The organism is Sphingomonas hylomeconis (assembly GCF_025370105.1).
GTDB classification, from domain to species: Bacteria; Pseudomonadota; Alphaproteobacteria; order Sphingomonadales; family Sphingomonadaceae; genus Sphingomonas; species Sphingomonas hylomeconis.
Genome location: NZ_JANQBK010000003.1, coordinates 57,672 through 114,185, shown reverse-complemented (window position 1 = coordinate 114,185; position 56,514 = coordinate 57,672). Strand labels below are relative to the sequence as shown.

The window sequence follows — 56,514 nt, the reverse complement described above, 5'->3', positions numbered from 1 at the left end:
GTCGGGCGGCCATGCGCAAGGCGGGAACGGTTGCGCCGGTGCATTCCCCTGTGTCACTCTCGCCGCCATGCTCATTCCCTTCCTGCTGTTCGCCGCGCAAGCCGCCCCCGCCGCCCCGGCTGCACCGCCACCCCCGCCCCTGCCGTCCGATCCGATCGCCGGCGACTGGCGACCGATTCCCGATGACGAGCTGATGGTGATGACGCTCGACGGCGATCGCCGGGTCGTGATCCGGCTCGCCGCGCGGTTCGCGCCGGCGCATCTCGCCAACATCCGCGCGCTGGCGCTGGCGCATTGGTGGGACGCGACCAGCGTGTACCGCGTGCAGGAGAATTGGGTCGCGCAATGGGGCGATGCGACCGAGAAGAAGCCGCTGCCCGCCGGGATCGTTGATCGCCCCCCGCCCGAGTTCGAGATCGCCGATTTCGCACCCGCGCAGACGCTGCCGCGCCCCGACGCCTATGCGCTGTATGCCGGCATCACCGCCGATGGCTGGCCGATCGCGGGCAACGGACAGCAGGCCTGGCTGACCCATTGCTACGGCATGGTCGGGGTCGGCCGTGACGCCTTGCCCAGCACCGGCAACGGCGCGGAACTGTTCACTCCGATCGGCCAGTCGGCGCGGCGGCTCGATCGCAACTATACCGTCGTCGGGCGGATCATCGAGGGAATGAAATACATGTCCGCGCTGCCGCGCAGCGACGCGACGATGGGCTTCTACGCCACCGAAGCGGAGCGCATGCCGATCGTGTCGGTGCGGCTGGCCAGCGACATGCCGGCGGCGGCACGGCCTCGCTACGAATATCGCGCGGCGGACAATCCACGCTTCGCCGCGCTGATCGCCATGCGCGAGACCCCGGCGGCGCCGACCGTGCGCACCGGGCAGACGGTGTGCGACGTGCCGCTGGCGACGCGCCCGGTCGGCGCACCCTGAGCTAGCTCAGCGCCCGACCCAGTCGGCGACGTCGCTCGCCACCTGGTTGGCCGCCTGGTTGATGCCGATCCCGACGGCGCCCGCCTCGATCGCGGCGATCGGCACGCGCGTCTCGAAGCGGCGCTTCTCGACCACCGTGCCGGTGGTGCGGATCAGCGCGGCATCGAACGTCACCACCGCTTCGCTGCGCGTCGCATCGACGCCGAACGCGCGCAATTCGCCCGACAGGCGCGCGCCGGGATCGGAAAAGGACTGCGCAGTGCTGAGCACGACGCGCCCGGTCTTCGCCGTCACGGTATCCGCCATCAGCCGCGCGAACAGCCGCGCGGGCAGCTCGACCCATTGCGCATCGGGCACATAGGCCAGCGTCGTCTCGCTCGACTGGACCGGCACGCGCGTCGTCGCCAGCGCCTGCGCGAAGCTCGGCACGGCAATGGTGATCGTCGGCGCATTGGCCGAGCTCTGCGTCTGGCCGGCGGCGACCGTTTGCGCCGCGGTGAGCGTCAGCAGCGAGGGCGGCGGCTTGGCGCCGAAGCTGATGCACGCCGACAGCGGCAGCAGGGCGATCAGCGCGAGCGTCTTCTTCATCGGGAGCCTCACTTCTTTTTGCCTTTATAATCGGGCAGCTTGGGCGAGCCGATCAGGGTCGATGCGCCGCCCTGATCGATCTTCTCGGCGACCGAGGTCAGCGCCGAGGACATCACGCGCAGATCGCGCACCAATTGCCCGACCTCGGGGATGGTCTGCTTGCTGAACGCCTGCAGCCCGGGCCGCGCATCGCCGATCGCGGCGTTGAGATTCTCCATGCTCGCCTGCGCCGAGGCGACCGCCTTGTTGAGATTGGCCGCCGCCGGGCGGACATCTTCCGCCAGCAGGCTGTTGGTGGTGCCCGCCAGCACGCCGATCTGTTCGGCGGCGATGCCGGCCTTCTGCACCGCAAGCCGCGTCTCGGCGAGCGTGGCGGCGATTTCCGGCCCGCGATCGGCCAGCGCATCGGTCAGGCGATTGGTGTTGGCCAGGATGCCAGCGATCGAATTCTGGTTGCGGTCGCTGAGCATGTCGGTGAGCCGCTCGGTCAACGTCGACAGCCGCTCGAGCAGCTGTGGTGCGGAGCTCAGCAGCGCGCCGAGGCCGCCGGCCTTGGTCGGGATCACCGGCACGCCGAACGGGCAGGCGCTCTGCACGTCGTTGGCCGGGCAGGCGATCGGCGGCGCACCTTTCTTGGCGCCGTCGAGCTGGATCGTGCTGGTGCCGGTGAAGCTGCCCTGGACGGTCGCGGTGGTGCCTTCCAGCACCGGCGTCTCATCCTTGACGGTGATGCGCACGCGGACGAACTGCGGATCCTTCTTCCACAGCGCGATCTCCTTCACCTGGCCGAGCGGCACGCCGGAATAGGCGACGATCGAGCCCTTGTTCAGGCCATCGACGGACTGTTTGAAGAAGATGTCATATTCCTTCTCCGACGTGCCGTTGAGCCGCGCGATCCACACCGTGAACAGCGCCAGCACGGCCAGCAGGATCAGCACCACGGCACCGACCAGCACATGGTTCGAACGGGTTTCCATCAGCCTTCAGCCCCTGCTTCGTGTCGGCCCAGCCGCGGCGAATCGGGCGATGCGCGATCCTGCTGCTGGTCCTGGGCCTCGGCCCGTTCTTCGTTCCGCTCGATCGCCGCGGTGGCGGCGCGGCCGCGCGGGCCGTTGAAATATTCCTGGATCCACGGATGGTCCATCGCCAGCAGCTCGGGAATCGTCCCCACCGCGATCACCTTCTTGTCGGCGAGCACGGCGATGCGATCGCAAATCGCGTACAACGTGTCGAGATCGTGCGTGATCAGGAACACGGTGAGGCCCAGCGTCTTCTGCAGCGACTTGGTCAGCTCGTCGAACGCCGCCGCGCCGATCGGATCGAGCCCCGCGGTCGGTTCGTCGAGGAACAGCAATTCCGGATCCATCGCCAGCGCGCGGGCGAGGCCGGCGCGCTTCTTCATGCCGCCGGACAGTTCGGAGGGAAATTTCGGCCCGGCATCGGCGGGCAGACCGGACATTACCACCTTATAGGCGGCAATCTCGTCCATCAGCGCGGGATCGAGCTCGGGATAGAACTCGCGCAGCGGCACCTGCACGTTCTCGGCCACGGTCAGCGTCGAGAACAAGGCGCCGCCCTGGAACAGCACGCCCCAGCGTTTGCGGATGTCGACGGCATCGGTTTCGTCGCGGCCGATCGTCTGCTCGCCGAACACGGTGATGTCGCCCTCGAGCGGCGTCTGCAGCCCGACGATCGAGCGCATCAGCACCGATTTGCCCGTGCCCGATCCGCCGACCACGCCGAAGATCTCGCCGCGCTTCACATCGAGATCGAGCCCGTCATGCACGATCTGCTCGCCAAAGCCGTTCTTCAGCCCGCGCACCGTGATGATGTTGTCGTCGTCCGCCGGCATCAGATCCACCCCACCCAGGTGAAGAACACCGCGAAGAACGCATCCAGCACGATGACCAGGAAGATCGCCTGGACCACCGCGGCGGTGGTGCGGATGCCGACCTGCTCCGAATCGGATTCGACCGACATGCCCTGGAAGCAGCCGGAAATGGCAATGATCGCGCCGAATACCGGGGCCTTCACCAGGCAGACGTACAGATCGGTGATCGGCACGACCTCGCGGATCCGCTGGATGAACGTGACCGGCGGGATATCGAGCGACACCCAGCTGAGGATCCCGCCGCCGATGATCGCGATCAGCGACGAATAGAAGGCCAGCAACGGCATCATCAGCACCACGGCCAAGGTGCGCGGCACGACCAGCGCCTCCATCGGCGACACGCCGATCGTGCGCATCGCATCGACTTCCTCGGTCAGCTTCATCGTGCCGAGCTGCGCGGCGAACGCCGAGCCGGAACGCCCGGCGACCATGATCGCGGTCATCAGCACGCCCAGTTCGCGTAGCGTCAATCGCCCGACCAGGTTGATCGTGAACACCTCGGCACCGAACTGGCGCAGCTGCACCGCGCCCTGCTGCGCGATGACGATACCGATCAGGAAGCTCATCAGCCCGATGATGCCGAGCGCCGAGACGCCGACCACCTCGAAGCGCATTACCGTGGCGTTGAAGCGAAAGCGGCTGGGATGGCGCAGCAACGTGCCGAACGCGATCACGGTCGCGCCCATGAAGCCGAGCAGGCCGTACATCGTCTGCAGCGCGACCATCGTCGCATCGCCGATTTCGCCCAGCACGCGGTTGAAGCCGCCGACATGGGCGGGGCGCATGGCCACGACCTGATCGGCATTCTTCACCTGCGTCAGCAGATGCTGCTGATCGTCGTCGAGCCCGGCGATCTCGGCATTCTTCTCGGCGGAAAAGCGGTGCACGATCCAGGCACCGACCGTGTCCATGCGCTCGATCCCGCTCAGATCGAGCGTCGAGACCGATCCCTCATAGGCGCGCAGCCGCTGCGCCAGATCGCCGATCCGCGCCAATGTCAGATTGCCGCTGAATTTCAGGATACCGGATTCGTCGGGCGAAAAGGTGGCGGTCTGACTCATCGACTCGACCCATGCTGCAATCGCACTGGATCGGCAAGCGGGTTGCGGCGTAAGGAAGGCCGATGATCAACATCGCCATCTACGACATGGACAAGACGATCACCGTCGCGCCGACCTGGACCGCCTTTGCCGTCGGCGCCGCGCCCAAGTGGCGACTCGCCTTGCTGCCGCTCGCCGGGCTGGCGACCGCCGCCTATGGCGCCAAGCTGATCGATCGCGCGCGGCTGAAACAGGTCACGCAGCGGCTGCTGCTCGGCCATACGCTGGCCGAGGCGCGCGCCACCGCCTCGGCAGAACGCTTCGCCGGGCGCGTCGCGGTGTTTCCCGGCGCCGAGGCGCGCATCGAGCAGGATCGCGCCGCCGGCTACCGGCTGGTGATGGCGACCGCCTCGTACCGCTTCTACGTCACCGCGATCGCCACGCGGCTGGGCTTCGACGACGTCATCGCCACCAATTCGCAGGCCGGCAGCGGCGGCGTGCGCGCGCGCATTGCCGGCGAGAATTGCTACGGGCCAGCGAAATTGCGCATGATCGAGGCCTGGCTGGCCGAGGAAGGCATCGCCCGCGCCGACGCGCATATCCGCTTCTATTCCGATCACGTGTCGGATGCGCCGGCGCTGGACTGGGCGGACGAGGCGTTCGCGGTCAATCCGCACGCCCCGTTGCGCGCGCTGGCCAAGTCGAAGGGCTGGACGATCATCGACTGGTAAGGAAAGGCGCGCCTCACAACCAGCGATCCGCGCTATGGATCGCCAGTCCGACCAGCCCGCCGACCAGCGTGCCGTTGACGCGGATATATTGCAGATCCTTGCCGACGGCATTTTCCAATCGGCCGGTGATCGTCTCCGCATCCCAGCCGCGCACCGTTTCCGACACCAGCCGGACGATCCCGTCGCCATAATCCGCCGCAGTGCCGACCACCGCGCGGCGCACGAAGCGGTTGATCGTCGCGCGCAGCCGCGGATCGCCCTGCAGCGTCTCACCCAATTGGCGCAGCGCATCGCCGACCTGCCCGCCGAGCAGCTTTTCGGGATCGCGCGCGATGCGCAGCATGGCGCTGCGCGCCTGTTCCCACAGGCCGTTGATCCAGCGCTGCATCGCCGGATTCTCCAGCATGGCAAGTTTCAGCGCATCGACCCGCGCGGCCATCTCAGGCGAATGCTGCAAATCGTCGGCAAGCGTCGCCAGCGCTTCCTCGGCGCGTTCGCGCAGCGGATGATCGGGATTCTCGCCCATCTGCTGCAACAGGCCCTTCAGTCCGTCGATGATCTTGTTCGACAGCGTCTCGTCCAGCCCGGTCCAGCGCATCACCGCGCCGGCGCGCTCGTGCACCATATTGCGCACCAGCTGCTCGTTGGTCTCGAGGATCTGCCCGGCCGCGCGGACGATGCCGTCGAGGATCGGCAGGTGCCGATTCTCCGCCATCGCCGCGCTCAGCGCCTGGCCGAGCAAGGGCGCGAGCTTGAGCCCGCGCACCTGCTGCACCATCGCGCCGCGCACCATGCCGCCCAGGCGCTCCTGATCGAGCGACTGCAGCACCTCGATCGCCAGACGCGAGGTGCCGCGCGTGAGCCGCTTGCTCGAGGCGCCGGGATTGGCCAGCCAGGCGCCGGCGATGCTGGCAATGTCCATCCGCCGCATCCGCCTGGAGATCACCACGGGGGTGAGGAAATTGTCGCGCAGGAACGCCGCCAGCGTGTCGCCGATGCGATCCTTGTTGCGCGGGATGATCGCGGTATGCGGGATCGGCAGCCCGAGCGGATGGCGGAACAGCGCGGTCACCGCGAACCAGTCGGCCAGCCCGCCGACCATCGCGGCCTCGGCAAAGGCGCGGATATAGCCATAGGCCGGGTGCCCGTCCTCCAGCGCGCGCGTGGCGATGAAGATCGCCGCCATCGCCACCAACAGCCCGGTGGCGACGATCCGCATCTGCCTGAGCCCGGCAGGCGGCGGCTCGGACAGGCGGGAGACGCGGGACAGCTTCATGCCAAGACCAATCCCCGAAACCGGCGAAGGTTCAAGGGCCATGGTCGATTCCGCCCGCGCGACCGGCCCGGCGGCGGCGCTATTCGGCAGGCTGCGGTGCGTCGCTGCCCGGGCCGCGCGGCAGGCTCGGCCGCGTGCCGGGCAGCGCCGCGTGCGGATCGTGATCGAGCACCGGCTTGCCGTCGTCGCCCGGCTTGAACGAGATCAGCCGGCTGCCGAGCTTGCGCCCGATCGCCCGTTCCACGCCCAGCGCAAGGCTGAAACTCGACGGCACGATCAGCAGCGTCAGCACGGTCGACAGGATCAGCCCGCCCATCACCGTCACGCTCATCGGCGCGCGGAACGAGGAATCGCCGGTCAGCGACAGCGCGGTCGGCATCATGCCGGCGACCATTGCCACCGTGGTCATCACGATCGGCTGCGCGCGCTTGTGCCCGGCATCGAGGATCGCATCGAACCGCCGCACGCCCTTGCTCATCTCCTCGAGTGCGAAATCGACCAGCAGGATCGAGTTCTTGGCGACGATGCCGAGCAGCATCAGCAACCCGATATAGACCGGCAGCGACACCGACATGCCGGCGATCTTGAGCGCGATGCACGCGCCGAGCGGCGCCAGGAACAGCGACCCCAGATTGACGAACGGCGGCAGGAAGCGGCGATAGAGCAGCACCAGCACGGCGAACAGCAGCAGGAAGCCGGAAGCGACGGCGATGATGATGTTGGTCACCAGCTCGGCCTGCGCCTTGGACTGGCCGACGGTTAGCCGCGAGACGCCAACCGGCAGGTTCTGCATCGCCGACAGCGCGTTGATCTTCTTCATCGCATCGCCCTCGACGATCCCGGGCGAGAGATCCGCGCCGATCGTCAGCTGGCGCTGCTGCGCGATCCGCTCGATCTCGGTCGGGCCGGCGCCGAAGCCGATCTCGGCCACCACTTTCAGCGGCACCGAGCCGCCGGTCTGCGTCGGCACGGCGAGATTCTCGATATTGGCGAGCCGCTCGCGCGCATTCTGCGCGAAGGCGACGCGGATCGGGATCTGCCGGTCGCTGAGCGAATAGCGCGCCGAATTCTGATCGATGTCGCCCATCGTCGCGACGCGGATCGCGTTGGACAGCGCCGAGGTGGTGATGCCGAGATCGGCGGCGAGATTGAGCCGCGGACGGATGACGATTTCCGGCCGGTTGAGCCCGCCCTCGATGCGCGGCGCCTGCAGCACGCGCAGCGTGGTCATCTGCGCGACGATCCGGTCCGCCGCCTGTTGCAGCAGCTCGGGATTGTCGCTGCCCAGCGTGATCGACAGATCGCGGCTCGGCCCGCCCCAGCCATTCTGGTTCTGGAACGAGACGCGCGCATCGGGGATCGCGGCAAGTTCGGGCGCGACCGAGCGTTCGAACTGCACGCTGGTCTGGGTGCGATCCTTGGCCAGCGTCGCGGTCACGCGCCCGCTGCCGACGAAGCTGCGCGCATAGGTCGCCACCACCATCGGCTTGTGCGCCGCGAGCATCTGCGAGACCTGCTCGACCACCTGTTCGGTGCGCTTGAGCGTCGAGCCCGGCGGCAGAGTGATCGTCACGGTCGAGCGGTCATTGTCCATCTGCGGCTGGAATTCCTGCGGCAGCGTGGCGAAGATCGCCACCGTGGCGACCAGGCACAAAGCGGCCACGCCCATCACCCACACGCGGTGATCGAGCAACCGCGCATAGTAACGCGCAATCCCGCCGCGCGCCTTGGCCGCGCGCATCCGCGTCAGGTCCACGGTCCAGCGCAGCGTCTTCATGTACAGCCGCATCACCAGCCCGTCGGGCTGGGTGCTTTCGCCGTGATGGCGCAGGAAATAGGCCGCGATCATCGGCGTCACCATGCGCGCGACGGCGAGGCTCATCAGCACCGCGGCAACCACGGTGAGCCCGAAATTCTTGAAGAACTGGCCGGAAATCCCCGGCATCACCGATACCGGCAGGAACACCGCGACAATCGACATGGTCGTGGCGAGCACCGCCAGGCCGATCTCGTCGGCGGCGTCGATCGACGCCTGATAGGCGGTCTTGCCCATCTTCATGTGGCGAACGATGTTCTCGATCTCGACGATCGCGTCGTCGACCAGCACGCCCGCGACCAGGCTGAGCGCGAGCAGCGTCATCTGGTTGAGGCTGAAGCCCATCAATTCCATGAAGAAGAAGGTCGGGATGGCGGACAGCGGGATGGCCAGTGCCGAGATCGCCGTCGCGCGCCAGTCGCGCAGGAACAGGAACACCACGAACACCGCGAGCACCGAGCCCTCGATCATCGCGTCGATCGCGCCGTGATAGGCAAGCTCGGTATCGTTGACGCTGGTCGACAGCATCGCGAAGCGCACCTTGGGGTTGCGCTTCTCCAGCTCCTTCAATTTCTCTTCCGCGGCATGGTAGACGGTCACGTCCGACGCGCCCTTGGAGCGCTTGAAATCGAACGACACGACCTGCTGCCCGTTATAGGCCGCGCGCGACGTCTGTTCGGCATAGGCATCGCGCACGTCGGCGATATCGGCCAGCCGCACGGTGCGCCCGGTGCCCAGGCTGATCTGCGTGTCGCCCAGCGTGCGCACGTCGATCGCATTGCCCAGCACGCGCACCGATTGCTCGGACCCGCCGATCTGCGCCTTGCCGCCAGTGGCGTTGACGTTCACCTGGCGCAGCTGCGCGTTCACCGCCGGCGCCGTCAGCCCCAACGCCTGCAGCTTGACCGGATCGAGGATCACGCGGATCTCGCGGCTCACCCCGCCGTTGCGCTCCACCCCGCCCATGCCGGGGATCGACAGCAATTCCTTGGCCACCGTATCGTCGATGTACCAGCTCAATTGCTCGACCGTCATGTCGCTGGTGATCGCCGAGAAATTGGCGATGTCGTTATCCGACGTATCGACGCGGCCGATCTGCGGCTCGAGGATGCCGTCGGGCAGGTTGCTGCGGATCTGCGTGATGGCGTCGCGCAGATCGTTGACCGCACGATCGATATTGGCGCCGATCTTGAGCTGCAGCACGGTTTCCGAACTGCCTTCCGACACGGTCGAGCGCAGCTCGTCGACGCCCTGCACGTTGCGCGCCGCGGCCTCGACCCGCTTGGTCACCTGCGTCTCGAGCTCGCTCGGCGCGGCCCCCGGCTGGCTGATCGCGACATAGGCGATCGGGAAATCGATATCGGGGTTCTGGTTGACGTCGAGCCGCGCGAAACTGACGATCCCGGCCAGCGTCAGCGCGACGAACAGCACGATCGGCGGCACCGGATTGCGGATCGACCAGGCCGATATGTTGCGGAAGCTCATGGCTCAGCCCTTGCTCGCCGCTGCCGGCGTGGCGGCGGGGGTGATCACCGGATTGATCTTCTGGCCCGGGTTGAGGAACGCGCCGGCCGACAGCACGACCCGTTCGGTGCCGCTCAGCCCCGATGCGATCGCCACGCCGGCGTCGGATACCGCGCCGACCTTCACGTCGCGCCGCGCGACCTTGTTGTCCGGCCCGACGACGAACACGTAATTGCCCTTGTCGTCACTCAGCACCGCCGATTCCGGCAATTGCGGCGCCTGGGCTGCGCCGCTCATGATGTTCGCCGCGGCGAACCCGCCGGGGCGCAAGGCCGGATTGTACGACAAGGCGATGCGCGCGACGCCCTGGCGGGTCTGCGGATCGATCACCGGCGAGATCTGCCACACCTGCCCCTGGAACGATTGCGCCCCGCCGACCGGGGTGACGCTGGCGCGCACGCCCACGCCGAGCCCGGCGAGATCCGCCTCGCTCAGCTGTGCGCGCATTTCCATCTCGCCGCCCTTGGCCATGCGGAACAGCACGCCCGATCCGGCGCTGACGATCTGCCCCGGCTCCACGGCCCGCGTCAGGATCAGGCCGGCGGCCGGTGCACGGATATCGAGCCGGCCGTTGCGCGCCTTCTGCTCGCCGAGCGAGGCTTGCGCGACGCTGACGCGCGCCCGCGCGGCATCGCGCGTCGCCGTACGGCGCTCGAGGTCGGCCTTGGAGATGAACCCGCGATCGACCAATTGTGCCGCGCGCTTCAGTTCCGATTCGGCAATCGCCAGGTCGGCGCGGGCGACGCCGATCTGCGCCGCGAGGCTCGCCGCCGTCTGCGCCTGGACCGAGCGATCGACCGTCGCCAGCACCTGCCCGGCGCCGACCCACTGGCCCTGCTCGACCAGCACGCGCGTCACCAGACCGCCCTCGCCCGCCACGCCGACCGGCATTTCGCGCCGTGCCGCGAGCGTGCCGGTGGCCGAGAGCACGCGCGAGACCAATTGGGTCCCGGGCACCGCCACGGTGACGCTCGGCAGCGCGGTCGCGCCCGGCGCCGCGGCGGCCGGCTCGGCCGCGCGCTTGGAGAAGAAATAGCCGGCAGCGAGCAGCACGAGCAGCGCCACCGCGCCGATCACCCACCAGTTGCGCTTCGGCCGCACGGTCTCGTCGGGCAGCGCGAGGCGGCCGTCATTGTCGAACGTTGCCGTCTCGTAATTCATACGTGCCACTTTCCGTCCGCCCCCGGCTGTCGGTGCCGTCTAACGCGGACTGTATTAGCGAAATAAGGCACCGACCTCAAGGCCTCTTCGCTCGTGCCGCGCAATGCCCGTTCGATCGCCAGATCGCAAGTCGAGCAACGCTTCGCAACCGTCTATTCACGCCGCCATCACGAAATCACGGCGAGCCAAAAACGTGTTGCATTATGGACACGCCGAGACGACCGTCCGCTGCCCGTCCTTCGCTTGGCGGGGCAACTTGAATTAAGGATGGATGATGCTCGCTGAGGGAATTATTGGTTGGATCTTGATCGGCCTGGTCGCCGGCATCTTGGGCAAGATCATCATGCCGGGGCGTGATCCCGGCGGCTTCATCGTGACGATCCTGATCGGCATCGCCGGCGCGCTGCTCGGCGGCTATCTCGCCCCGCTGGTTGGCTGGATCCCGCGCGCGACGTGGGAACGCTATGCCGCGGCGACTGCCGGCGCAGTGATCCTGCTCGCCGTCTATCGCCTGATGATGACGCGTCGCGTGCGCTGAACGACGACGCTGAACGGCCAAGCTGAACGGGAAGCACCAGTCCCGTTCAGCTTCCGTTGCCCTGATCGCTGGCACAGTCCAGCGACAGGCCGCCCGGCCTGAACGACGACAGGAGTTTTACCGATGAAATTGCTTGCGACCGCCGCCGTGTTGGCCGCCGCTCCCTTCGCCGCCGCCAGCGCGCAGACCGCGCCATCGGTCGTGCCGATGATCCAGGCCGACGGCACCGTGCTCGACATCACTGCCACTGGCGAGACGACGCGCGTGCCCGATGTGGCGACGATCCGCGCCGGCGTGGTGACGCAGAATGCCAGCGCCGCCGGCGCGCTTGCCGAAAACGCCGATCGCCTGGCCCGCGTCATGGCCGCGCTGAAGCGCGCCGGCGTCGCCGCGCGCGACATCGCCACCGCCAATGTCAGCCTGCAGCCGCAATATCGCTATGGCGACAACGTGCCCCCGGTGATCACCGGCTATCAGGCGAGCAACACCGTCTCGGTGCGGTTCCGCGCGATCGCGCAATCGGGGGCGATCCTCGATGCGCTGGTCAAGGAAGGCGCCAACCAGATCGACGGGCCCAATCTGTCGATCGACAAGCCCGAGGCCGCGCTCGACGAAGCACGCGCCGATGCGGTCAAGCGCGCCCGTGCCCGGGCCGAACTCTATGCCAGGGCGTCGGGCATGAGCGTGGTGCGCGTCGTGTCGATCGCCGAGAATGGCGAGAATGCCGGTGGCGCGCCGCCGCCGATGGCGTTCCGCATGGCCAAGGGGGCCGATTCCGCCACGCAGATCGCGCCAGGCGAAACCGATGTCACGGTGACGCTCAGCGTCCGCTTCCTGCTGAAGTGATCGTCTAACGCATAAGAAAAGGGCCGCCCGGTTGCCCGGACGGCCCTTTCTTTTGCAATACTGGGGTCGCGTTAGCGAACGCTGCCGCGACGCACCAGGTTGACGATCGCGAGCAGGATGATCGCGCCGATCAACGAATAGACGAACGTGGTGACCGTGATCGCTTGGTTGATCCCGCCGCCGAACAGGAACGATGCGATCACCGAACCGATGATGCCGACCACGATGTTGAGCAGGATGCCCTGCTGGCCATCGGTGCGCATGACCATGCTGGCGAGCCAGCCGACGACGCCACCAACGATGAGCCAGATGATGATACCCATGTTCTTGTCCCTCTGTTGACGCCCGCTGATCGGGCTACGGGAGGAAAGACTCGTAACTTGGGTTATTTGTTCCGGAAGCGGTTTGTTTTGCGCAAAAACACGAACGGCCCGCTCCTCGGCAGAGGAGCGGGCCGTTCTGTGGCGCGGCGCAAATTCAGTATTTTTGCTGGCGATCGTAGAGCGAGCGGTAATGCTGGATCCGCGTGACGCGCAGCCCCGGCATGCCCGACCGGTCGATCGCGCGCTGCCAGCCGGCGAATTCCTCGACCGTCAGGCCGTAGCGATCGCACACCTCGTCGATCGACAGCAGCCCGCCATTCACCGCGGCGACCACTTCGGCCTTGCGCCGCACCACCCAGCGCGTCGTTTCCGGCGGCGGCAGGCTCTCCAGCGTCAGCGGTTCGCCAAGTGGCCCGATGACTTTTGCGGGGCGGATTTTCTGGTTCTCGATCATAATCAAACCTCGGATCGGGGCGGGGGCCCCCGTTCAACTGCATTCGCTTGGGGTAGAACGGCCTTTAGACCGCGGACTTGAACGCCGGCTAAAGCGGCTCGGTAAACATCGCCTTCACAACTCCTTCCAGCGGACCAGCGCCGCTGCCATCGCCGCATTGAACGCGCCATGCCGCGGGGCGAAGCGCAGTGCCGCCGCGGATAGCGCGCCGAGATGCGCGTGGAAGATGGCGGTGGGGCTCGCCGCCTGGCGCGCCGCGATCCCGACCATCATCACCGCCAGATCCGGCGGCATGATCGTCGTCTTTGCGTCGTGCTCGAAACGGGAAAAACTCAGGTCCACTCAAACGCCTTTACTCGGGGGTATCGTGGAGCCTGTGTTACGGGGTTAATCTGAAGGGGGCGTAAAGGCGGCGAAAATCCTTTCGCAAGCTTGTGTTTTGCAATGGGACAGATCGGGGCTTATGGCGCCGTTCCATGACCGAAATCGGCGATTTCCAGCTCGGCCCCGATCTGAAGGGCAAACGAATCGTCGTCGCGATGTCGGGCGGGGTCGATTCGTCGGTGGTCGCCGGGCTCGCCCAGCGCACCGGCGCGGAAACGATCGGCATCACGCTGCAGCTCTACGATCATGGCGAGGCGGTAGGCCGCTCGGGCGCATGTTGCGCCGGGCGCGACATCCGCGATGCGCGCGCGGTGTGCGACCGGCTCGGCATCGCGCACTATGTCTATGATCACGAATCGAGCTTCCGCGCGCAGGTGATCGACGGCTTTGCCGACGAATATCTTGCCGGGCGCACGCCGATCCCCTGCGTGCGCTGCAACATGGGGCCGAAATTCACCGATCTGTTCGCGCTCGCGCGCGATCTCGGCGCGGATTGCCTGGCGACCGGCCATTATGTCCGCCGCGTCGAGGGGCCGATCGGCGCCGAGCTGCACCGCGCGATCGATCCGGCGCGCGACCAGAGCTATTTCCTGTTCGCGACGACGCAGGATCAGCTCGATTATCTGCGCTTTCCCCTGGGCGGCCTGCCCAAGGCGCGGGTGCGCGAGCTGGCCGCCGAGTTCGGCCTCAGTGTCGCCGCCAAGCCCGACAGCCAGGATATCTGCTTCGTCCCCGATGGCGATTATGCCAGCCTGGTCCGCAAGCTCCGCCCCGAGGCCGAGGCCGGCGGCGCGATCGTCGATCTCGCCGGGCGGCAGCTCGGCACGCATGCCGGCATCGTCAATTTCACCGTCGGGCAGCGCCGCGGGCTGGAGATCGGCGGCAGCCCCGAACCGCTCTATGTCGTGCGGCTCGAACCCGAGACGCGCCGCGTCGTGGTCGGCCCGCGCATAGCGCTGGCGGTCGATGCCGCGCGGCTGACCGAGATCAACTGGCTCGGCGGCGATCATGCCGGGCCGCTGACCGCCAAGGTGCGCTCGATGGCCAAGCCGGTGCCCGCGCGGCTCGATGCCGGCCGGCTGCTGTTCGACGCGCCCGAATATGGCGTGTCGCCCGGCCAGGCGGCGGTGCTGTACGCCGGCGAGCGCGTGCTCGGCGGCGGCTGGATCGCCGCGACCGAACGGGCGCGTATCGCCGCCTAGCCGTCCGCCGGCGCGATCTTGTCGGGCAGCGCAAAGAGCCGCGAGAAGCGCGTCGCCAGCTCGACATTCCCGCTCATGCCGAGCGTGCCCGCAGCCACCGCCGCGGCCAGCGGCATCGCCCCGTAGAACACCGGCAGGAACGCACTGGTCTCGCCGGTCAGCACGGCGTCGGCCCCCGCGACCGGCGCGCGCGCCACCCCGATGTCGCCGGCCGCCACCTGCGCGCGATACGCCTCGCCGCGCAGTTCGAACCCGATCGTCGTCGCCAGATCGCCGACCCGGTCGCGCACCAGCAGCATCTTGAGCGACAACATCAGCGCGCTCGGCGAGAAATGCAGCATCGGATCGTGCCGCGGCGAGCGCAGCGCCCAGCGCCCCAGCCCGAGCACCACCGGCTCGCAGTCCCGCCCCCAGTCGGTCAGCGCATAGACCTGCGCGCGCGCCGGCGGCGGCAGCAGCGCGCGGCGCACGATCCCGGCACCGATCAGCCCTTCCAGGCGCTGCGTCAGCACATTGGCGCTGATCCCGGGCAGGCCAGCGCGCAAATCGCCGAACCGCCGGGGCCCGAGCAGCAGTTCGCGCACGATCAGCAGCGACCAGCGTTCGCCGACCAGTTCCATGCCCAGCGCGGTGCCGCAGGCATCGTCATACCATTTCCGGTCGCGCCCGTCATTCGTCTCGGTTACTTTTTCTAACTTCATAGTTGTTTTTAGTAACCGACACTGGCAACACCGTCAAACAGCGAGTCGCGAAACCAAGCTGTCTGCCGGACGGGAGAGACGTATGGCCAAGATGATCTTCGTGAACCTGCCCGTCGCCGATGTGGCTGCCTCGACCGTCTTCTACGAGGCGATCGGCATGGTGAAGAACCCGCATTTCTCCAACGATCAGGCATCGGCGATGACCTGGTCGGACACGATCCACTTCATGCTGCTCGATCACGCTTTCTATGCCACCTTCACGCCGAAGCGGATCATCGACGCACACGCCACCAGCGGCATGCTGCTCGCACTGTCGTTCGACAGCCGGGCGGCGGTCGATGCGATCACCCGGGCGGCGCTGGCGGCGGGCGGCGGCGAGCCGCACCCGCCCGAAGATCACGGCTTCATGTATTCGCGCGCCTTTACCGATCTCGACGGCCACGGCTTCGGCCCGTTCTGGATGGACCCGGCCGCCGCGGCGGACGGCCCCGAGCAGTTGGCCGGCGCCGACGCGTAACCCGCCACACGCCGCAGGAGGAATGGTCATGACGCCCACGATCACCGCGTTCAACTGGGTGCCCGATTTCGCCCGCTCCTATGTCCGCGACATGCGCGCGCGCTGGGCGTTCGAGGAAATTGGCGAGGATTACGCCGTCAGCGTGATCGATCACGCGACCGTCAAGGGCCCGGCGCATCGCCGCGTCCAGCCGTTCGGCCAGGTCCCGACCTATGCCGATGACGAGGTGGAGATCTTCGAATCCGGCGCGATCGCGCTGCATATCGCGCGCCGGGCGCCGGGGCTGCTGCCCGCCGACCGGGCCGGCCAGGCGCGCGCCGAGCAATGGGTGATCGCCGCGCTCAACTCGGTCGAGCCGATGATCATGCAGCTGGCGATGGTCGATATCTTCGAAGCCGACCGCCCCTGGTCAGCCGCGCGCCGCCCCCAGGTGGTCGAGGATATCCGCGGCCGGCTCGCCGATCTGTCGGCCGCGCTCGGCGACAAGGACTGGCTCGACGGCGCGTTCAGCGTCGGCGACCTGACGATGGTCTCGGTGCTGCGCGGGCTGCACGATAGCGGCCTGCTGGCCGAATTCCCCACGCTTGCCGCCTATGTCGCGCGCGGCGAGGCGCGCCCCGCCTATCGGCGGGCGCTGGCCGACCATCTCGCCGATTTCGAGGCCGAACCGGTTCCCGCCTGAGCAGGAGAAAGACGATGCGCTATATCCAGGGGTTCGTGCTCGCCGTGCCGAGCGCCAACAAACAGGCCTATATCGACCACGCGACCAAGTCCGTCCCCTTGTTCCGCGAGTTCGGCATCACGCGGATGGTGGAATGCTGGGGCGATGACGTGCCCGCCGGCAAGCTCAACGATTTCCGCACCGCGGTACAGGCCAAGGACGACGAGACGGTGGTGTTCAGCTGGATCGAATGGCCGTCCAAGGACATGTACCAAAGCGGCATGCAGCGCATGATGGAGGATCCGCGCATGGCCGAGATGGGCGAGATGCCGTTCGACGGCCAGCGCATGATCTTCGCCGGCTTCGTGCCCGAAATGGATCACGGGCCGGGTGGTGCCACCGGCTATATCGATGGCTTCCTGATTCCCGTCCTGCCGGACAGGAAGGACGCGTATTTCGAGATGGCCCGCAACGTCTCGCCGATGTTCCAGGAATTCGGCGCGACGCGCATCGTCGAGGCCTGGGGTGACGAAGTGCCGGCCGGCCAGGTCACCGATTTCTATCGCGCGGTCCATGCGCAGGATCACGAGAACTTGGTCTTTTCGTGGATCGAATGGCCCGACAAGGACACGCGCGTCGCCGGCATGAAGCGGATGACCGAAGACGAGCGCATGAAGACCCCGCCCGCCGACATGCCGTTCGATGGCAAGCGGATGATCTTCGGCGGCTTTGCGCCCGTTCTCGATCAATAGGAGACGCCCGCGATGACCAATCCCCATGGCACCCCGATCTGGTACGAACTGCTCTCGTCCGATGCCGATGCGTCGAAGGCGTTTTACGAACAGGTGATCGGCTGGACGATCCACGATGCCGAGCCCGGCGGCATGGATTACCGCATGATCCATGCCGGCGCGGGCGATTTCGCCGGCGGACTGATGGCGCTGACGCCCGAGATGCAGGGCGGCGGCGCCACGCCGGGCTGGCTCTTCTATATCGGCGTCGACGATGTCGATGCGAGCGTCGCCGGGATCGTGGCGGCGGGCGGCAGCGTGCGCATGCCGGCGATCGACATGGCCGGCGTCGGCCGGATGGCGCTGGTCGCCGATCCGCAGGGCATTCCATTCTATGTCATGCGCGGCGCGAGCGACGAGGACAGCACGGCATATGCGCCCACCGGGATGGGCAAGTGCAACTGGAACGAGCTGATGACGCCCGATCAGGCCGGCGCCAATGCTTTCTATGCGCAGGTGTTCGGCTGGACCTATCCCGACAAGATGCCGATGGGGGAGATGGGCGATTACATCTTCGTCGCGGTCGGCGACGAGACGATCGGCGCGACGATGACGGCGCCGCCCGGCCCCCCGCCGGCCTGGCAATTCTATTTCCGCACGCCCGATATCGACGTGGCGGCCGAGACGGTGAGGACGCGCGGCGGCACGGTCCATGCCGGGCCGATGGACGTGCCCGGGGGCGACCGCATCATCGTCGCCAGCGATCCGCACGGCACGATGTTCGGCGTGGTCGCGACGGCCGGGGGCGCTGCCGCGTGAATGTGGCACTCGAGCTCTTTGCCCACCCGCTCTCGTCCTATTGCTGGAAGGTGCTGATCGCGCTGTACGAGAACGACACGCCGTTCGCCTATCGCCAGATCGGCCCCGACCAGACGGAGAACGGCGCCGCGCTCGCCGCCGCCTGGCCGCTCGGCAAGTTCCCCGTGCTGCTCGACGATGCACGGCCGGTGCTCGAATCCTCGATCATCATCGAGCATCTGCAGCAACGCCATCCCGGCGCCGTGCGCTTCATCCCCGCCGATCCGGACGCGGCGCTGCGGGTCCGCCTGCTCGATCGCCTGTTCGACAATCACGTCATGGGCCAGATGCAGCGCGTGGTGAACGATGCGCTGCGCCCGCCCGAACGGCGCGACGTGATCGAGGTGGCAGAGGCCAGGGCCGCGCTCGACAGGGCCTATGCCTGGCTCGACCCGCAGCTCGCCGGCTGCACCTGGGCGGCTGGCGATTTCAGCCTCGCCGACTGCGCCGCCGCGCCGGCGTTATTCTATGCCGATTGGGTGCATGCGATCGATCCCGCCCATGCCCATCTCCGCGCCTATCGCGCCCGGCTGCTGGCGCGCCCGTCGGTCGCCCGCGCGGTCGACGAAGCCCGCCCCTACCGCGCCCTTTTCCCGCTCGGCGCCCCCGACCGCGACTGACAGGAGCCTGCCATGACCGACACGTACGAACTTTCCATCACCCGCCTGATCGACGCGCCGCGCGCCGCGGTCTGGGCGATCGCCACCGAACGCATGGCCGAATGGTGGTGCCCCAGGCCGTGGACGACCGAGATCATCGAACAGGATTGGCGCCCCGGTGGCCGCTCGGCGATGGTGATGCACGGACCGGACGGGGAAAGGCACGATCTCGAAGGCGTGTTTCTGGAGGTGGTGCACGAGAAGCATTTCATCACCACCGATGCGTTCGCCGCCGGCTGGATCCCGCGCACCCCGTTCATGACCGGCCTGTGGGAATTCGCCGAGGAGGACGGCAAGACCCGCTACACGGCCCGCGCCCGGCACTGGACGCCGGAGGCGCGCGACCAGCACGAACAGATGGGCTTCACCGACGGCTGGGGCAAATGCGCCGAGCAGCTGGCCGAGATCGCCGAGCGCGAGGCGAAATAGCTCCTCCCCGGAACGGGGAGGGGGACCGCCCGGCTTCTTCAGCCGGGTGGTGGAGGGGGCTATCCCCAAGCGCGACCGCCCGGTTGCCGGCCTACCCCCTTCCGTCGCGCACCGCGCGCCACCTCCCCGTACCGGGGAGGAAGCATCACGCGAACGCCACCGCGCTCTTCAGCTGCGTGTACGCCGCGATCACCTCCTGCAGCGCCTTCTCATGGCTGCGGTCGCCGCCGTTGCGATCGGGATGAAACTTGCGCACCAGTTCGGCATAGCGCGCGCGCAGGCCGCGCCGGTCGACGTCCGTCGCCAGCCCGAGGACCTTGAGCGAGCGCCGGTCGACCTCGGACAGCGGCCGCCCATCCTGCCGCGCCGCCTCCGCCTTGCGCTGGAAGCGCGCGCCGATCGCGTCCAGCGGATCGGCGAAGTCGGCCCATTTCGGCGGGCGATCCGCCCCGCCCGTGCCGGTGAACGCCCGCGTCTCGCGTTCCCAGCCGGCAAACGGGCGCTGCGCGTCGTGGATCTCGTCCGCGCTCATCCCGCTGAAGAAATTATAGCCGGCGTTGAACGCGCGGACATGATCGAGGCACAGCCAGCGATACGGCCGCGGCCCTTCGTGCCCGCCGCCCATGCCGTCGAGCAGCGGCGCGCGGAATTCGCCCGGCTCGGCACAGCCCGGCTCGGAGCACAACCGCCCGTCGCTCTCGATCCGCCCGTGGAATCGTGCCCCGGGCTTCTTTTCCGTCTCGCGTGTCACGCGGCTCCCCGAATGCCAAAAGGGGCTTATATAGGGCGGATGACAGACCTCGCCACCACACCGCCCAACACATCTATCGCGGATCAGATCACCGCGCGCCTGACTGTGGCGCTCGCCCCGACGCATCTCGCGGTCAGCAACGATAGCGCGCAGCATTCGGGCCATATGGGCGACGACGGCACCGGCGAATCGCATTTCTCGGTCACGATCGAAAGCGCCGCCTTTGCCGGCGTCTCGCGCGTCCAGCGGCAGCGGATGGTCAACCAGGCGCTGGCCGATCTGCTCCGGGACCGGATCCACGCGCTCGCCATCCGCGCCCGCGCGCCGGGGGAATAACATGGCCTATGATCTCTGGTACTGGCCCGGCATCCAGGGCCGCGGCGAATTCGTCCGCCTGGCGCTCGAGGCGGCGGGGATCGCCTATAACGATCGCGCGCGCGTCGCAGGCGAAGAAGGCCTGCTGGCCGATCTCGAACGCCGCGGCGCGCGCGGCCCGTTCGCCCCGCCCTATCTCGATGCCGACGGTCTGGTGATCGCACAGGTCGCCAATATCCTGCTCTATCTCGGCGAGCGCCACCGCTTGGCCCCCGCCGATCCGGCCGGCTGGCTGTGGCTCAATCAGCTGCAGCTGACCATCGCCGATCTCGTGGCGGAGGTGCACAACATCCACCACCCGGTCGAGATGATGGCCTATTACGAGGAACAGAAGCCCGAGGCGGCGCGCGCCGCCAGGCAGTTCCGCGCCGAGCGCCTGCCCAAATTCCTCGCGCATTTCGAGGCGAGCGTGAACGACGCGCCCGGCGACTGGCTGACCGGCGAGCGCTGGAGCTATGGCGACACCTCGCTGTTCCAGGTCGTCGAAGGGCTGCGCTACATGTTCCCGCAGCGCATGGCCGCGCTGCAGGGCGACTATCCCGGTGTGATCCGGATCCGCGATCAGGTCGCGGCATTGCCCGGCGTGCGGGCCTATCTGCGGAGCGAGCGGCGGTTGCCGTTCAACACCGACGGCATCTTCCGCCACTATCCGGAGCTCGACGCAGCGTGATTGCCTCGACCCCTCGCTACTACCACCCCGGCGGACGCCGGGGCCCAGTCGGGAGACAGAAGTTGGCGGGTGCTGCGCACCGTTACAACGACTATCGCGACTGGGCCCCGGCCTTCGCCGGGGAAGCGGCAAGGGCGGGAGCAGCTCAATGAGGCGTCCCCGCCCCGCCGCGCGCATCCTGCTCACCGATCCGGCCGGCCGGGTGCTGCTGTTCCGCTTCGATCCCGACGATCGCCCGCCTTTCTGGTGCACGCCGGGCGGCGCGGTCGATCCGGGCGAGAGCTATGAACAGGCCGCCGCGCGCGAGCTGATCGAGGAAACCGGGCTGGCGCTCGATCCGGGCCCGCAGGTCGCGCAGCGCAGTGCCGATTTCCTGACCATCGAAGGCGTCGAGGTGACCGCCGACGAACGCTATTTCCGCGTGACCACCGATGCCGCGGAGATCGACACGACCGGCCATACCGCGCTCGAACGCCGCGTGATGCGCGGCTGGCGCTGGTTCGAGCGCGCCGAGCTCGCCGGCCATGCCGAACCGATCTTCCCCCACGATCTGCTCGCCCTGCTGGAGGCCACCGATGACCAATGACGATCTGATCCTGCAGACGATCCTGCCCGTCAGCCACGATCTCGGCGGCTTCAAGGTGCACCGCACGCTGCCCAACAAGCAGCGCACGATGGTCGGCCCGTTCCTGTTCTTCGATCAGATGGGCCCGGCGCAGCTTGCCATCGGCAACGGCGTGGACGTGCGCCCGCACCCGCACATCAATCTCGCCACCGTCACCTATCTTTATGCCGGCGGGCTCGATCACCGCGATTCGCTCGGCACTAACGCGACGATCGCGCCCGGCGCGGTCAATCTGATGACCGCCGGGCACGGCATCGTCCATTCCGAACGCTCGCCGCTGTCGGAGCGCGCCGCCGGCCCCGCACTGTCGGGCATCCAGACCTGGATCGCGCTGCCCGAGAAGGACGAGGAGATGGATCCGGCGTTCGAGCATGTCGAAAAGGCCGCCCTGCCGACGGTCGAGACCAGCAACGCCCGCGCCCGCGTGATCATGGGCGATCTGTGGGGCGTGTCCGCCCCGACCACCACCTATGCCAGCACGATCTATGCCGATATCGTGCTCGACGCCGGCGGCCAAGTGCCGATCGACGCCGGCGCGGACGAGCGCGCGCTGTACCTCTCGATGGGCGAAGCGACGCTCGACGGCATGACGCTCGAGCCGATGGTGCTCTACGTGCTCAAGCCCGGCATCTCGACATCGCTAAAATCCGCCACCGGCGCGCGCGTGATGCTGTGCGGCGGCGAGGCGTTCGCGACGCCGCGCCACGTCTGGTGGAATTTCGTCAGCTCGAGCCGCGAGCGCATCAACGAGGCGAAGCGCGCGTGGAAGGCCGGCGCGTTCCCCAAGGTGCCGGGCGACGACCAGGAATGGATCCCGATTCCGGAAATCCCACTGACGGTCAGTTATCCATAAAATCCCCCTCCCGCTTGCGGGAGGGACATGATTCTATCCCCCTCCCGCTTGCGGGAGGGGTTAGGGGAGGGCATGTCCACAGGTACCGCGCGTGACTGGTCAGGCCCTCCCCCTGCCCCTCCCGCAAGCGGGAGGGGAGAAGACATGACCGACTTCGATCTACAGCGTATCGACTTGCCCACCGGCGTCACGCTCGACGTCGCGGTGGAAGGCGACCCCGCCAATCCGGCGATCATCCTGCTCCACGGCTTCCCCGAATCGCACCGCACCTGGCGCCACATCATCCCCGAACTGGCCAAGACGCATTACGTCCTCGCCCCCGACCAGCGCGGCTATGCCCGCTCGTCCAAGCCCGCCGAGGTCGGCGAGTACGCGCCCGACAAGATCGTCGCCGATCTGATCGCGCTCGCCGATCACTTCAAGATCGACCGCTTCACGCTCGTCGGCCATGATTGGGGCGGCGCGATCGCCTGGATGGCGGCGCTGACCCGCCCGGACCGCGTCGCCCGGCTGATCATCCTCAACGCGCCGCACCCCTTCGTCTTCCAGAAGACCTTGTTCGACGACATGGCCCAGCGCGAGGCGAGCCAATATATCACCGCCTTCCGCAACCCCGGCCTGGAACGGCATGTCGACAGTATCGGGCTCAGCGCCTTTTTCGACGGCAGCTTCCTGAAGCATACCGATTTCGCCAGGATCGAGGCCGAGAAGCCGGTCTATCTGGATCAATGGAGCCAGCCCGGCGCAATGACCGCGATGCTCAACTGGTACCGCGCGAGCCAGATCGTCGTCCCCGGCATGGACGAGACGCCCGAGCGCCCCGCCTTCCTCGACGCGCCCTTCCCGCCGATCACCCAGCCGACGCTGGTGATCTGGGGCATGCAGGACAAGGCACTGCTGCCGAGCCAGCTGGAGGGGCTCGATCAACTGGTGCCGGATCTGACGGTCGTGCACGTCGATGCCGGCCACTTCGTCCCCTGGGAAGCGCCCGAGGCCGTGGTGCATACGATCCGAAGCTGGCTCGCATAATCCTCCCCGGCACGGGGAGGTGGCAGCCGAAAGCTGACGGAGGGGGGGGGGGGGGGGCCGGCACCCCCCCCGTTCGGGGGCCCCCCCCACCCCCTCCACCATGCGCGTGAAGGACGCGCATGGTCCCCTCCCCGTTCCGGCGAGGATCTACACCGTAACCTTCGCGCCAGCCGGCAGCGCGATCCCCGCGCCTGCCTCCACCGCGCCGTAGCGAATCCACGCCGCATGCGCATGCGCGCTCGCCAGTACCTGCCAGTCGCCCGCCCCCGGCCAGCTGCGCACGCGGATCACCTGGTGGGCGAGCGAGCGATCCGGCTCCATCGCCACCCAGCCGAGCGGCCGCTCGGGCGTCGCGCGCGCGCCGGCCGCCGCCATCGCCACGCGGATCCGCTCGGCCACCGGCTCGGGCAGATATTGCCACACCACCGAATGGATCAGCACGCGGGTCACGCCGGCCGCCTGCGGCTCGGCCAGCCGCGCCTCGATCCAGTCCGCCGCATCGGCGTGATCCAGCACCACGCCCTTCTCGCGCAGCATCGCGATCGCGGTACGCAACCGGGCGAGACGTTCGGGCTTTTCGGCCCAGACATAGGCGGCCAAACGCGCCTCGACCGGCGGATCGGTCGCATCCATCGTCGCGACATCGCAGCCGCGCGTGGAAACGATTTCGATCGGTACCGGCGCGGGCGCATCGCCGGTCCAGTCCGGCACGATCGTTACCGGTGAGTCGGCCGGCCCGACCCAGGTCCCGCCGAGATCGAAGCGATAGCGATCGATCAGCAGGTTGAGCCCCGCGCTCGAGCCGATCTCCAGCAGCTCGAGTCGTGGCCCGTGCCGCCGCGCGATCTCCAGCAGCCCGGTCATCAGCGCCGCCGACCGCCCCGGCTCGTTGGTCTGCGGCGGCCCGCCCAGCCACGGCATCAGCGCCGCCTCGTGCCGCGCCAGCACCTGCTCAAGGATCGCCACGATCGCGGCGTCGTCCGCGACGCGCCCGTCGAACACCGATGCCAGTTCCTCGTCCTGCCCGGCGATCACCAGCGCATGCAGCCCGCCCATGAAGCGCAGCGGCAAGGCATCGCGCGTCGGCTCGCCCGCCCAGTCGAGCACGCGCGCGCCGACCGCGCTGTCGCGGCTCAATCCGTCCGCCACCGCGGCGCAGATCCGCGCATAGATTGGTGCGTCCATCGCCCGACAATAATGTTCCTGGATCAGGAACGCCTCCCGCACGTTGTCTCCGTTCGCCATCAGCCACTCCTTCACGGCAGTGTTGCTCCCTGCCCCACCCCCTCGTAAAGCCCGAGCCATGCCTCAGCCGCTCATCATCGCCATCCCCAAGGGCCGCATCCTCGACGAGGCCGTGCCGCTGCTCCGCCGCGCCGGAATCGAGCCCGAAGCGGCGTTCAGCGACGAGAACAGCCGCGCGCTGCGCTTCGCCACCAACCAGCCCGGCATCGACCTGATCCGCGTCCGCGCGTTCGATGTCGCCACCTTCGTGGCGCACGGTGCCGCACAGCTCGGCATCGTCGGATCGGACGTGCTCGCCGAATTCGATTATTCCGAGCTCTATGCGCCGGTCGATCTCGGCATCGGCCATTGCCGCATCTCGGTCGCCGAGCCCGCCGCGCTCGCCGCGCATGACGATCCGCGTGGCTGGAGCCATGTCCGCATCGCCACCAAATATCCGCACGTCACGGCGGCGCATTTCGAGGCGCGCGGCGTGCAGGCGGAATGCGTCAAGCTGAACGGCGCGATGGAGCTGGCGCCGCTGCTGGGCCTCGCCCCGCGCATCGTCGATCTGGTCTCGTCGGGCCGGACGCTCAAGGAGAATGGGCTGGTCGAGGTCGAGGTGATCGCCGAGGTCACCTCGCGCCTGATCGTCAACCGTGCCGCGTTCAAGACGCGCGCGGAGATCGTCCCATTGGTCGAGGCGTTCCGCCGCGCCGTCTCTTCTCCCCTCCCGCTTGCGGGAGGGGCTGGGGGAGGGCCTGTCACCATGGAGTCCGCCACGTGACGACACGCCCTCCCCTAACCCAGTTTGAGGTGAACGACGCCCCGCGTCGTTCAGATCATGCCGGGGGCATGATCGACCTCAAACTCGCAAGCGGGAGGGGGGTTTGATCAACCTCTCCACCGCCGACCCCGCGTTCGATCGCGCCTTCACGACGCTCGTCAACGCGCGCCGCGAAGCGGACGCGGACGTCGCGCGCGACGTGCGCACGATCGTCGCGTCGGTCCGCGACGAAGGTGATGCCGCGCTCGCCGCCTTCACCAAGAAGTTCGATCATCACGATCTGAACGAAACCGGCTGGCGCATCGAACGCAGCGAGTGGCTCGCTGCCTATGAGGGGCTTGACCCCGTCTTGCGCGACGCGCTCGAACTCGCCGCCGAACGCATCACCGCATATCACGAAAAGCAACGCCCCGCAGACAGCGACACCACCGACGCCGCCGGCGTCCGCCTCGGCGCGCGCTGGAACGCGATTCAGGCGGCGGGCATCTATATCCCCGGCGGCCGCGCGGCCTATCCCAGCTCGGTGCTGATGAACGCCATCCCCGCGCGCGTCGCCGGGGTCGAGCGCATCGCCATGGTCACGCCCACCCCGAACGGCGAGATCAACCCGCTGGTGCTGGCCGCCGCGCACATCGCCGGCGTCACTGAGATGTGGCGCATCGGCGGCGCGCAGGCCGTCGCCGCGCTCGCCTACGGCACCGGCCGAATCGCGCCGGTCGACGTCATCACCGGCCCGGGCAATGCCTGGGTCGCCGAGGCCAAGCGCCAGCTCTACGGCGTGGTCGGCATCGACATGGTCGCCGGGCCGTCCGAGATCGTCGTCGTCGCCGATGGCCAGAATGACGCGAACTGGATCGCCGCCGATCTGCTCAGCCAGAGCGAGCATGATCCGACCAGCCAGTCGATCCTGTTCACCGACGATGCGGCCTTCGCCCGCGCCGTGGCGGACGCGGTCGATCTGCAGATCGGCACGCTCTCGACCGCGCAGACCGCGCGCACCGCTTGGGACGCCAATGGCGCGATCATCGTCACCGCCAGCCTCGAGGAAGCGCTGCCGCTGGTCGATCGCCTTGCGCCCGAACATCTCGAGCTCGCCTGCGACGACCCGCAGGCACTGTTCGATCGCGTGCGCCATGCCGGCTCGGTGTTCATGGGCCGCCACACGCCCGAGGCGATCGGCGATTATGTCGCCGGCCCGAACCACGTGCTGCCGACCGGCCGCCGTGCGCGTTTCGCCAGCGGCCTGTCGGTGCTCGATTTCATGAAGCGCACCAGCTTCCTGCAGCTCGATCCCGCCAGCCTCGCCGCGATCGGCCCCGCAGCGGTCGCGCTGGCCGAGGCGGAGGGGCTGCCGGCGCATGCCAGATCGGTCGCGCTCCGATTGCCGCTTACATGACAAAGCCAACCCTTTTCGATGATGGCTGGGAATTGGAAAGTGGTGAGGCGCGGCATGCCGATGCGCCGAAGACCTTCTGGATTCCTGAATTGGCCGCGCGCAAATCGCTAGCGATCGGCGATTTGGCAAAACTGATATTCGCTATCTCCGTCGACAATGCCGACGAGCCGGTCGCCGTTGAACGAATGTGGGTGATCGTGCGCGCGATCGAAAACGGCACTTATTACGGACTGCTCGACAACGAACCCGATTCCATCCAGCAAAATGACGAGTTCTGGGTCGGAACGGAAATACCGTTCGGCCCCGAACATGTGATAGACATCGAGCCTGGCGACGAAAAATCGATCGCCCTGGCCCTTACACAACCTCTCAAAGAATGGCCTCGCACCTAATGTCCGAACGCACCAAAGCCCGCAGCCAGGCGCGCGCCGCTTCCCGTCTCGCCGCCGTCCAGGCGCTGTACCAGCAGGACATGGAGGGCACGCCCGTCCCCACGCTGCTGCACGAATTCCACAATCACCGGCTCGGCGCGACGATCGAGGACGCCGAATATGCCGAGGCGGAAATCGATTTCTTCGACGACATCGTCAAAGGCGCGACCGCGCGCCGCGACGAGATCGATGTGGCGATCGCCGCCAAGCTGTCGAGCGGCTGGACGCTCGCCCGGCTCGACAAGTCGATGCGCGCGATCCTGCGCGCCGGCTGCTATGAATTGCTCGCCCGCGCCGACGTGCCGGTCGGCACCGTGATCACCGAATATGTCGATGTCGCGCACGCTTTCTTCGACAAGCGCGAGGCGGGCTTCGTCAACGGCCTGCTCGACGCGATCGCCAAGGACGTGCGCGGCTGAGCGTGGCCGAAATCGTCAACCTGCGCGCCGCGCGCAAGCAAAAGGCGCGGGCGGCCAGCGCCGCCGCCGCCGACGCCAACCGTGCCGCCTTCGGCCGCACCCGGGCCGAGCGACAGGCGACGCAGGCCGAGACCGCCCGCCACGCGCGCACGCTCGACAACGCCCGGCGCGAGCCATGACCCCGCTGCCCACCCGCCGCTTCGCCGCCTTCCTGTTCGACATGGACGGCACGATCCTCAGCTCGATCGCCTCGGCCGAGCGCAGCTGGACGATCTGGGCCGAGCGCCAGGGGCTCGACGTGCCGAGCTTCCTGCCGACGATCCACGGCGTGCGTACGGTCGAGACGATCCGCCGGCTCGCCCTGCCGGGGATCGATCCGGAGGCCGAGGCGGCGTGGGTCACCGCGGCGGAAATGGCCGATGTCGACGATATCGAACCGATCCCCGGCGCGCCCGCCTTCCTCGCCGCGCTGCCGGCGCATGCCTGGGCCGTCGTCACCTCCGCGCCGCGCGCGCTGGCCGAACGGCGCCTGCAGGCCGCCGGCCTGCCGCTGCCGCCCTTGATGATCGCCGCGGAGGACGTGACCGCCGGCAAGCCCGCGCCCGATTGCTTCCTGCTCGCCGCCGAGCGGCTCGGCGTCGCCGCGGCGGACTGCATGGTGTTCGAGGATGCCCCGGCCGGCATCGCCGCGGCCGAAGCCGCCGGTGCCGCGGTGATCGTGATCACCGCGACGCATCACCGCACGCTCGCCACCGCGCATCCCACGATCGCCTCCTATGACGCGCTGTCCATCACCACCGACCGGGACGGCCTGGCGCTGGCCCGGCCCAGCCCCCCGCAGTGACCGAAGCCGAGTTCCTCGACGGCCTGCGCCGCCTCCCGCTCCACCCCGGCGCGCACGGCCTGGCCGACGATACCGCGACGCTCGGCCACCATATCCTCACCACCGACACCTTGGTCGAAGGCGTGCATTATCTCGCCACCGATCCGCCGGAAGACGTCGCCTGGAAGCTGCTCGCGCAGAACCTGTCCGATCTCGCCGCCAAGGGCGCGACGCCGGCCGGCGTGCTGCTCAACTATCCGCTGCGCGCCGCTCCCCCTTCTACCACCCCGGCGGACGCCGGGGCCCAGTCGGGGAACGATCATGAGGAAAGGCTGCGCGACATAACCTCTACCGCCGCGACTGGGCCCCGGCGTTCGCCAGGGTGGAAACAGGAAGAAGATTGGGACGCCGCCTTCCTCGCCGGCCTCGCCACCGCGCTCAGCCACTTCGCCTGCCCCCTGCTCGGCGGCGACACCGTCTCGCTCCCGCCGCACGCCCCCCGCGTCCTGACGCTCACCGCGATCGGCGCGGACGCCGCCGCCCCGCCGCGCAGCGGCGCGCGCGCCGGCGATGCGCTCTACGTCACCGGCACGATCGGCGATGCCGGCGCCGGCCTGGCGATCGCGCTGGGCAGGGATGGTCCGGCCGCGCTGCTCGCCGCCTATCGCCGCCCGCAGCCCCGCCTCGCCGAAGGCCGCGCGCTCGCCCCCCGGGTCCATGCGATGATGGACGTATCCGATGGCCTGCTGATCGACGCGCAGCGCCTCGCCGCCGCCAGCGCGCTCGCCGTCACGATCGATCTCGACGCCGTCCCGCTGTCCCCCGCTTATGCCGCCCATGTCGGCACGGACCAGGCCGCACGGCTCGCTGCCGCCACCGCCGGCGACGATTACCAATTGCTGTTCGCCGCCCCCGCCGATTTCGCCCCGCCCGTCCCCGTCACCCGCATCGGCGCACTCGCCGAGGGCGCCGGCCTGACGCTCAAACACGGCGCGCAAGCCCTTCCATTACCGGCGAAACTCGGCTTCCAGCACGCTTCCTAGCGCGGCTTGCGCTGCCCCCACCTGCCCTATACGCTCGGCCCGACCGTGGGGGCACGGCGCAAAGCATCGGCTCCCTCGCCACCTTGAGCCAAGGGAGAGAGCATGCAGATCGTCTATGCCGCCATCGTGTGCGGCCTGATTGCCGTCCTGTACGGGATCGTCACCAGCCGCCAGGTCATGTCCGCCAGCCCGGGCAACGAGCGCATGCAGGATATCGCCGCCGCGATCCAGGAAGGCGCGCGCGCCTATCTCGGCCGGCAATATCGCACCATCGCGCTCGTCGGCGTGGTCGTCGCGGTGATCGTCGCCTATTTCCTCGGGCTCGTCTCGGCGACCGGCTTCGTGATCGGTGCGGTGCTCTCGGGCATCACCGGCTTCATCGGCATGAACGTCAGCGTCAAAGCCAATGTCCGCACCGCCGAGGCCGCGCGCACCTCGCTGCAGGGCGGCCTGACCATGGCGTTCCGCTCCGGCGCGGTCACCGGCATGCTCGTCGCAGGTCTCGGCCTGCTCGCGATCGCCGGCTTCTTCTGGTATCTCACCGGCCCCGCCGGCCACGCCCCCAATGACCGTATCGTGATCGATTCGCTGGTCGCGCTCGCCTTCGGCGCGTCGCTCATCTCGATCTTCGCGCGATTGGGCGGCGGCATCTTCACCAAGGCGGCGGACGTCGGCGCCGATCTGGTCGGCAAGGTCGAGGCCGGCATCCCGGAGGACGATCCCCGCAACCCGGCGACGATCGCCGATAATGTCGGCGACAATGTCGGCGATTGCGCCGGCATGGCCGCCGATCTGTTCGAGACCTATGTCGTGACCCTGGGCGTGACGATGGTGTCGATCGCGCTGCTGGTGAAGGCGGACACCGCCGAACTGCTCAAGCTGATGACGCTGCCGATGATCGTCGGCGGCGTGTGCATCATCACCTCGATCATCGGCACGTACATGGTGCGGCTCGGCAAGGGCCAGTCGATCATGGGCGCGCTGTACAAGGGCTTCTGGACCACCGTGATCCTGTCGATCCCGGCGATCTACCTCGCCACCCAGTACACGATCGGCGACATGAACGCGGTGATCGGCGGCGCCGGCTTCCTCGATCCCGCGTCGGACAATCTCACCACCGAAGCGATCGCCGGCGCCAGCACCAGCACCGCCTTTACCGGCATGGACCTGTTCTGGTGCATGATGATCGGCCTCGGCCTGACCGGCGCGCTGGTCTGGATCACCGAATATTATACCGGCACCAATTACCGCCCGGTCCGCTCGATCGCCAAGGCCTCGGAAACCGGCCACGGCACCAACGTGATCCAGGGCCTCGCGGTCAGCCTGGAAAGCCCGGCGCTGCCCACCCTGGTCATCTCGGTCGCGGTGATCGCCAGCTACCAGCTCGCCGGCGTGATCGGCATCGCGTTCGGCGCCACCTCGATGCTGGCGCTCGCCGGCATGGTCGTCGCCCTGGACGCGTACGGCCCGGTCACCGACAATGCCGGCGGGATCGCCGAAATGGCGGGGCTCCCCGACGATGTCCGCCACCGCACCGATGCGCTGGACGCGGTCGGCAACACCACCAAGGCGGTGACCAAGGGCTATGCGATCGGCTCGGCGGCGCTCGCCGCGCTCGTCCTGTTCGGCGCCTACACCACCGATCTGGCGGAATTCTTCCCCGATCTGAACGTCGATTTCAGCCTCTCCAACCCCTATGTCATCGTCGGCCTGCTGCTCGGCGCGCTGCTGCCGTTCAGCTTCGGCGCGTTCGGCATGACCGCGGTCGGCCGTGCGGCCGGCTCCGTGGTCGAGGATGTCCGCGCGCAGTTCCGCGACGATCCCGGCATCATGGCGGGCACCAGCCGCCCCAATTATGCCCGTACCGTCGATCTCGTCACCAAGGCGGCGATCAAGGAGATGATCATCCCTTCGCTGCTCCCGGTGCTCGCGCCGATCCTGGTCTATTTCGTGATCACCGCGGTGGCCGGCCAGGCGAGCGGCTTCGCGGCCCTGGGCGCGCTGCTGCTCGGCGTGATCGTCTCCGGCCTGTTCGTCGCCATCTCGATGACGAGCGGCGGCGGCGCATGGGACAATGCCAAGAAATATATCGAGGACGGCAATCACGGCGGCAAGGGCAGCGAGGCGCACAAGGCCGCGGTGACCGGCGACACGGTCGGCGATCCCTACAAGGATACGGCGGGGCCTGCGGTCAACCCGATGATCAAGATCACGAATATCGTCGCGCTGCTCCTTTTGGCAGCCCTCGCTGCCAAGGGAGGCTGAGCAGAGCGAAGCAAGCGCGACCGGACGGCGGACGGGCGGGGCCATCCCCGCCCGATCTGGCCGACGGCGTGGCTTCGCCACGACGCCCCCTCTGACGGTCCCATCCGTTTGACCTTGCAGCCAAACCCCCACCCCGCCTACGCTCCGCCAATGGGGGACGCAGCAGCGATCGACAGGTTCATCAGCCGCTGGCGCGCCAACGAAGGCGGTGCCGAGCGCGCCAATTACGTGCTGTTCCTGACCGAACTCTGCACGCTGCTCGATTTGCCGCAGCCCCAGCCCGCCGATGCCAGCCACACGCGCAACGATTACGTCTTCGAACGCGCCGTCACCTTCAAGGACGAGGCGGGCAAGTCAGGGCACGGCCGGATCGATCTCTACAAGCGCGGCGCTTTCGTGCTTGAGGCCAAGCAGAGCCGCGAGCCCGGCGGCAAGAAGGAAGTCGCGCTCCCGGCGCAACAACCCGCCCTGCCCGGCTTCGCGCCGACCGAAATCCGCGGCCGACGCAGCGCACAGCGCGGCTGGGACGTGCTGATGCGCAACGCCCGCGAACAGGCCGAGCAATATGCGCGCGCCTTGCCCACCGATCATGGCTGGCCGCCCTTCATCATCGTTGCCGATGTCGGCCATGCCTTCGAAATCTTTGCCGACTTCTCGGGCCAGGGCAAAAACTACCGCCAGTTCCCCGATCGCTCGGGCTATCGCATCTATCTCGACGATCTGCGCGACGAGGGCGTCCGCGCCCGGTTGCGCGCGATGTGGCTCGATCCGCACAGCCTCGATCCCGCCAAGCACGCCGCCGCCGTTACTCGCGACATCGCCAAACGCCTCGCGCACGTCAGCAAACTGCTGGAGGAACGCGGCTACCAGCCCGAGCCCGTTGCGCATTTCCTGATGCGCTGCCTGTTCACAATGTTCGCCGAGGATACGGGGCTACTCGAACCCGGCAGCTTCACCGACGTGCTTGCCGATGCGCGCAACGCCCCCGACAGTTTCGCGCCGATGCTCGAGGATCTGTGGCGCACGATGGACACCGGCGGCTTCTCGCCCGTGCTGCGCAAGACGGTGCGCAAGTTCAACGGCGGGCTGTTCGCCGAACGCAACGCCATCCCGCTCCACAAGGAAGAGATTGGCGAGCTGTACGAGGCCGCGCGCCACGTCTGGACCGAGGTCGAACCCGCGATCTTCGGCACCTTGCTCGAACAGGCGCTCGACAAGGTCGAACGCAAGCGGCTCGGCGCGCATTACACGCCGCGCGCCTATGTCGAGCGGCTCGTCATCGCGACGATCATCGAGCCGCTGCAGCGCGAATGGGAGACCGAAGTGCTCGGCACGGTCGAGCGCGAGCGCAGCGCCGATCCGCAGGGCGCGATCCGCGCGGTGCACGATTTCCACGAAAAGCTCGCCGCGACGCGCGTGCTCGATCCCGCCTGCGGCACCGGCAATTTCCTCTATGTCGCGCTCGAGCTGATGAAGCGGCTCGAGGGCGACGTGCTCGAAGTGCTCGCCGATCTCGGCGGGCAGGAAGCGCTCGCGCTCGAGACCGCGACGGTCCACCCGCGCAACTTTCTCGGCCTCGAGCTCAACCCGCGCGCCGCCGCGATCGCCGAACTCGTGCTGTGGCTCGGCTATCTGCAATGGCAGATGCGCAACGGCGGGCAGATCGCCGATCCCGTGCTCGAACGCCTCAGCAACATCACCGCGATGGATGCGGTGCTTAAGCATGACGCGGGGCGGATGCGCGACGACGGAACGTTCGACGAATTCCCCAACCCGCGCCGGCCCGACTGGCCGCAGGCGGATTATATCGTTGGCAACCCGCCCTTCATCGGCGGCAAGGACGTCCGCGCGCGGCTCGGCGACGGCTATGCGACCGCGCTGTGGAAGGCGCACCCCAAGATCAACAAATCCGCCGATTTCGTGATGTACTGGTGGGACCGCGCCGCCGAGCGGCTGACCGAAAAGGGCACGCGGCTCAAGCGCTTCGGCTTCGTCACCACCAATTCGATCACGCAGGAATTCAGCCGCCGCGTGATGGCGGCGCGGATGGACGCGCGCGCGCCGATCAGCCTGGTGATGGCGGTTCCGGATCATCCCTGGACCAAGGCGACAAAGGATGCGGCGGCGGTGCGGATCGCGATGACGGTTGGCGAGGCCGGGGGGCGCGAAGGCTCGCTGTACGAGGTCACGCATGAAAGCGGGCTGGATACCGACGCGCCGCGCGTCGATTTGCGCCATGTCGGTGGCGACATTCACGCAGATCTGACCGTTGGGTCGGATGTTACACAGGCCCATCCTTTGCGGGCGAATAACTGGATTTGCTCACCCGGCGTGAAACTCCACGGGCCGGGCTTCATTATTTCTAAGGCAGAAGCTGAGATGCTGGGCCTCGGACGCCGCGACGGACTGGACCGCCACATTCGTCTCTATCGGAACGGGCGCGACCTGATGGCGCGATCACGCAATCAAATGGTCATCGATCTGTTTGGCCTAAGCGAGGTGGAAGTCAGGCGTTCGTATCCCGAGATTTATCAGCACTTAATGACTACCGTGAAGGTGGATCGCGACAAGCAAGCGCTGAAATCGCCAACGACCGACGCGCTGTCATATGCAAGCAACTGGTGGGTTTTCGGCAAACCCCGGACGGAACTACGCCCGGCGCTCGAAGGATTGCCGCGCTACATCGTCACCGTCGAAACGGCGAAGCATCGCGTATTCCAATTCCTGGACGCAAGCATTCTTGCCGACAATATGCTCGTCTGCGTCGCGAGCGATGAAGCATTCCATCTTGGCTGTTTGGGATCAAAAATCGATCTAGTTTGGACCTCTGCGCAAGGCGGAACTCTTGAAGATCGGCCACGGTTTACAAAGAGCCAGTGCTTCGATCCCTTCCCCTTTCCCGACGCCACCCCCGAACAGCGCACGATCATCGGCGATCTCGCCGAGGAACTCGACGCGACGCGGAAAGAGGTGCTCGCCGAACACACCGACCTGACGCTCACCGGCCTCTACAATCTGCGCGAGAAGCTGCGCCAGCACGGCCCGTTCACCCCGGTCGAGCAGGACCAGCGCCGCCGCGGCCGCGTCGACATCATCGCCCAGTTGCACGACCGGATCGATGATGCGGTCGCCGATGCCTATGGCTGGCCGCGCGACCTCTCCGACGAGGCGATCGTCACCCGCCTCGTCGCGCTCAATGCCGAGCGCCATGCTGAGGAAAAAGCCGGCAAGGTCCGCTGGCTGCGCCCCGATTATCAGCTGCCGCGCGCCGGCGTCACCGTTCTAGCGCCCAAGGCCCAGCCCGAACAGATCGAGGCGCTGCTCCCCGCCGCCGCGACCAGGAAGCCCGCCTTCCCCCGCGACGCGATCGGCCAGACCGCCGCCGTGCTTGCCGATCTGCGCGGCGGCGCCGGCCTCACCAGCGCCGAGATCGCGCGCCGCTATGCGCAGGGGCTCCGGTCCGAACCGCGCATCGCCGCCACGCTCGCCGCGCTCGTCCGGCTCGGCCATGTCGCGGCGGAGGGCGATCGCTTCACGCTGCGCCGCGCCGCCTGATGACGCCCGGCGCTTCGGATCGCGACCGCATTGAGCATCTGTTCGGCCGCTACGAAGCGCTGGTAAACCCGCCCGCCACCACCGGCGTCAAAGCCAACCGCCGCGTCGCGCGGCAGTGTATCGCCAAGCAGGATAAAGACGCATGATCCCGGGAAATGTCGCCTCGATCAAGAAGGACGATTTTTACGTCCCGACGCTGCACGTGCTTCGCGATCTGGGCGGCTCGGCATCGATTGAAGAGATCGAGGAAAAGCTGATCGACCGCTTCGGTTTCACTCAGGCTGATCTCGATGCCACCTATCCCACGAGCGGCGACAACATCATCACTGATAAGATGTCATGGGCGCGCAGCTATCTCAAATTCCCCGGTTACGTCTCGAATGATTCGAAGGGCGTGTGGGTGTTGACCGAAGCCGGGCGACTTGCGGCTGATGAACCACTGGAGGTCGTTCGCAAATACATTCGAGAGGCCAAGGCACTGCGACGCGCCGAGCAGTTGAAGGCCAAGGCGTCGCTCGCCGTCGGCGACGTTGCCGACGACGAGGCCGAATCGGATCACCCCAATGCAGACTGGTCCGACATCCTCCTCGCCAGGCTCCAGTCGATCGATCCCGCCGCCTTCGAGCGTCTGTGCCAGCGCCTGCTGCGCGAACACGGTTTCGTCCGGGTCGAGGTTACCGGCAAATCCGGCGACGGCGGGATCGACGGGCACGGCGTGCTGCGCGTCAATCTCGTCTCGTTCAACGTGTTGTTCCAGTGCAAGCGCTACAAAGGCTCGGTTGGCAGCAGCACGATCCGTGACTTCCGCGGCGCGATGCAGGGCCGCGCCGACAAGGGACTGGTCATCACCACCGGCACCTTCACGCCCGATGCCCGACGCGAGGCGACGCGCGATGGCGCGCCGGCGATCGATCTGATCGATGGCGAGGCGCTGTGCGATCTGCTGCGCGAGGTCAATCTGGGCGTCGTCGTCCGCCCCGTCACCACCTATGAGATCAGCATCGACGAAACGTTCTTCGACGAAATCTGACCGCGCATTTGTTACGCCCGCCCCTGTCCTACACGCCCGGCAGCATATATCCTGTGCGCCAGTCCGCTCTTTCGAATCGTCAGCCCGCCGCCACCGCTCCTGCGCTGCCCGCCCGTGCGAACGGCCCACCCCGCCCAATGCGCGCGCCCGCGCGCGTGGAGCGTGCGACCTTTGCGACCTTTGCCGGCCGCGCTTCCCTTTCCCGGCCCGATCCGCTAAGGGCCGCGTTCACGATTTCCCGATATTTGCTAGAGGTTTGTTTGGCCAAGGAAGAATTGCTCGAAATGCGCGGTCAGGTGGTGGAGCTTTTGCCCAACGCCATGTTCCGCGTGAAGCTCGAAAACGATCACGAGATTCTCGGCCACACCGCCGGCAAGATGCGCAAGAACCGCATCCGCGTGCTGGTGGGTGACGAAGTGCTGGTCGAACTCACGCCCTACGACCTGACCAAGGGCCGCATCACGTACCGCTTCAAGTAAGCGTTCCCCGGCCGTCGGGCGGGGAATAAGGGTAAACATGATCCCCGATCTCGTTCTCGCCTCCACCAGCCCGCGCCGGCTGGAGCTGCTTGCGCGCATCGGCGTCACGCCGGCGCGCATCGCCGCGCCCGATGTCGATGAAGACCCGCTCAAGGCCGAAGAACCCCGTCCCTATGCGCTGCGCATCGCGCTGGCCAAGGCGCAGGCGGTGGAGCGTGGCGCGAACGAGGTGGTCCTCGCCGGCGACACGACGATCGCGGTCGGCCGCCGCATCCTCGGCAAGCCCGCGGACGAAGCGGATCTGCGCCGCATGCTCGGCCTGCTGTCCGGCCGCCGGCATCACTGCCTGTCCGCGGTGTGCGTCATCGCCCGCGACGGCAAGGCGCGCACCCGGATCAGCGACACGATCGTCGCCTTCAAGCCGCTGTCGGCGGCCGAGATCGACGCTTATGTCGCCAGCGGCGAAGGGATGGGCAAGGCCGGTGGCTATGCCATCCAGGGCCGCGCCGAGGCCTGGGTGCGGTTCCTCTCCGGCTCGCATTCGGGCGTGGTCGGCCTGCCTTTGTTCGAAACCCGCGCGCTGCTCGCCACTGCCGGCGTGCCCATTGCCTGAGTGGCGCTACGAGGCCGGCATCGGCGAGGCCCGTGCCGCTTTGGTCGATGGCGACCGCATCCTCGAGGCGCTGATCGAGCCTGAACACACTGGCCCGCGGCTCGGCACCGTCACCCGGGCGCGGCTCACCGAGATCACCACCAAGGGCCGCGAAGCCCGCGTCACGCTGGACGACGGCAGCGAGGCGACGCTGTCCCCGCTCCCGCCCGGCATCACGCAAGGATCGAGTCTGACGGTCCGCATCGTCCGCGAGGCGATCCCCGAGCCCGGCCGCCCGAAGCGCCCCAAGGCCGCGCCGAGTGACGACGCCCCCGCGCCCGGCCCCGATCTGCTCGCCCGCATCACCGCCTCGGACCATCCGGTGCGCGTCCTCCGCCCGCACGAGCCCGACGCGCTCGAACAGGCCGGCTGGTCGGAAGTGCTCGATGAAGCGCTGACCGGCGAGATCGCTTTTGCCGGCGGCGCGCTGCGCATGACGCCGACTCCGGCAATGACGCTGTTCGATGTCGATGGCGTCGGCCCGCTCGAGCCGCTCGCCATCGCCGCCGCCACCGCCATTGCCCAGGCGATCGTGCGCCACGCGATCGGCGGCTCGATCGGCGTGGATTTCCCGACGATCACCGGCAAGGCGCCGCGCCAGGCGGTCGCCGCCGCGCTCGACGCCGCCTTGCCCCCGCCGTTCGAGCGTACCGCGGTCAACGGCTTCGGCTTCCTGCAGATCGTCCGCCCCCGGCTCGTCGCCTCGCTCCCCGAACTGCTCCGCAGCGATCCCGCCGCCCGCACCCGCGCTTTGCTCCGCCAGTTGGAGCGCATCCCGCCCCCCGCGCCGCGCCACCACCGCGTGAGCAAGAACGTGGTTGCGACTTTGGCGGCGCACCCCACATGGACGTCCGAACTCGCCCGCCGCACCGGCGTCGACGCCCAATTCGAGACCGACTGATGGCCAAGACCGATTCCTGCCCGATCTGCGGCAAACCCGCGACGCCCGCGCAGAAGCCGTTCTGCAGCCAGGGCTGCCGCGATCGCGATCTGCTGCAATGGCTTGGCGAAGGCTATCGCATCCCGGCCGGGCCGGCCGAGCGCGATGAAGCGGATAGCGTGCCAGATGGGCTGGACAGCCGCCGGGACCCCGACTAAGAGCGCGCTTCCGGTTCGGCAACGAACCGCGTGCCCGAGTAGCTCAGTTGGTAGAGCACACGATTGAAAATCGTGGTGTCGGTGGTTCGAACCCGCCCTCGGGCACCACTCTCCCCCGCGAGAGTTGGCCCAATTCCCGGATTGCGCTTCTGCCGTCCGCCCCCTAGCCTCCCCTGAAATCGACAAGAAACGGGGAAGCAGCATGCGTCTATTGGCCTTGGCGACGGCGATCGCGCTTACTTCGGGCATCGCGCAGGCCGCCGACAGCCCGGCCGAGGCGCAGGCGCTCGACATCGCCAAGCGCGCGATCGCCTTCCGCTCGGTCGCCGGGCCCGGCAACCAGACGCCGCAATTGGCCGCCTATTTGAAGACGCAGCTCGTCGCCGGCGGCTTCAAGGATGAAGACGTCACGATCACCCCGGTCGACGACACCGCCTATCTGATCGCCCGCTATCCGGGGAAGAACGCCAAGGCCAAGCCGCTGGTCATTTCGGGGCATATCGACGTGGTCGAGGCCAAGCCTGCGGACTGGCAGCGCGATCCGTTCACCGCGGTGGTCGAGAACGGCTATCTCTACGGCCGCGGCGCGACCGACATGAAGCTCGACGCCGCGATCGTCATCGCCGCCTTGGTCGAGCTCAAGCGGCAGGGCTTCGTGCCGGCGCGCGACATCATCCTCGAATTCTCCGGCGACGAGGAAACCGCGATGAAGACCTCCGCGCTGATCGCCGAGCAACTCAAGAATGCCGAACTGGTCATCAACATCGATGGCGGCGGCGGCGCGCTCGACGAGAAAACCGGCAAGCCGCTGTACCTCACCTGGCAGGGCGCGGAGAAGACCTATGCCGATTTCCAGCTGAGCGTCACCAATGCCGGCGGGCACAGCTCGGCGCCGCGCAAGGACAATGCCATCGTCCAGCTGTCACGCGCGCTGGAGCGGATCGGGGCGTATCAATTCACCCCCGAGCTCAACGATCTGACGCGCGGCTACTTCACTAGCGCGGCCAAATATGAGGACGCCGCAACCGGTGCGGCGATGCGCGCTTTTGCCGCCAATCCGGCGGACAAAACGGCGATCGCCACCCTGACCGCCAACCCCAGCATGGTCGGGCAGATCGGCACGACCTGCGTGGCGACGATGGTCAACGGCGGCCATGCCTTGAACGCGCTCCCGCAGCGCGCCACCGCGAACATCAATTGCCGCATCTTCCCCGGCCACCAGCCCGCTGCGATCATGGCCGAATTGCAGAAGGTCGCCGCCGAACCCGCCGTGCGGTTCAAGGACGTCACCGAAGGCGCGGTGCCCAACGATGCCTCGCCGCTGCGCGCCGATTTCGTCACCGCGGTGACCAAGGCGATGGCGCCGATCTATCCCGGCGTGCCGATCTTCCCCGGCATGTCGGCGGGCGCCAGCGACAGCATGTGGTTCCGCTATCACCACGTGCCGAGCTACGGGGCCAGTCCCGTCTTCATCAAGGGTTCGGACAATTTCAGCCACGGCCTGAACGAGCGCACCCCCGTCGCCAACATCGCGCCGGCGCTGCAATACTACCGCTCGCTGTTCACCAGCCTGTCGAAATGATGGCGCACCGCGTCGCCGATCTCGCGCCTGAGGCCGACCCGGACGCCGATTGGAGCCTGCCCGGCTGGCTCTATACCGACGCCGAATATTACGACGTCGAGCTCGCGCGCGTGCTGCGGCCGTCGTGGCAGATCGTCTGCCATGTCAGCGATATCCCCGATGCGGGCGATTATCACACGCTCGATTATATCGGCGAAAGCGTGATCGCCATGCGCGGTATCGACGGGCAGGTCCGCGCCTTCGCCAATGTCTGCCGCCACCGCGCGATGCGGCTGGTGGAAGGCCCGGCGGGCTGCGCCAAGAAACTCGTCTGTCCCTATCATGCCTGGGCCTATGAGCTCGACGGCCGGCTCACCGGCGTGCCGATGCGCGGCGATTATCCCGCGCTCGACATGGCGCAAATGGGTCTGGTGCCCGTCGGCGTCGAGCTGTGGAACGGCTTCGTGTTCGTGCGATTGGAGGATGACGGCGGCCCCTCGGTAGCGGCGATGATGGCGCCCTATTCGCCTGAAATCGCGCCTTACCGCTTTGACGATCTGCGCGCGATCGCGCCGCTGCGCACGCGACAGCGCGCCGTGAACTGGAAGAATGTCGGCGACAATTATTCGGACAATCTGCACATCCCCGTCGCGCATACCGGCCTCACCCGCCTGTTCGGCAAGAGCTACGCGATCGAGGCGCAGCCCTATGTCGACAAGATGTCCGGCTATCTCGCCGATCGCCCGTCCGCCGATCCATGGGAGCGGCTGTACCAGACGCATCTGCCGCCCGCGCCGCACCTGCCCGAGAGCCACCAGAAATTGTGGCTCTATTACAAGCTCTGGCCGAACATGGCGTTCGACATCTATCCCGATCAGGTCGATTTCATGCAGTGGCTGCCGCTCACGCCGACCACCTCTCTGCTGCGCGAGATGACCTTCGCGCTGCCGGATGCCCATGTTCCAGAAGAGCGGCGCCGCGAGATGAAGGTGGTGCGCTACGCCAACTGGCGCATCAACCGCACCGTCAATGCCGAGGATACCTGGCTGATCGAGCGCGTGCAGCAGGGCATGGCCTCGCAGAGCTACGAGGCGGGCCCGATCGGGCGCAGCGAAGTCTGCCTGCGCAGCTTTGCGCGGAAGATCCGCGAACGGATACCGGAGGCGCGGCTGCACCGGGCGCCGGCGGCGGGATGGAGTAAATCCCCCTCCCGCTTGCGGGAGGGGTTAGGGGAGGGCCTGTCCACCGTCGCCGCGCTCCTACAGGCCCTCCCCCAGCCCCTCCCGCAAGCGGGAGGGGAGTAACCATGACCAAATCCTACGACGCACTGATCATCGGCGGTGGCCATAACGGCCTGGTCTGCGCCTTCTACCTTGCCCGCGCCGGCCTGAAGGTGCGCGTGCTCGAGCGGCGCCATATCGTCGGCGGTGCGGCGGTGACCGAGGAATTCGCCCCCGGTTTCCGCAATTCCACCGCCAGCTACACGGTCAGCCTGCTGCGCCCCAAGGTGATCCGCGACATGCGGCTGCACGAGCGCGGCTGGCGCATCATCGAGCGTACGATCAGCAATTTCCTTCCGCATGACGGCGGCTATCTGAAGCTCGGCGGCGGCCAGACGCAGGCCGAATTCGCCCGCTTCAGCCAGCACGACGCGGATATCTTCCCGCAATACGAAGCGGCGCTGGAACGCGTCGCCGCGGTGCTGCGCGACATGGCGCTCAAGACCCCGCCCAATGCCGGCGGCGGCCTGCGCGCGCTGATCGCCGCCGCGCTGCAGGGCAAACGCCTGGCAGGGATGGATATCGAGGCGCAGCGCGACACGATGGACCTGTTCGTCAAATCGGCGCGCGACTTCCTCGATCACTGGTTCGACAATGAATATGTCAAGGCAGCGTTCGGCTTCGATGCGGTGGTCGGCAATTATGCCAGCCCCGACACGCCGGGCAGCGCCTATGTGCTGCTGCACCACGTGTTCGGCGAAGTGAACGGCAAGATGGGCACCTGGGGCCACAGCGTCGGCGGCATGGGATCGATCACGCAATATATGGCCGAGGCGTGCGCGGAAGCGGGCGTCGAGATCAGCCTCGATGCGCCGGTCGCCAGGGTGCTGGTGGACGGCAACAAGGCGGTCGGGGTGAAACTGGAATCCGGCGAGGAGATCGCCGCGAAGATCGTCGCCGCCAATGTCGGCCCGGCCTTGCTGTTCCGCCAGCTGGTCGATCGCAGCGATCTCGCGCCCGACTTCGCGCGGCGCGTCGATGGCTTCAAGGCCGGCTCGGGCACGTTCCGCATGAACGTCGCGCTCAGCGAACTGCCCGATTTCACCGTATTGCCCGGCACGGCGCTCGCCGAACATCATACCGCCGGCATCATCATCGCCCCGACGCTCGATTACATGGACAAGGCGTTCACCGATGCGAAGGCGAAGGGCTGGTCCGACGATCCGATCGTCGAGCTCAAGATCCCGAGCTCGGTCGACGACAGCCTCGCCCCGCCCGGCCAGCACGTCGCCAGCCTGTTCTGCCAGCAATTCGCGCCGGTGCTGCCGAATGGCCGCAGCTGGGATGATGAACGCGAGGCGGCGGCCGAGACGATCATCGACACCGTCACCCGCCACGCGCCCAATTTCCGCGGCTCGATCATCGCCACGCAGATCCACTCGCCGGTCGATCTCGAACGCAAGTTCGGGCTGATCGGCGGCGACATCATGCACGGCCATATGAGCCTCGACCAATTATGGGCGGCGCGGCCGATGCTCGGCCACGGCGATTATCGCAGCCCGATCAAGGGGCTCTACATGTGCGGCGCCGGCACGCATCCGGGCGGCGGCGTGACCGGCGCGCCGGGGCATAATGCGGCGCATGAGATCCTGCGCGATCGGAGTTTGCTGGGGCGGGTGTTCGGGTAAGCCCCCTCTTTCCGTCATCCTGACGAACGTCAGGATCCATTTCGCCTCATACGCGGTCGTCGATGCGGCATGATGGAGCCTGACTTTCGTCAGGATGACGGCCTGGTGGGGAGCGCCCTCCGCCGCGCCCACCAATAGACCGGCGCGCCGGTCAACGTCAGCGCCAGTCCCCAGCCGCTCGCCTCCAGCCCGGCACCCACCATCGCCCAGCCGGTAAAGGCCAGCCCCAGCACCGCGGGCACCACCGCCACCCGCCGCAGCATCGCCGCCACGCAGATCGCGGCATAGAGCCACAGCACCGTGCAGGTCGTCAGCAACGCGGCAAACTGGAACGCGCCGCTCAGGGATCGGCTGGCAGTGGACAGCACCAGCAGGCTCGACAGTACGCTCGACAGCAGCAGCACGCGCACCGGCACGTCGCGCGCATTGACCCGCCCGAACCAGCCCGGCAGGAGGCCGGCGCGCGCCATGCCCAGCGGCACTTCGCCCTGCATCAGCACCCAGCCATTGAGCGCGCCGATCGCCGCCAGCGCGGCGAATGCGGCAATCAGAAGTCCCGCCCCGCGCCCCCAGAACGTTTCGACGAACAAGGCGAACGGCGCCGACGATGCCGCCACGCGCTCGGCCGGAATGGCAAAGGCGATCCCCGAACTGACCAGGATATACAGCAATCCGGTCACCACCGTGCCGACCATCGTCGCACGCATCACGGTGCGCGCCGGATTGCGCACGCGTTCCGAGATCATTCCCGCGCATTCGAAGCCGAGCAACGGAAACAATGTCAGCGTCACCGCCGCGGTCAGCCCGCCATAGCCCGCGCTCGTTCCCGGCCAGGCCGGCGCCTGCGCCTTGCCCGTCACGCCCAACCAGGTCAGGATCGCCACCACCGCGATCAGCGGCAGCAATTTGAGCAACGTCGTCACCACCTGCACACGCCCAGCGGTGCGCGCGCCGAGCAGATTGGTCGCGGTGAACAGCCAGATCAGCGCGATCGTCGCCAGCGCGCCGTTCAGCGGCGTGGCGATCAGCAGCGGCACGAACACACCGAGATAGCTCACCGCCGCGCCGGCGATCGCCGCGATCGTCGTCCAGGTCGAGATCCAATAGGCCCAGCCGACCAATACGCCGATCCACGGCCCCAGCACTGCCGCGGCGATCGCCACCGCGCCGGTCTGCTCGGGCATGACCTGCCCCAGCCGCGCGACGGCATAACCGATCATCACCGCGCCGGTGATGCTGATTATCCATGCCATCACCCCGATCCAGCCATAGGGCGCGATCGCCACGGGGAGCAGGAAGATGCCCGAGCCGATCATGCTGCCGACGATCAGCGCGGTGGCGGTCCAGAAGCCGAAGGGGCGCGTATCAGTGCTCATGCATCGCCTTATGATCGATCCCGCCCCCCTGTCGAGCGATGCCGGCGGGCACGATGATGCACCGTTCCCTTCCGCCGCAATCCCGTCCAATATTGCCCGCATGGCATTCGTCGCGCTCCCGCACCGACACTATCCGCAAGCGCTGATCGATGCCGCGCTGGCGCTGCACGACAATCGCCTGTCGGACGCCGAGCCACTGCTCAGGGCCCGGCTCAAGACCGATCCGTTCGACGTGCGCGCGATGCGCATGCTGGCCGAGCTTGCCGGGCGGATCGGGCGCTATCCCGATGCCGAGCATCTGTTGCGCCGCGCGGTCGAGCTGGCGCCCGATTTCACTGCCGCGCGCGCCAATCTCGCGATCGTGCTGTACCGCCAGAACCGCGCGCCCGAGGCGATCGCCGAGCTCGATCGCGTGCTCGACGAAGATCCCGACAATCCCGGCCATGCCAATCTCAAGGCCGCGGCGCTGGGCCGGATCGGCGGATTCGACGAGGCGATCGAGCTCTACCAGCAGGTGCTGAAGGAGGCGCCGCGCCAGGCCAGGGTATGGATGAGCTTCGGGCATATGCTCAAAACCGTCGGCCGGCAGGCGGACGGCGTCGCGGCGTATCGCACGGCAATCGAGATAACGCCCGAGCTCGGCGAAGCCTGGTGGAGCCTCGCCAATCTCAAGACGGTGAAATTCGACGCCGCCGATATTGCCGCGATGGAATGTCAGCTGGCGCGCGCCGACATCTCGGACGAGGACCGCTTCCATCTCGATTTCGCGCTCGGCAAGGCGTTCGAGGACCAGCGCGATGCCGCGCTGGCCTTTGCGCATTATGCCGCGGGCAACACGCTGCGCCGAACCAAGATCAGCTATGACGCGAACGAGACACAGGCACTGGTCGACAAGAGCATCGCGGTGTTCACGCCCGATTTCTTCGCCGCGCGGGCGGGCGGCGGCAGCGACGCGCCGGACCCGATCTTCATCCTCGGCATGCCGCGCGCCGGCTCTACGCTGGTCGAGCAGATCCTCGCCAGCCACAGGCTGGTCGAAGGCACATCGGAACTGCCCGACATTCCCGTGCTCGTGCGCCAGGCCGGCAGCGATCTTGCCGCCTTGTCGCCCGCGCAATTACGCGCGCTCGGCGACGATTATATCGCGCGCACACGCATCCAGCGCCGCACCGATCGCCCGTTCTTCATCGACAAATTGCCCAATAACTGGGCGCACCTGCCGTTCATCCATCTGATCCTGCCGAACGCGCGCATCATCGACGCGCGTCGCCACCCGCTCGGCTGCTGCTTTTCCAACTACAAACAGCATTTCGCGCGCGGCCAGGCGTTCAGCTACGCGCTGGACGATATGGGGCGCTATTACGCCGACTATGTCCGCCTGCTCGCGCATGTCGACGCGGTCCTGCCGGGGCGCGTCCACCGCGTGTTCTACGAAAATATGGTCGACGACACGGAGGCCGAGGTCCGCGCGCTGATCGCCGCCTGCGGGCTCGACTTCGACCCGGCATGTCTTGATTTTCACAAGACCGACCGCGCCGTGCGCACCGCCAGCTCCGAACAGGTGCGCCAGCCGATCTTCCGCGAGGGCACCGCGGCATGGCAGCCGTTCGAGCCCTGGCTCGATCCGCTCAAGGCCGCGCTCGGCGCTGTCCTTACATCGTATCCCGACGCCCCGCCCGCCCGCTGACTGTTGCAAAAGCGTCACGTTGCGCGGGCGAAATGATCACGGCCGCGGAGTCCCGTTGACGGATGTTGCACCCGCGAACACCCTGCGCGGATCATTACTGGGGGATAGCAGATGCACGTCACGAAGCGTCACGCCGTCATGGCGACCCTGATGGCCTCCGCCGCCGTCACGCTGCCGGCCCAGGCGCAGGAAACGCCCGCTGCCGACACCGCCCCGGCGATCGACGACGAAGGCGACGACATCATCGTCACCGCGCAGAAGCGCGAGGAAAATCTCCAGGACGTGCCGGTCAGCATCCAGGCGATCGGCACGCGCCGGCTCGACCAGCTGAACATCAGCAATTTCGCGCAATATTCGCAGCTCCTGCCTTCGGTGGCGTTCCAGAGCGCGCAGCCGGGCGTGACCACCGTCTATATGCGCGGCGTCGCCTCGGGCGGCGACGGCAACCATTCCGGCTCGCTGCCCTCGGTCGGCGTGTATCTCGACGAACAGCCGGTGACGACGATCGGCGGTACGCTCGACGTGCACGTCTACGATATCGCGCGCATCGAAAGCCTCGCCGGGCCGCAGGGCACGTTGTACGGCGCGTCGAGCCAGGCCGGCACGATCCGCATCATCACCAACAAGCCCGATCTCAACGATTTCTCGGGGCGGATCGACGGCGAGCTCAACACCGTCGCGCATGGCGGCCAGGGCGGCAAGCTCGAAGGCTATGTCAACCTGCCGCTGGCCGACATGATGGCGCTGCGCGTCGTCGGCTTCTATCAGCGCGACGCCGGGTATATCGACAACGTCCCCGGCACGCGCCGCTTCGACGTCTCCGCACCGGCCACGCCGCTCGCGCCGGGCTATACCGGCACGGTCACCAATGCCGGGCTGGTGAAGGACGATTTCAACACCAACGAAGTCTATGGCGGTCGCGCCGCGCTGAAGATCGATCTCGACGACAGCTGGACCGTCACCCCGACGGTGATCTACCAGCAGATGAAGTCGAAGGGCATTTTCGGTTATGACAAGACCGTCGGCGACCTGCAGGTGCAGCGCTTCTTCCCCGACAAGCGCCGCGAACGCTTCGTCCAAGCGGCGCTGACGATCGAAGGCAAGATCGGCAATTGGGACGCGACCTATGCCGGCGCCTATCTCGATCGCACGACGCATTCGTCGACCGATTATACCGATTATGCCGAGGCCTATGATTCCTTCTACGAAGGCGGCGTGGCGAGCGCGCTGTATTTCCAGAATGCCGCCGGCCAGACGATCGATTCACGGCAATATGTCGTGGCCTCGGATCACTTCAAGAAACTGAGCCAGGAATTCCGCGTCGCCTCGCCGCAGGACGAGCGCTTCCGCGTCGTCGCGGGCCTGTTCTATCAGCGCCAGAGCAACCTGATCCACCAGGATTACCAGGTCGCCAATCTCGCCCCCGACCTGTCGGTCAACGGCTTTGCCGGCACGCTGTGGCTGACGCAGCAGCACCGCGTCGACAAGGATTATGCGATGTTCGGCGAGGCGAGCTTCGACATCCTGCCCAATCTGACGCTCACCGCCGGCGGCCGCGCGTTCATCTACGATAACACGCTGATCGGCTTTTACGGCTTCGGCCGCAACCCGAACGGCGAGCCGTATAACGGCGTCGGCAGCGGCGGCACCGGCGTCGCTGCGTGCTTCACCAATGGCGGCGGCACGGTGCGCAACAATCCCGGCGGCACGGTCATCGCGCCGGCGGTGGCGGGCGGCCCGTGCACTGACCTCGGCGTGTACAATTACAGCACCGGCGGGGTTGATCCCAAAACTGCCGATGGCCAGGGCTTCACGCATCGGCTCAACCTGACGTGGAAGCCCCGCGACGGCCTGTTGCTCTACGGCACCTGGTCACGCGGCTTCCGCCCGGGCGGGATCAACCGCCAGGGCACGCTGCCGCCCTACGATCCGGATTACCTGACCAATTACGAAATCGGCTTCAAGACCACGCCGTTCCCGGGGCTGCGCTTCAACGGTGCGATCTATATGCAGGATTGGAAGGCGTTCCAATTCTCGTTCTTGGGGCTCAACAGCCTGACGCAGATCCAGAACGGCTCCAACGCGCGGATCAAGGGGGTCGAGGCGGATCTCAACTGGCAGCCGGTCGACGGCCTGTCGCTCACCGCGAGCGGCTCGTATACCGACGCCAAGACGCGCAACAATATCTGCAATGCGGCGGATGCCACCTTCGCCTGCACCGGCGAGGACAATTTCATCCTCGCGCCCAAAGGCACGCGCCTGCCGATCACGCCCAAGGTGAAGCTGAATGCCACCGCGCGCTATGCCGTGCCGGTGGGCGACTTCAAGGCCTATGTGCAGGGCCTGATCGCCTATCAGGGATCGGCCTCGACCGACATCCGCGTCGTACCGGCCGCCGTGCTCGGGCGGCTGGATGACTATACCACTGCCAATCTCTCCATCGGCGCGGATTTCACCCGCTTCACGCTGGAGCTCTTCGCGCAGAACGTCACCGACGAGCGCGCCGAGCTGTCGCGCTATCAGGCCTGCAGCGTGTGCAACGTGCGCAACTATACCGTCGTTGCCACGCCGCGCACGATCGGGATCAGGGCGGGGGCGAAATTCTGATGCGCCGGGCTTCTCGCGCCGCGCGCAGCAGAAGCCCGGCCACCGGAGGGCGGCCCCGCCAAGTTCGGATGGTGCCGCCCAATATCTGCCGCCAGCTTATACTTGGCTGATCGATGCCCCGGCCATCGCTATAGTTGCGACCGGTCATGGTCGTTAGTTGCGCGTGCGCAGTAGATCTTTTGACCGGCTGCTAACGTCTTTTTAGCGCATCGCGGCGATATCTTGCGCGATGCCACGATATCCCCTGATCGCGCCCAACCCGCCGCGCCTGAGCGACCATGTCGATGCGCTGCGGCGAATCGAGGCGTCCGGCGTGTTCAGCAATAACGGCGCCGAAGTGCAGGCGTTCGAGCGCAACGTGACCGACGCGCTGTTCGGCGGGCATGGCGCGAGCATTGCGGTCGCCAATGCGACGCTCGGGCTGATGGTCGCGATCCGCCACGCGGCGCGCGCGAACGGCCGCCCCGCCGGCCTGGCACTGATGCCGGCGCTGACCTTCGCGGCAACCGGCCAAGCGGCCTTATGGGCCGGGCTGACCCCGCTGGTCTGCGACATCGACCCGGACGACTGGAGCGCCTGCGCCAGGACCGAAGAGCGCCTGCTGCAACAACATGGCGATCGCATCGCCGTGCTCGTGCCCTATGCCACGTTCGGCAACGCGATCGATCTCGGCCGCTATGCCTGGCTGCAAAAGCATTACGACGTCGGCGTGGTGATCGATGCCGCATCCTCGCTCGGCACGATCGACGCGGCGGGACATGGCTTTGGCCAAAACGCGCCGTTCGCCGCGGTCTATTCGATGCACGCCACCAAAACCTTCGCGGTCGCCGAAGGCGGCTTGATTCACAGCGGCGACGCCGGTTTGATCGCGACGCTGCGCGCGATGATCAATTTCGGCTTCGAGGGGACACGCAGCGCGACCTTGCTCGGGCTCAACGCCAAGCTGCCGGAAATCACCGCGGTACTGGCGCAGGCCAAGCTCGCCGAGATCGGGGCGATCTGCGACGCGCGCGCGGCGATCGAAGCGGCGTATCGCGACAGTCTCGCCGGGTTCACGCTGCAGGCCGTGCAGGGCCTGCGCCGCGCGATGCAGTTCATGCCCGTATTGCTGCCCCAGCCACTGGTGGCGAAGCGCGACGCGATCGCGGCGCGGCTCGAACGGGAAGGCGTCGGCACCGGGCGGTATTTCAGTCCGCATCTCGGGCAGCAGCCCTTGTTCCGGGCCGAAGCGCTGATCGAGCCGACGCCGCACGCCGACGACATCGCCGCGCGGCTGCTGTCGCTACCGATCACTGATGCCATGACGCCTGCCGATGCGCGCACCATCGCGGCTTTGTTCCGCCAGGCCTGCGCCGCCGAAACCGCCCGCATCCCGGCCGCGCCGCGTGCCCTTCCCGCGGCCAGCACGGTGATCGTTGGCGGCGGCCCGGCCGGCACCGCATTGCTGACGGCAGCGAGCAAGCGCGGGCAGCTTGCCGCGTTCGCGCAAGGGCTGGTCGTGGTCGAGCACGACGATGCGATCGGCGGCGGGCGGCTCGGCCGCTATGCGATTACCTCGGACAGTACCGCCACCACCTTCCTCAGCGCGGTACAGGACAATCCCTATCCCGAACTGGCCGCGATCACCGCGCATCCGGCGGGCCGCGCGGTGGCGCGTTATACCGATGCGCTCGGCGTGCCGCTGGTCGAGGCCGGGCCACTGCTGCGTGCCACCGGCGACCGGCTGGCCGATATCGTGCGCGCCCATGGCGGCACGATCCTGACCGGGCATGATGCGCTGGGCACGCGCCGCACGTCTGCGGGCCTATGGTCGACCCGCCTGCGCCGCCGCAGCGACGGCGTGGAATTCGAGCAACTGTCGCACGATATGGTCATCGCCACCGGCGGTCATCAGCCGCTCGACCGCCTCGCTGTGCAGCAGGTAGCGGGGGAATCGCTACTCGCCCAGGCCGGCGACCGATTGCTCCAGTCGGATGAGGTGCTGGCGCTCGGCGGTTATGCCAAGCTCGCCGATCTGCTCGCGGGCAAGCGCAATCCCCGGATCGCGGTGATCGGCGGCTCGACCAGCGCGCTGGCGACGATCGCGTTGATCCTCAAGCAGGTGCCCGCTTTGCCGTTCGGCGCCGGCGGCATCACGCTGCTGCATCGCCGCCCCCTGCGCCCCTTCTATCCTTCGGTCGAGGCGGCGCACGCCGATGGCTTCGACGATTTCTCGGCGCCGGATATCTGCCCGGTGAGCGGCTTCGTCTATCGGCTTGCCGGCTTCCGGCTGGAGGCACGCGATCTCGTGCTGCGCCTGCTCGGCGTGGATGGCCGCGCGCCCGATCCGCGCATCGCCACGCACCGCATCACCGGCGCTGACGATGCCGCCGCCCGCGCCCATCTGGCTGGGGCCGATATCGTCATCGCCGCGCTCGGCTATCGTCCGCACGCACTGCCGGTGCGCACGCCGCGCGGCCGCACGATCGCGCTCGCCGCACATCAAGGCAGACCGATGGTCGACCGCCATTGCCGCGTGCTCGATGCACAGGATGCGCCGCTCCCAGGCCTATACGGTATCGGCCTTGCGGCCGGCTTCGTGCCGTGGGGCGATCTTGGCGGCGAAGCAAGCTTCTCCGGCCAGGCCAACGGCCTGTGGCTGTGGCAGAATGCGGTCGGCCAGATGATCGTCGATCAGATCTTCGAGCGCCGCGCCGCCGACGCCCCCGGCAGCGCACGCGCAGCATGACCGCGCCAACGGTCAGCGTGATCATGGCGGCGTATAACGGTGCCGCATTCCTGCCGGCGACGATCGCCAGCCTGCAGGCGCAGACCTTCACCGATTTCGAAGTCGTGATCGTCGACGATCGCTCGACCGACGATACGCGCGCGGTGCTCGCCGCGATCGACGACCCGCGCTTCCGCATCGTCGAGAGCCCGATCAATCAGGGTCCGGTGCGCACCCGCAACCATGCCGTGGTGCAGGCGCGGGGACGCTATCTGGCGGGTCTCGATCAGGACGATCTGTGCCGGCCCGACCGGCTGCGCGCCCAGGTCGCCTATCTCGACGCACATCCGGATACCGTGCTGCTCGGCACTGCCGCGGCCTATCTCGACGATGACGTGATCAATCCCGCGGTGCGCACCGCACATACCACGCCGGCGCTGATCGAATGGCTGCTGCTGATCGAGAACCCGCTCGTCTGGTCCTCCGTCATGCTCCGCGCCGACGCCATCGGCGACCCCTTCACCGACCCCGACCGGCTCTATGCCGAGGATTTCGATCTCTATCACCGCATGGCGCGCCGCGGCCGCATCGCGCGGCTCGATACGCCGCTGGTCCTGTACCGGCGCCACGAGGGCGGCGCCTCGCAACGCTATACCGAGACGATGTATGCCAATGCCGCGGCGGTGCTGGCCGGCGCTTATGCCGAGCCGTTCGGCGACCAGGCCGACGACATTGCCGGCCTGGTGATCCGCCACATGATGGCACAACTGCCAGTGCCCGATGGCGCGACACTCCGCCGGCTCGGCGACGCGCTGGCGCGGCTGCAGGCGCACTTCTTCGCGCAGCGGCCGATCGGCGCCGAGGACCGCAAGCTGATCCGCTGGGAAACCGCGCGACGCTGGGGCCATACCAGCCGCTGTGCGCTGCGCAGCGGCACGATCGGCTTGCACGACGCGATCACCGCGCGGCCCGATCATCTCGGCCTCGGCCATACCGGGTTCGAGGATCTCGCACTGTCGCGGCTGATCGGCGGTGCCCGCGCGGTCAAACGACGCTATAGCAGGTGATGCGCGCGCCGCCGTACCGAAAGCACCCCGCATGCAGCACGATTACACCAGTCGCATCGAATGGACCGGCAATCGCGGCACCGGCACCAGCGGCTATCGCGATTACGACCGCAACTGGACCGTCGCGACGCCGGGCAAGCCGCCGATCGCCTGTTCCAACGATCCGCTGCTGGGCGGCGATCCGACGCTACACAATCCCGAGGATCTGCTGCTCGCCAGCCTCTCGGCCTGTCACATGCTCTGGTATTTACATTATGCCAGCGTCGCCGGGATCACCGTGCTCGGCTATCGCGACGATCCGATCGGCCGCGGCGACAGTATGCCCAACGGCGCCGGCCGCTTTCTCGCCGCCACGCTGCGCCCGCATATCGCCCTCGCCCACGGCAGCGACGTCGCCGCCGCGGATGCGATCCATGCCGATATCCACAAGGTCTGCTTCATCGCCCGCTCGGTCAATTTCCCGGTCGGCTATGCGGCGACCTATTCGGTCGCTTGAGCCTTGCGCGCGAAACCATGCGACAGGCCGGCAAATGTCTGTTATACCGGGCCCATCGTGTGACATTGCCCACAAGCATCGCACGGCTGAGAGACTTCACGCGCTCCCGCTTGTAAAAGCCCCGGAGCCCTGTTCTTGGCCCCTCGATACCCTGCTCGCAGGTAAACGGATGGTACGGATGCCTGGACTAAAGTCCCGGGCTCCGCGCGATTGGGCTGTTCTTTCGTACCGTCGTCGGCCCCTGGCCGGCGATACGACCGCGATCGAAAGCACCGGCCGAGGCCGGACGGTGCTTTCGGCTTTTCTTCCCGGCTTCGTCTACCCAAGGAAATACCTATGCCGATCGGCACCGTAAAATTTTTCAACGCGGACAAGGGCTATGGCTTCATCGCGCCTGAAGGCGGCGGGAACGACGCCTTTGTGCACATCAGCGCTGTCGAAGCAGCTGGCATGCGCACGCTCGATAAGGAGCAGCGCGTCTCCTACGAGCTGGAGCAGGACCGCCGCGGCAAGATGTCGGCCGTGAACCTCGCTTCTGCGTGATTGATGTCGGCGGGCGTCGGAGCGATCCGGCGCCCACCACTCTCTCCACCTGGAACACGAGGAATTTCCCACGAATACCACCGCCATGTTCTATCGCGATCGTGCCCGTCAGGCCCAGACCGACGCCGATTCCGCGACCCTCGATAATGTCCGCGACCGCTGGACGCGCGCCGCCAAGGCGTGGGACGAGATGGCTACGCGCGCGGAAAAGACCGCCGATCGCCGTGCCGTCAACGAGGAAGCCAAGGCGTTGCCGGGTGAAGACGACGATTAGACCGTCGCATTGCCGCCGGGCGGCTTGATCGCCGCCCCCTCACTCCGCTAGCCAGCATCGCATGATTGCCAGCGCCCCCCTGCCCGACACCGACGAGTCCGCTGCCGCCGAGCTGGCCGCTCTCGCCGCCGAGATCGCGCGGCACAATGCGCTCTATCACACCGAGGATGCGCCGGAGATATCCGACGCCGCCTATGACGCGCTGATGCGCCGCAACGCCGCGCTCGAAGCCGCCTTCCCGCACCTGATCCGCGCCGATTCGCCAAGCCGCTCGGTCGGCGCCGCGCCCGCCGGGCATCTTGCCAAGGTCGCGCACGCCCGCGCCATGTTCAGCCTCGACAACGCCTTTGCCGATGCCGACGTGGCGGACTTTGTCGGTCGCGTGCGCCGTTTCCTCAGCCTCGCCGACGATGCGCCGGTCGCGCTTACCGCCGAGCCCAAGATCGACGGCCTGTCCTGTTCGCTGCGCTACGAGAATGGCCGCCTGGTCCAGGCGTTGACCCGCGGCGACGGCCAGGTCGGCGAAGACGTCACCGCCAACGTCCGCACGATCGGCGACATTCCGCCAACGCTGCCGGCCGGCGCCCCGGCGGTGTTCGAGGTGCGCGGCGAAGTCTATATGGCCAAGTCGGATTTCGCCGCGCTCAACGCCCGCCTGCTGGCCGAAACCGGGGCGACGGGCAAGGAAGCGCGGCAATTCGCCAACCCGCGCAATGCCGCCGCCGGCTCGCTGCGCCAGAAGGACGCCGCCGTCACCGCCTCGCGCCCGCTGCGCTTCTTCGCCTGGGGCTGGGGCGAGACCAGCGCACTGCCCGGCAACACGCAAAGCGCGGTAATCGCCGCGATCCGCGCCTGGGGCTTCCCGGTCACCGCGCAGTTCCAGCCCGCCGGCACGCTCGATCAGGGCCTCGACGCCTATCGCCGGATCGAGCACGAGCGCGCCGATCTGCCGTTCGATATCGACGGCGTGGTCTACAAGCTCGACCGGCTCGACTGGCAGCAGCGGCTGGGCTTTGTCGGCCGCGCGCCGCGCTGGGCGATCGCGCACAAATTCCCCGCCGAACGCGCCGAGACGACGCTCAACGATATCGAGATCCAGGTCGGTCGCACCGGCAAGCTGACCCCCGTCGCCAAGCTCGAACCGGTCACTGTCGGCGGCGTCGTGGTGCGCAACGCGACGTTGCACAATGCCGACGAGATCGCCCGGCTCGGCGTGCGCCCCGGCGACCGCGTGATCCTGCAGCGCGCCGGCGACGTTATCCCGCAGATCGTCGAGAATCTGACGCGCGATGCCGACCGCCCCGCCTGGACCTTCCCGGCGCACTGCCCGCGCTGTGGCTCGGAAGCGGTCGCCGAGGAGGGCGAAGTCGATGTGCGCTGCACCGGCGGGCTGATCTGCCCGGCGCAGCGGCTCGAACGGTTGAAGCATTTCGTCAGCCGCGGCGCGCTCGACATCGATGGCCTGGGCGAAAAGACCCTGGTCGAACTGCTCGATCTGAATTGGATCGCCGAGCCGGCCGACATCTTCCGGCTCACTGCACACCGAGAGGAATTGCTCGGCCGCGACGGCTGGCAGGCCAAATCGGTCGATGCATTGCTCGCCGCGATCGACGCCAAGCGCGCGCCCGATGCCGCGCGGCTGCTGTTCGGCCTCGGCATCCGCCATATCGGCGCGATCACCGCGCGTGACCTGCTCAAGCGCCTCGTCACCTTGCCCAATGTCCGCCAGCTCGCCGACGACATCATCGCGCTGCGCGACGCCAACCCGCCGGCGATCGGCGAAAGCGCACAGAAACACCGTACCCGCCTAGACAAGGTGATCGCCGACCATATCGGGATCGAGAATGTCGGCGCTGCGGTCGGCCATGCGCTGGCGGACTTCTTCCACGAGCCGCACAACCGCGCGGTATGGGACGATCTGCTGGCGCAGGTCTCGCCACCCGATTTTCTGGTCGAGACGCGCGACTCGCGGGTCAGCGGCAAGACCGTCGTGTTCACCGGCACGCTGGAGACGATCAGCCGCGACGAGGCAAAGGCGCAGGCCGAGTCGCTGGGCGCCCGCGTCTCGGGATCGGTATCGGCCAAGACCGATCTCGTTGTCGCGGGCCCCGGCGCCGGATCGAAGCTGAAGAAGGCCGCCGAGCTTGCCATCGAGGTGATCGACGAGGCCGAATGGGCACGGATCGTCGCTGTAGCATCATGATACCAACCGCTTAGCGGCCACTCCTGATGTGATGCCTTTTTGCAACGCAGCAAGAAACGTTACGACCAACCCTATCAACGTGACCAGGATGTCATGTAACCGAAATATTGGGAGCGCAGGGGCGCCTGCAACGGACAACGATCCGCAGGACCAGGGCGCGTAGGGCTCAAAAGGGAAAACTTCATGAGAAACAATTTGTTCCTTGGTGTGGCAGCGATTGCGCTGCTCGCACCCGCCGCCGCGATGGCGCAGGAAACCACCACGACGATCCGCGGTACCGTGACGCAGGATGGCGCGCCCGTTGCCGCTGCTGATG

General features: G+C 67.5%; 57 protein-coding genes and 1 tRNA gene (1 of these 58 cut by a window edge). 44 read left to right on the top strand and 14 right to left on the bottom strand.

The genetic code is table 11. The features are described from left to right. Positions 1-67: 67 nt before the first annotated feature. A complete protein-coding gene (locus NV401_RS04350; RefSeq protein WP_261293170.1) occupies positions 68-934 on the top strand; it encodes a peptidylprolyl isomerase in 867 nt (288 codons plus the stop codon). Between the two features lie 6 nt (positions 935-940). Here the strand turns inward: NV401_RS04350 and NV401_RS04345 are convergent, their stop codons facing one another. From NV401_RS04345 to NV401_RS04330, 4 genes are read right to left on the bottom strand one after another with little or no spacing between them, the layout of a single operon-like run. Further along, positions 941-1,522 (bottom strand): ABC-type transport auxiliary lipoprotein family protein, encoded by a 582-nt coding sequence (locus tag NV401_RS04345; RefSeq protein ID WP_261293169.1) that lies wholly within the window; start codon positions 1,520-1,522, stop codon positions 941-943. Positions 1,523-1,530: 8 nt separating this feature from the next. Beyond that, positions 1,531-2,499 (bottom strand): MlaD family protein, encoded by a 969-nt coding sequence (locus tag NV401_RS04340; RefSeq protein ID WP_261293168.1) that lies wholly within the window; start codon positions 2,497-2,499, stop codon positions 1,531-1,533. Further along, the gene (locus NV401_RS04335; RefSeq protein ID WP_261293167.1) at positions 2,499-3,374 is read right to left on the bottom strand and encodes an ABC transporter ATP-binding protein; all 876 of its coding nucleotides are present in this window, start codon (positions 3,372-3,374) and stop codon (positions 2,499-2,501) included. Before NV401_RS04335 ends, NV401_RS04340 begins: the two co-directional genes overlap by 1 nt. Further along, positions 3,374-4,474 carry an ABC transporter permease gene (locus NV401_RS04330; RefSeq protein WP_261293166.1) on the bottom strand — a complete coding sequence of 367 codons (1,101 nt, stop codon included), beginning with the start codon at positions 4,472-4,474 and terminating at the stop codon, positions 3,374-3,376. The genes NV401_RS04335 and NV401_RS04330 overlap by 1 nt, the downstream gene beginning before the upstream one ends. Before the next feature lie 62 nt (positions 4,475-4,536). On the opposite strand from NV401_RS04330, the gene NV401_RS04325 reads away from it, so the two are divergent. Next, a complete protein-coding gene (locus NV401_RS04325; protein ID WP_261293165.1) occupies positions 4,537-5,184 on the top strand; it encodes an HAD family hydrolase in 648 nt (215 codons plus the stop codon). A 13-nt stretch (positions 5,185-5,197) separates the two neighbouring features. Here NV401_RS04325 and NV401_RS04320 read toward each other — a convergent pair whose 3' ends face one another. The 3 genes from NV401_RS04320 to NV401_RS04310 all read right to left on the bottom strand — a co-directional run bounded on the left by NV401_RS04320 (position 5,198) and on the right by NV401_RS04310 (position 10,961). Continuing rightward, positions 5,198-6,460, bottom strand: coding sequence for a DUF445 domain-containing protein (locus NV401_RS04320; protein ID WP_261293164.1), 1,263 nt, complete (start codon positions 6,458-6,460; stop codon positions 5,198-5,200). 79 nt (positions 6,461-6,539) lie between these two features. Then, the gene (locus NV401_RS04315; RefSeq protein ID WP_261293163.1) at positions 6,540-9,761 is read right to left on the bottom strand and encodes an efflux RND transporter permease subunit; all 3,222 of its coding nucleotides are present in this window, start codon (positions 9,759-9,761) and stop codon (positions 6,540-6,542) included. A gap of 3 nt (positions 9,762-9,764) precedes the next feature. Next, positions 9,765-10,961 carry an efflux RND transporter periplasmic adaptor subunit gene (locus NV401_RS04310; RefSeq protein WP_261293572.1) on the bottom strand — a complete coding sequence of 399 codons (1,197 nt, stop codon included), beginning with the start codon at positions 10,959-10,961 and terminating at the stop codon, positions 9,765-9,767. Positions 10,962-11,235: 274 nt separating this feature from the next. Between NV401_RS04310 and NV401_RS04305 the strand changes: the two genes are divergently transcribed. Together NV401_RS04305 and NV401_RS04300 are read left to right on the top strand one after the other, a co-directional pair. Beyond that, the gene (locus NV401_RS04305) at positions 11,236-11,499 is read left to right on the top strand and encodes a GlsB/YeaQ/YmgE family stress response membrane protein (protein WP_261293162.1); all 264 of its coding nucleotides are present in this window, start codon (positions 11,236-11,238) and stop codon (positions 11,497-11,499) included. A 123-nt stretch (positions 11,500-11,622) separates the two neighbouring features. Then, positions 11,623-12,345, top strand: a complete 723-nt coding sequence (locus NV401_RS04300) for an SIMPL domain-containing protein (protein ID WP_261293161.1) — start codon at positions 11,623-11,625, stop codon at positions 12,343-12,345. A 71-nt stretch (positions 12,346-12,416) separates the two neighbouring features. Here the strand turns inward: NV401_RS04300 and NV401_RS04295 are convergent, their stop codons facing one another. The 3 genes from NV401_RS04295 to NV401_RS04285 all read right to left on the bottom strand — a co-directional run bounded on the left by NV401_RS04295 (position 12,417) and on the right by NV401_RS04285 (position 13,464). Then, positions 12,417-12,668 carry a GlsB/YeaQ/YmgE family stress response membrane protein gene (locus NV401_RS04295; protein ID WP_261293160.1) on the bottom strand — a complete coding sequence of 84 codons (252 nt, stop codon included), beginning with the start codon at positions 12,666-12,668 and terminating at the stop codon, positions 12,417-12,419. Between the two features lie 154 nt (positions 12,669-12,822). Beyond that, positions 12,823-13,122, bottom strand: coding sequence for a CtrA inhibitor SciP (gene sciP, locus NV401_RS04290; RefSeq protein WP_261293159.1), 300 nt, complete (start codon positions 13,120-13,122; stop codon positions 12,823-12,825). Between the two features lie 114 nt (positions 13,123-13,236). Then, positions 13,237-13,464, bottom strand: coding sequence for a hypothetical protein (locus NV401_RS04285; protein ID WP_261293158.1), 228 nt, complete (start codon positions 13,462-13,464; stop codon positions 13,237-13,239). 134 nt (positions 13,465-13,598) lie between these two features. Here NV401_RS04285 and mnmA point away from each other — a divergent pair, with 134 nt between their 5' ends. Further along, positions 13,599-14,708, top strand: coding sequence for a tRNA 2-thiouridine(34) synthase MnmA (gene mnmA / locus NV401_RS04280; RefSeq protein WP_261293157.1), 1,110 nt, complete (start codon positions 13,599-13,601; stop codon positions 14,706-14,708). Here the strand turns inward: mnmA and NV401_RS04275 are convergent. Beyond that, a complete protein-coding gene (locus NV401_RS04275) occupies positions 14,705-15,409 on the bottom strand; it encodes a winged helix-turn-helix transcriptional regulator (RefSeq protein ID WP_261293156.1) in 705 nt (234 codons plus the stop codon). The genes mnmA and NV401_RS04275 overlap by 4 nt on opposite strands. Before the next feature lie 82 nt (positions 15,410-15,491). On the opposite strand from NV401_RS04275, the gene NV401_RS04270 reads away from it, so the two are divergent. From NV401_RS04270 to NV401_RS04240, 6 genes are read left to right on the top strand one after another with little or no spacing between them, the layout of a single operon-like run. After that, a complete protein-coding gene (locus NV401_RS04270) occupies positions 15,492-15,926 on the top strand; it encodes a VOC family protein (RefSeq protein WP_261293155.1) in 435 nt (144 codons plus the stop codon). A gap of 28 nt (positions 15,927-15,954) precedes the next feature. Next, complete coding sequence (locus NV401_RS04265; RefSeq protein ID WP_261293154.1) at positions 15,955-16,608, top strand: glutathione S-transferase family protein; 654 nt, start codon at positions 15,955-15,957, stop codon at positions 16,606-16,608. A gap of 14 nt (positions 16,609-16,622) precedes the next feature. Further along, the gene (locus NV401_RS18830) at positions 16,623-17,339 is read left to right on the top strand and encodes a DUF1428 domain-containing protein (RefSeq protein ID WP_449325408.1); all 717 of its coding nucleotides are present in this window, start codon (positions 16,623-16,625) and stop codon (positions 17,337-17,339) included. Between the two features lie 12 nt (positions 17,340-17,351). Next, positions 17,352-18,137, top strand: a complete 786-nt coding sequence (locus NV401_RS04250) for a VOC family protein (RefSeq protein WP_261293153.1) — start codon at positions 17,352-17,354, stop codon at positions 18,135-18,137. A gap of 2 nt (positions 18,138-18,139) precedes the next feature. Continuing rightward, positions 18,140-18,796 (top strand): glutathione S-transferase family protein, encoded by a 657-nt coding sequence (locus NV401_RS04245; RefSeq protein ID WP_261293152.1) that lies wholly within the window; start codon positions 18,140-18,142, stop codon positions 18,794-18,796. Positions 18,797-18,808: 12 nt separating this feature from the next. After that, complete coding sequence (locus NV401_RS04240; RefSeq protein WP_261293151.1) at positions 18,809-19,264, top strand: SRPBCC family protein; 456 nt, start codon at positions 18,809-18,811, stop codon at positions 19,262-19,264. A gap of 145 nt (positions 19,265-19,409) precedes the next feature. On the opposite strand, the gene NV401_RS04235 is transcribed toward NV401_RS04240, so the two are convergent. Further along, positions 19,410-20,015 (bottom strand): J domain-containing protein, encoded by a 606-nt coding sequence (locus NV401_RS04235; RefSeq protein WP_261293150.1) that lies wholly within the window; start codon positions 20,013-20,015, stop codon positions 19,410-19,412. A gap of 39 nt (positions 20,016-20,054) precedes the next feature. Between NV401_RS04235 and NV401_RS04230 the strand changes: the two genes are divergently transcribed. From NV401_RS04230 to NV401_RS04210, 5 genes are all read left to right on the top strand, one after another. Beyond that, complete coding sequence (locus tag NV401_RS04230; protein ID WP_261293149.1) at positions 20,055-20,351, top strand: BolA family protein; 297 nt, start codon at positions 20,055-20,057, stop codon at positions 20,349-20,351. Between the two features lies 1 nt (position 20,352). Then, complete coding sequence (locus tag NV401_RS04225; RefSeq protein WP_261293148.1) at positions 20,353-21,060, top strand: glutathione S-transferase; 708 nt, start codon at positions 20,353-20,355, stop codon at positions 21,058-21,060. 148 nt (positions 21,061-21,208) lie between these two features. Then, on the top strand, positions 21,209-21,646 hold the full coding sequence (locus NV401_RS04220) for an NUDIX hydrolase (RefSeq protein WP_261293147.1): 438 nt from the start codon (positions 21,209-21,211) through the stop codon (positions 21,644-21,646). Further along, the gene (locus NV401_RS04215) at positions 21,636-22,538 is read left to right on the top strand and encodes a pirin family protein (protein WP_261293146.1); all 903 of its coding nucleotides are present in this window, start codon (positions 21,636-21,638) and stop codon (positions 22,536-22,538) included. Before NV401_RS04220 ends, NV401_RS04215 begins: the two co-directional genes overlap by 11 nt. A gap of 144 nt (positions 22,539-22,682) precedes the next feature. Next, a complete protein-coding gene (locus tag NV401_RS04210) occupies positions 22,683-23,567 on the top strand; it encodes an alpha/beta fold hydrolase (RefSeq protein WP_261293145.1) in 885 nt (294 codons plus the stop codon). Positions 23,568-23,714: 147 nt separating this feature from the next. On the opposite strand, the gene NV401_RS04205 is transcribed toward NV401_RS04210, so the two are convergent. Continuing rightward, on the bottom strand, positions 23,715-24,812 hold the full coding sequence (locus tag NV401_RS04205) for a DUF2332 domain-containing protein (RefSeq protein WP_261293144.1): 1,098 nt from the start codon (positions 24,810-24,812) through the stop codon (positions 23,715-23,717). Positions 24,813-24,870: 58 nt separating this feature from the next. On the opposite strand from NV401_RS04205, the gene hisG reads away from it, so the two are divergent. From hisG to NV401_RS04110, 19 genes are all read left to right on the top strand, one after another. Beyond that, positions 24,871-25,578, top strand: a complete 708-nt coding sequence (gene hisG, locus NV401_RS04200) for an ATP phosphoribosyltransferase (RefSeq protein ID WP_261293143.1) — start codon at positions 24,871-24,873, stop codon at positions 25,576-25,578. 103 nt (positions 25,579-25,681) lie between these two features. Next, on the top strand, positions 25,682-26,974 hold the full coding sequence (gene hisD / locus NV401_RS04195; protein WP_261293142.1) for a histidinol dehydrogenase: 1,293 nt from the start codon (positions 25,682-25,684) through the stop codon (positions 26,972-26,974). After that, positions 26,971-27,366, top strand: a complete 396-nt coding sequence (locus NV401_RS04190; protein WP_261293141.1) for a DUF2314 domain-containing protein — start codon at positions 26,971-26,973, stop codon at positions 27,364-27,366. Before hisD ends, NV401_RS04190 begins: the two co-directional genes overlap by 4 nt. After that, entirely contained in the window at positions 27,351-27,824 is a 474-nt protein-coding gene (gene nusB, locus NV401_RS04185) for a transcription antitermination factor NusB (protein ID WP_261293140.1), read from the top strand. The genes NV401_RS04190 and nusB overlap by 16 nt, the downstream gene beginning before the upstream one ends. Before the next feature lie 2 nt (positions 27,825-27,826). Further along, entirely contained in the window at positions 27,827-28,003 is a 177-nt protein-coding gene (locus NV401_RS04180; protein WP_261293139.1) for a DUF4169 family protein, read from the top strand. Then, complete coding sequence (locus NV401_RS04175; protein WP_261293138.1) at positions 28,000-28,668, top strand: HAD-IA family hydrolase; 669 nt, start codon at positions 28,000-28,002, stop codon at positions 28,666-28,668. Before NV401_RS04180 ends, NV401_RS04175 begins: the two co-directional genes overlap by 4 nt. Continuing rightward, positions 28,665-29,690 (top strand): thiamine-phosphate kinase, encoded by a 1,026-nt coding sequence (locus NV401_RS04170; RefSeq protein ID WP_261293137.1) that lies wholly within the window; start codon positions 28,665-28,667, stop codon positions 29,688-29,690. Before NV401_RS04175 ends, NV401_RS04170 begins: the two co-directional genes overlap by 4 nt. Positions 29,691-29,792: 102 nt before the next feature. Continuing rightward, a complete protein-coding gene (locus tag NV401_RS04165; RefSeq protein ID WP_261293136.1) occupies positions 29,793-31,955 on the top strand; it encodes a sodium-translocating pyrophosphatase in 2,163 nt (720 codons plus the stop codon). 150 nt (positions 31,956-32,105) lie between these two features. Further along, positions 32,106-35,510, top strand: a complete 3,405-nt coding sequence (locus NV401_RS04160; protein WP_261293135.1) for a class I SAM-dependent DNA methyltransferase — start codon at positions 32,106-32,108, stop codon at positions 35,508-35,510. Then, on the top strand, positions 35,510-35,656 hold the full coding sequence (locus NV401_RS04155; protein WP_261293134.1) for a hypothetical protein: 147 nt from the start codon (positions 35,510-35,512) through the stop codon (positions 35,654-35,656). Before NV401_RS04160 ends, NV401_RS04155 begins: the two co-directional genes overlap by 1 nt. Continuing rightward, entirely contained in the window at positions 35,653-36,540 is an 888-nt protein-coding gene (locus NV401_RS04150; protein WP_261293133.1) for a restriction endonuclease, read from the top strand. Before NV401_RS04155 ends, NV401_RS04150 begins: the two co-directional genes overlap by 4 nt. Before the next feature lie 260 nt (positions 36,541-36,800). After that, on the top strand, positions 36,801-37,019 hold the full coding sequence (gene infA / locus NV401_RS04145) for a translation initiation factor IF-1 (RefSeq protein ID WP_010162480.1): 219 nt from the start codon (positions 36,801-36,803) through the stop codon (positions 37,017-37,019). 37 nt (positions 37,020-37,056) lie between these two features. After that, entirely contained in the window at positions 37,057-37,632 is a 576-nt protein-coding gene (locus NV401_RS04140) for a Maf family protein (RefSeq protein ID WP_261293132.1), read from the top strand. Then, positions 37,625-38,572 carry a ribonuclease gene (locus NV401_RS04135; RefSeq protein ID WP_261293131.1) on the top strand — a complete coding sequence of 316 codons (948 nt, stop codon included), beginning with the start codon at positions 37,625-37,627 and terminating at the stop codon, positions 38,570-38,572. Before NV401_RS04140 ends, NV401_RS04135 begins: the two co-directional genes overlap by 8 nt. Continuing rightward, the gene (locus NV401_RS04130) at positions 38,572-38,769 is read left to right on the top strand and encodes a DNA gyrase inhibitor YacG (RefSeq protein WP_261293130.1); all 198 of its coding nucleotides are present in this window, start codon (positions 38,572-38,574) and stop codon (positions 38,767-38,769) included. Before NV401_RS04135 ends, NV401_RS04130 begins: the two co-directional genes overlap by 1 nt. Positions 38,770-38,801: 32 nt before the next feature. Further along, positions 38,802-38,877 (top strand) — tRNA-Phe (locus NV401_RS04125). A 94-nt stretch (positions 38,878-38,971) separates the two neighbouring features. Beyond that, a complete protein-coding gene (locus NV401_RS04120) occupies positions 38,972-40,351 on the top strand; it encodes a M20/M25/M40 family metallo-hydrolase (protein WP_261293129.1) in 1,380 nt (459 codons plus the stop codon). After that, positions 40,351-41,634, top strand: a complete 1,284-nt coding sequence (locus tag NV401_RS04115; RefSeq protein ID WP_261293570.1) for an aromatic ring-hydroxylating oxygenase subunit alpha — start codon at positions 40,351-40,353, stop codon at positions 41,632-41,634. The genes NV401_RS04120 and NV401_RS04115 overlap by 1 nt, the downstream gene beginning before the upstream one ends. A 2-nt stretch (positions 41,635-41,636) precedes the next feature. Then, entirely contained in the window at positions 41,637-43,238 is a 1,602-nt protein-coding gene (locus NV401_RS04110) for a phytoene desaturase family protein (protein ID WP_261293128.1), read from the top strand. Between the two features lie 89 nt (positions 43,239-43,327). On the opposite strand, the gene NV401_RS04105 is transcribed toward NV401_RS04110, so the two are convergent. Then, complete coding sequence (locus NV401_RS04105) at positions 43,328-44,614, bottom strand: amino acid permease (RefSeq protein ID WP_261293127.1); 1,287 nt, start codon at positions 44,612-44,614, stop codon at positions 43,328-43,330. A gap of 100 nt (positions 44,615-44,714) precedes the next feature. Here NV401_RS04105 and NV401_RS04100 point away from each other — a divergent pair, with 100 nt between their 5' ends. From NV401_RS04100 to NV401_RS04060, 9 genes are all read left to right on the top strand, one after another. After that, positions 44,715-46,301, top strand: a complete 1,587-nt coding sequence (locus NV401_RS04100) for a tetratricopeptide repeat-containing sulfotransferase family protein (RefSeq protein WP_261293126.1) — start codon at positions 44,715-44,717, stop codon at positions 46,299-46,301. A gap of 111 nt (positions 46,302-46,412) precedes the next feature. Beyond that, positions 46,413-48,908 carry a TonB-dependent receptor gene (locus tag NV401_RS04095; RefSeq protein ID WP_261293125.1) on the top strand — a complete coding sequence of 832 codons (2,496 nt, stop codon included), beginning with the start codon at positions 46,413-46,415 and terminating at the stop codon, positions 48,906-48,908. A gap of 229 nt (positions 48,909-49,137) precedes the next feature. Further along, complete coding sequence (locus tag NV401_RS04090) at positions 49,138-51,636, top strand: DegT/DnrJ/EryC1/StrS family aminotransferase (protein ID WP_261293124.1); 2,499 nt, start codon at positions 49,138-49,140, stop codon at positions 51,634-51,636. Next, positions 51,633-52,682: a glycosyltransferase family 2 protein gene (locus NV401_RS04085; RefSeq protein ID WP_261293123.1), complete on the top strand. Its 1,050-nt coding sequence runs from the start codon at positions 51,633-51,635 to the stop codon at positions 52,680-52,682. The genes NV401_RS04090 and NV401_RS04085 overlap by 4 nt, the downstream gene beginning before the upstream one ends. 31 nt (positions 52,683-52,713) lie before the next feature. Beyond that, a complete protein-coding gene (locus NV401_RS04080; RefSeq protein ID WP_261293122.1) occupies positions 52,714-53,178 on the top strand; it encodes an OsmC family protein in 465 nt (154 codons plus the stop codon). Between the two features lie 336 nt (positions 53,179-53,514). Then, entirely contained in the window at positions 53,515-53,721 is a 207-nt protein-coding gene (locus NV401_RS04075) for a cold-shock protein (RefSeq protein ID WP_034159288.1), read from the top strand. Between the two features lie 85 nt (positions 53,722-53,806). Next, the gene (locus NV401_RS04070; protein ID WP_261293121.1) at positions 53,807-53,995 is read left to right on the top strand and encodes a hypothetical protein; all 189 of its coding nucleotides are present in this window, start codon (positions 53,807-53,809) and stop codon (positions 53,993-53,995) included. Positions 53,996-54,056: 61 nt separating this feature from the next. Beyond that, positions 54,057-56,198: an NAD-dependent DNA ligase LigA gene (gene ligA / locus NV401_RS04065; RefSeq protein ID WP_261293120.1), complete on the top strand. Its 2,142-nt coding sequence runs from the start codon at positions 54,057-54,059 to the stop codon at positions 56,196-56,198. Positions 56,199-56,381: 183 nt separating this feature from the next. Beyond that, a protein-coding gene (locus NV401_RS04060) for a TonB-dependent receptor plug domain-containing protein (RefSeq protein ID WP_261293119.1) crosses the window boundary here: on the top strand, positions 56,382-56,514 show its 5' portion. It continues 3,194 nt past the right edge of the window; 133 of the gene's 3,327 nt are visible here — the first part of the coding sequence; the start codon lies at positions 56,382-56,384; its stop codon lies beyond the right edge, outside the window.

Coding starts and splice junctions, on each gene's coding strand:
- NV401_RS04330 (WP_261293166.1), bottom strand. CDS start 4,474: ATGAGTCAGACCGCCACCTTTTCGCCCGACGAATCCGGTATCCTGAAA.
- NV401_RS04240 (WP_261293151.1), top strand. CDS start 18,809: ATGACCGACACGTACGAACTTTCCATCACCCGCCTGATCGACGCGCCG.
- NV401_RS04210 (WP_261293145.1), top strand. CDS start 22,683: ATGACCGACTTCGATCTACAGCGTATCGACTTGCCCACCGGCGTCACG.
- NV401_RS04300 (WP_261293161.1), top strand. CDS start 11,623: ATGAAATTGCTTGCGACCGCCGCCGTGTTGGCCGCCGCTCCCTTCGCC.
- NV401_RS04165 (WP_261293136.1), top strand. CDS start 29,793: ATGCAGATCGTCTATGCCGCCATCGTGTGCGGCCTGATTGCCGTCCTG.
- NV401_RS04340 (WP_261293168.1), bottom strand. CDS start 2,499: ATGGAAACCCGTTCGAACCATGTGCTGGTCGGTGCCGTGGTGCTGATC.
- sciP (WP_261293159.1), bottom strand. CDS start 13,122: ATGATCGAGAACCAGAAAATCCGCCCCGCAAAAGTCATCGGGCCACTT.
- NV401_RS04230 (WP_261293149.1), top strand. CDS start 20,055: ATGACAGACCTCGCCACCACACCGCCCAACACATCTATCGCGGATCAG.
- NV401_RS04100 (WP_261293126.1), top strand. CDS start 44,715: ATGGCATTCGTCGCGCTCCCGCACCGACACTATCCGCAAGCGCTGATC.
- NV401_RS04220 (WP_261293147.1), top strand. CDS start 21,209: ATGAGGCGTCCCCGCCCCGCCGCGCGCATCCTGCTCACCGATCCGGCC.
- NV401_RS04070 (WP_261293121.1), top strand. CDS start 53,807: ATGTTCTATCGCGATCGTGCCCGTCAGGCCCAGACCGACGCCGATTCC.
- hisG (WP_261293143.1), top strand. CDS start 24,871: ATGCCTCAGCCGCTCATCATCGCCATCCCCAAGGGCCGCATCCTCGAC.
- NV401_RS04090 (WP_261293124.1), top strand. CDS start 49,138: ATGCCACGATATCCCCTGATCGCGCCCAACCCGCCGCGCCTGAGCGAC.
- NV401_RS04080 (WP_261293122.1), top strand. CDS start 52,714: ATGCAGCACGATTACACCAGTCGCATCGAATGGACCGGCAATCGCGGC.
- NV401_RS04205 (WP_261293144.1), bottom strand. CDS start 24,812: ATGGCGAACGGAGACAACGTGCGGGAGGCGTTCCTGATCCAGGAACAT.
- nusB (WP_261293140.1), top strand. CDS start 27,351: ATGGCCTCGCACCTAATGTCCGAACGCACCAAAGCCCGCAGCCAGGCG.
- NV401_RS04095 (WP_261293125.1), top strand. CDS start 46,413: ATGCACGTCACGAAGCGTCACGCCGTCATGGCGACCCTGATGGCCTCC.
- NV401_RS04175 (WP_261293138.1), top strand. CDS start 28,000: ATGACCCCGCTGCCCACCCGCCGCTTCGCCGCCTTCCTGTTCGACATG.
- NV401_RS04315 (WP_261293163.1), bottom strand. CDS start 9,761: ATGAGCTTCCGCAACATATCGGCCTGGTCGATCCGCAATCCGGTGCCG.
- NV401_RS04270 (WP_261293155.1), top strand. CDS start 15,492: ATGGCCAAGATGATCTTCGTGAACCTGCCCGTCGCCGATGTGGCTGCC.
- ligA (WP_261293120.1), top strand. CDS start 54,057: ATGATTGCCAGCGCCCCCCTGCCCGACACCGACGAGTCCGCTGCCGCC.
- NV401_RS04305 (WP_261293162.1), top strand. CDS start 11,236: ATGCTCGCTGAGGGAATTATTGGTTGGATCTTGATCGGCCTGGTCGCC.
- NV401_RS04190 (WP_261293141.1), top strand. CDS start 26,971: ATGACAAAGCCAACCCTTTTCGATGATGGCTGGGAATTGGAAAGTGGT.
- NV401_RS04265 (WP_261293154.1), top strand. CDS start 15,955: ATGACGCCCACGATCACCGCGTTCAACTGGGTGCCCGATTTCGCCCGC.
- NV401_RS04275 (WP_261293156.1), bottom strand. CDS start 15,409: ATGAAGTTAGAAAAAGTAACCGAGACGAATGACGGGCGCGACCGGAAA.
- NV401_RS04160 (WP_261293135.1), top strand. CDS start 32,106: ATGGGGGACGCAGCAGCGATCGACAGGTTCATCAGCCGCTGGCGCGCC.
- NV401_RS04250 (WP_261293153.1), top strand. CDS start 17,352: ATGACCAATCCCCATGGCACCCCGATCTGGTACGAACTGCTCTCGTCC.
- NV401_RS04130 (WP_261293130.1), top strand. CDS start 38,572: ATGGCCAAGACCGATTCCTGCCCGATCTGCGGCAAACCCGCGACGCCC.
- NV401_RS04215 (WP_261293146.1), top strand. CDS start 21,636: ATGACCAATGACGATCTGATCCTGCAGACGATCCTGCCCGTCAGCCAC.
- NV401_RS04350 (WP_261293170.1), top strand. CDS start 68: ATGCTCATTCCCTTCCTGCTGTTCGCCGCGCAAGCCGCCCCCGCCGCC.
- NV401_RS04310 (WP_261293572.1), bottom strand. CDS start 10,961: ATGAATTACGAGACGGCAACGTTCGACAATGACGGCCGCCTCGCGCTG.
- NV401_RS04115 (WP_261293570.1), top strand. CDS start 40,351: ATGGCGCACCGCGTCGCCGATCTCGCGCCTGAGGCCGACCCGGACGCC.
- NV401_RS04320 (WP_261293164.1), bottom strand. CDS start 6,460: ATGAAGCTGTCCCGCGTCTCCCGCCTGTCCGAGCCGCCGCCTGCCGGG.
- NV401_RS04120 (WP_261293129.1), top strand. CDS start 38,972: ATGCGTCTATTGGCCTTGGCGACGGCGATCGCGCTTACTTCGGGCATC.
- NV401_RS04140 (WP_261293132.1), top strand. CDS start 37,057: ATGATCCCCGATCTCGTTCTCGCCTCCACCAGCCCGCGCCGGCTGGAG.
- NV401_RS04075 (WP_034159288.1), top strand. CDS start 53,515: ATGCCGATCGGCACCGTAAAATTTTTCAACGCGGACAAGGGCTATGGC.
- NV401_RS04225 (WP_261293148.1), top strand. CDS start 20,353: ATGGCCTATGATCTCTGGTACTGGCCCGGCATCCAGGGCCGCGGCGAA.
- NV401_RS04105 (WP_261293127.1), bottom strand. CDS start 44,614: ATGAGCACTGATACGCGCCCCTTCGGCTTCTGGACCGCCACCGCGCTG.
- NV401_RS04110 (WP_261293128.1), top strand. CDS start 41,637: ATGACCAAATCCTACGACGCACTGATCATCGGCGGTGGCCATAACGGC.
- NV401_RS04295 (WP_261293160.1), bottom strand. CDS start 12,668: ATGGGTATCATCATCTGGCTCATCGTTGGTGGCGTCGTCGGCTGGCTC.
- NV401_RS18830 (WP_449325408.1), top strand. CDS start 16,623: ATGCGCTATATCCAGGGGTTCGTGCTCGCCGTGCCGAGCGCCAACAAA.
- NV401_RS04085 (WP_261293123.1), top strand. CDS start 51,633: ATGACCGCGCCAACGGTCAGCGTGATCATGGCGGCGTATAACGGTGCC.
- NV401_RS04150 (WP_261293133.1), top strand. CDS start 35,653: ATGATCCCGGGAAATGTCGCCTCGATCAAGAAGGACGATTTTTACGTC.
- NV401_RS04335 (WP_261293167.1), bottom strand. CDS start 3,374: ATGCCGGCGGACGACGACAACATCATCACGGTGCGCGGGCTGAAGAAC.
- NV401_RS04155 (WP_261293134.1), top strand. CDS start 35,510: ATGACGCCCGGCGCTTCGGATCGCGACCGCATTGAGCATCTGTTCGGC.
- NV401_RS04325 (WP_261293165.1), top strand. CDS start 4,537: ATGATCAACATCGCCATCTACGACATGGACAAGACGATCACCGTCGCG.
- NV401_RS04345 (WP_261293169.1), bottom strand. CDS start 1,522: ATGAAGAAGACGCTCGCGCTGATCGCCCTGCTGCCGCTGTCGGCGTGC.
- mnmA (WP_261293157.1), top strand. CDS start 13,599: ATGACCGAAATCGGCGATTTCCAGCTCGGCCCCGATCTGAAGGGCAAA.